This window comes from Kitasatospora sp. NPDC049258 (genome assembly GCF_040678895.1).
Classification (GTDB): domain Bacteria; phylum Actinomycetota; class Actinomycetes; order Streptomycetales; family Streptomycetaceae; genus Kitasatospora.
This window is the reverse complement of the sequence record NZ_JBFAQT010000045.1, coordinates 1-55715: the sequence shown is the minus strand read 5'-3', so window position 1 is coordinate 55715 and position 55715 is coordinate 1. Positions and strand designations below refer to the sequence as shown.

The window sequence follows — 55715 nt, the reverse complement described above, 5'->3', positions numbered from 1 at the left end:
AGATCGGCCGGCTGTTCGGCGTGACCAGGGAGCGGATCCGTCAGATCGAGGCCAAGACGCTGGCCAAGCTGCGCGCGCACGCCTGCGCCGAGCAGCTCCGCGGCTACCTGGACTAGGCCGTGTCCCACAGACAAGCCCTGGTGCCGCGTCAGTGGTGGAACGCGGACCGCGCCTCGACGCCCAGGGTGCTCAGCGGCGCCGGCTGGTTGCGCAGCTCGGGCATCAGCCGGGTGAGGTCCGCGAGCAGTAGGTCCGCCAGGTCGCGGGAGAAGCCGTTGCGGCAGACCACCCGCAGCACCGAGAGGTCGGTGCGGTCCGACGGGAAGGTGTACGCGGGCACCTGCCAGCCCCGCTCGCTCAACCGGCGGGAGACGTCGAACACGTCGAAGGGCTCCTCGCGGTTCGTGGTGAAGGCGAACACCGGCAGCTGGTCGCCCCTGGTCAGCAGCCGGAAGCCGAGCCGTTCGACCTCGCCGGCCAGATAGGTGGCGACGTCCCGGCAGGCCTGCTGGACCATCCGGAAGCCCTCCTGGCCGAGCCGCAGGAAGGCGTAGTACTGGGCCACCACCTCGGCCCCGGGGCGGGAGAAGTTGAGCGCGAAGGTCGGCATGTCGCCGCCCAGGTAGTTGACCTTGAAGACCAGCTCCTCCGGCAGCGCCTCCTTGTCCCGCCACAGCGCCCAGCCGACACCCGGGTAGACCAGCCCGAACTTGTGCCCCGAGGTGTTGATGGAGGCCACCCTGGGCAGCCGGAAGTCCCAGATCAGCTCCCGGTCCAGGAAGGGCGCCACCATGGCGCCGGAGGCGCCGTCCACGTGCACCGGGATGTCCAGGCCGGTGCGCTGCTGGAGGTCGTCCAGCGCCGCGCAGATCTCCGCGACCGGCTCGAAGGAGCCGTCGAAGGTGGAGCCGAGGATGCCGACCACGCCGATGGTGTTCTCGTCGCAGTAGGCCACGGCCTGCTCGGCGTCCAAGTGGTAGCGCTCGCCGGACATCGGCACCAGCCGGGGCTCCACCTCCCAGAAGTTGCAGAACTTGTCCCAGCAGACCTGGACGTTGATCCCCATCACCAGGTTCGGCCGGGCGCCGGCCGCGTACCGGTCGGCGTTGCGCCGCATCCAGCGCCGCTTGAGCGCCAGGCCGGCCAGCATGCAGGCCTCGCTGGATCCGGTGGTCGAGCAGCCGACCGCGCCGTCCGGGTCGGGGGCGTGCCAGAGGTCGGCCAGGATCGCCACGCAGCGCCGCTCCAGCTCGGCGGTCTGCGGGTACTCGTCCTTGTCGATCATGTTCTTGTCGCGGCACTCCGCCATCAGCCGGTCGGCGTACTCGTCCATCTGGGTGGTGACGAAGGTGGCCAGGTTGAGCTTGGCGTTGCCGTCCAGCATCAGCTCGTCATGGATCAGCTGGTACGCCACCGGCGGCATCACCGGGCCGTCCGCCAGCTTGTGCACCGGTGGTGCCGCGGACATCGAGCCGACCGGGTCGATCAGGCCGTGCAGCGGGCTGACCGACAGCCGCCGCTCGCTGCCGTCACCTTGGTGGAGTGCCATCCGGAGATCCCTTTCGCCGACCGGGCAGGACCTCCCACGCTGCCACCGCCGCAGACGCGGCGCACGCCCGGCGCCTGCGGCCGGGTGGCGCCGGGCTCAGCCCTTGGCCTCCGGGTGCACCTGGTCCCGGACGGCGGCGTACTGCTGGCGCACCGCGCCGCCCACGGCCAGGTCGTGCTCCTGGTCCGGCGCCAGGGTGGTCACCTCGGGCAGCTCCCAGTGCGGCGGCTCCGGGGTGCCGGCCAGCGCCCAGGCGGCCTGCCGGGCGACGCCCCGGGCCGCGTGGTCGCCCGGAGGCGGTATCACCACGGGCACGCCGAAGACCAGTGGAGCGATCTCCCGGACGGCGCCGAGCCGCCCGGCCGCGCCGAGCAGGAAGATCCGGCGCACCGCGACCCCGTGCGAGCGCAGCACGTCGACCGCGTCCGCGATGTTGCAGAGCATGCCCTCGACCGCGGCCCGGGCGAAGTGCTGCGGGGCCATCGACTCCATCCGCAGCCCGGTCAGGGTGCCGGCGGCGTGCGGCAGCTTGGGGGTGCGCTCGCCGTCCAGGTACGGCAGCAGCACCAGCCCGTACGCGCCGGGGGAGGACTGCAGGGCGAGGTCGCTCAGGCCCTCCAGGTCGGTGCCGAGCACGGTGGCGGTGGAGCGCAGCACCTGGGCCGCGTTGAGGGTGCCGACCATCGGCAGGTGGCGGCCGGTGGCGTCGGCGAAGGAGGAGATCAGGCCGGTCGGGTCGACCACCGCCCGGTCGTGCACCGCGAAGATGGTGCCGTTGCCGCCGAGCGAGACGACCGCGTCGCCGAGGCCGAGCCCGAGCCCGAGCGCGGCGGCCATGTTGTCCCCGGTGCCGGCCGAGATCAGCAGGCCCTCCGGGGTGTGCCCGGCGGGCTCGGCGGGGCCGAGCACGTCCGGCACCCGCAGCTCGTGGCCGACGGCCAGCTTGATCAGGTCCTGCCGGTACTCCCCGGTGATCGGCGACCAGTAGCCGGTGCCGGAGGCGTCGCCGCGGTCGGTGGTGCGCCGCTTGGGGCTGCCGAGCAGCTGCGAGACCAGCCAGTCGTGCGGCAGCAGCACCTCGGCGATCCGCTTGGCCGAGGCCGGCTCGAACTCGGCCAGCCAGCGCAGCTTGGCGATGGTGTACGTGGGCGCGGGCACCGCGGCGATCGCCTCCACCCACGGGCCGGGGCCGCCGAGCGCGTCCAGCAGCGCGGCGGCGGCACCGGCCGAGCGGGGGTCGTTCCACAGCAGCGCGGGGCGGACCAGCACCCCGCCGGCGTCCAGCCCGATCAGACCGTGCTGCTGCGCGCAGACACCGATCGCCCGGACCCCCTCCAGCAGCCCGCCGGCCGCCGCGTCGCCGAGCGAGTGCAGCCAGGTCTGCGGGTCGACCTCGGTGGTCCGGGCATCGACACCGTCGGGCAGCGGATGGGGCGCCTTCCCGGTGCGCAGGACGGCGCCGGTGTCTGAGTCGCACGCGACGATCCTGGTGCGAGTGGTGGAGCTGTCGATGCCCGCGACGATGGCCATACCGAGATCATGCCGCAGCGGGCGGCCGGGGGGCCGCCGCCCGTGGCAAGTGTTGCCCAGTCGGTACGGGATCCGGCCAGGGCCCGGTCACGGCCGGAAGGTGCCCCAGCTGTCGTCCGCCGACTGCCGCCGGGCGAAGTACGGCACCCGGTCGGTGACCGAGTCGGGCAGCTTCTCGCCGACCCGGTCGGCCACCGCGCCGGCGGCCCGGCCGGCGACCGCCCCCGCCTGCTGCTTGGCCTTGCCGGCGGCGTCCTGGACCTTGGGGTTCTGGGAGAACTGTCGGGCCGCACCGGCGAGCTGCTCGTACCGCTGCCGGCCGGCTCGGGCGCCCAGGACGTATCCGACCCCGACGCCCACGATCAACGTCAGTTTCCACATGCTCGGCTCCACCCTTCGTCGCGGTCTTTGCCGCATTGCTCTACCCGGCGGGCCGGGTGGTGAACCACCCGCCCGGTGGCGGGTCCGCTCCGGGCCTCCGCCGTTCACCAGCATCCCCGCCGGGCCGCCGGGGCGCGCGCGGGGCGCGCCGACCGGGCCGCCCCGGGCGGGACGGCGCGGGGTACGGCCGGGGGCCGGCGGAAAGCGATTGGCGGAACACCCCCCTGAGTGCGCTAATGTATGTCCCGCAGCGACCGCCGAAGGCCCGGAGGGATCCGGGACACAGGCAAGATCGATCCCCCATAGCTCAATTGGCAGAGCAGCCGACTGTTAATCGGCAGGTTATTGGTTCGAGTCCAATTGGGGGAGCCAGGACGGTCCCTCGTGGTCCGTCCCGCTGTGCGATCCCCCATAGCTCAATTGGCAGAGCAGCCGACTGTTAATCGGCAGGTTATTGGTTCGAGTCCAATTGGGGGAGCTTCGCCTCCACGGAGACGATCGGTGCAGAGCGACGGCCCCCCGTAGACCGGGGGGCTTTCGTGTTTCCCGGCCCGGCCGGGAGCCTGACGGTCGCTCGCGTGCCTGACGGCCGATCGGCTGTCCGAGGGTCAGGCGGTGGCCCGGCGGTAGAGGTCGGCCACCCGCTGGTCGAAGGCCACGCTGTAGGAGATCGCGTCGGTGTCCCCGCCCTCCTGGTAGCCGCCGATCACACCGACCACCTGGCCGTCCGCGGTGAGCCAGGGGCTCCCGCTGGTGCCCACGGTGTAGCCGGAGCACTCGAAGCGCTCCTGGGTGGCACTCTGCGCACCGGTCCGGGCGGAGCAGGTGACCGGGGCCTCGCCCTCGTGGGGGTAGCCGGTGACCGTGACCGGCAGGTCGGAGCCGAGGCCGAAGCCGAGCCGGTTCGCGCCGAGCAGGTCCTGGATCTGCCGGCCCTGCACCTCCTCCACGGTGAGGAAGGCCACGTCGTAGTCGGGATCCTCGCCCTGGCTCCAGCGCGGGTCCACGGTGACCGAGGCCACCGGCCAGACCCCGTACGGAGCCCGGCCCTCGCGGTAGCCGGGGGCGAAGACCAGGTCGTCGAAGCGGCCGCGCTCGGTGCTCTGCACGCAGTGCGCCGCGGTCACCAGCAGGTTGCGCCGGGGGCTGTCGACCACGCTCGCCGTGCACATCCGCGGGCCGGTCAGCTCGGCGAGGAAGAGCACGCCGATCCGGGTGTCGGTGGCCGCCGGCGGCACGGTGCGGGCCGCGGGCCCAGGGGTGGCGGGCGCCGCGGAGTCGGTGCCCGAGGTGCAGCCGGTGGCGAACTGCGCGGCCAGCAGCAGGGCCGCCGGGAGCAGCGCCCGCCGCACCGCTCGTTCCCTCCGGCCCATCCCGATCCCCGTACTCCCGCGCCGTGCCCGGCCGCCCGGTGGCGGCCCCGGGAGCAAGATCTATCAGCCCGGGCCGCCGGTCCGCCAGGCGGGTGCGGGGCAGGGCCCGCAGGGGGCGCACCCGGTTGCGCCCCCGGCGCGCACCGCAGGTGATCGACCGGCTATGCTGCCGGGGACGGCCCTGAGGGGCCGTCTGCTGCTGGAGCCGCCGACCTGTCGGCGCACCAGCCGGTCGAATCGGGGGCGGTAGCTCAGCCGGTTAGAGCAGGGGACTCATAATCCCTTGGTCGTGGGTTCGAGTCCCACCCGCCCCACCTCAGATGTGCTGCCCCGTCCGCCGAACACCCCGCCGATCTGCGGGGCCGACCTGACGGGAAGGCCCGAGCGTCTACCGCTGACTGTAGAGCAGGGCCGGGGCGTCGGGGCACCCGCCACGCCGTGGTTCACCCGGTGGGCGGACAGCTCGCGGCCGATCGGTCGGGGTGCCGACGCGGGGACAAGTCGTGGGCCGGCGGGTCGACTTGGCCACCCTTGTGGCTGATTGCCCGGATACCTGGTGCTGGGCACGCTTGGACGTGTCCGTCCTCGCCGACCCCGAAGGGGCGTCCATGACTGCCCGTGGCCCGCGTCCGTCCGTCCGACTCCTGGCCGCCGCGGCGGCCGTGCTCGCCTCGCTCACGCTCGCCGCTTCGGGGCCCGCCCGGGCAGCCGCCGGGCCGGGGGAGGCGCAGGGCCGTAGCCTGCGGGCCGATCAGGAGCTCGGGGCGGTGTTCGAGTTCGAGCCGGGCCAGTCGATCCGGTCGGCCCGGGCGATGCTGCTGATGCAGAGCGACGGCGATCTGGTGATCTACGACGAGTTCGGCCGGGTCCGCTGGGCCACCGGTACCGCGGGCCGGGGCCGGACGGCGCGGTTCCAGCAGGACGGGAACTTCGTGGTGTACTCGCGCGGCGGCCGGGCCGAGTGGGCCTCGCACACCGACGGCCACCCCGGCGCCCAGCTGGTCGTCCAGGACGACGGCAATGTGGTGATCTACGACGACGGCCGGCCGATCTGGGCCACCGGCACCGAGCACTGAGACCCTTCGTATGCTGGCGCGGTGCTCCCTCCCGCCGCGCCCCCTCCCGCCGCGCCCCGTCCCGGTGCGCTCCCGCCCGCCGCGCTCCCGCCCGCCGCGCTCCCGCCCGCCGTGCTGCCGACCCCGCTGACCGTCCTGGACGAGCCGGCCCTCGCCCGGCTCGGGGTGGAGCTGCGGCTCAAGCGGGACGACCTGGCGCACCCGACCGTGCCGGGCAACAAGTGGCGGAAGCTGGCGCCCAATCTGGAGCGGGCCCTCGCCGAGGGCCGGCGCGGGCTGCTGACGTACGGCGGGGCGTACTCGACCCACGTCCGGGCGGTGGCGGCCGCCGCGCGGGGGCTCGGGCTGGCGAGTGTCGGGGTGATCCGGGGCGAGGAGCTGGCCGCGGCGCCGCGGAACTGGTCGCTGCGGGCGGCGGAGGCGGCCGGGATGGTGCTGGAGTTCGTCCCGCGGTCGGCGTACCGGGAGCTGGCGGCCCGCGGCGGGGAGCCGCGGGAGGGGTTCCTGGAGCTGCCGGAGGGCGGGTCGAACGCGCTCGCGGTGCACGGGGCGGCGGTGGTCGCCGGGGAGCTGGCCCAGCAGCTGCCCGGCCTGGGGGAGCGGGACGTGGTGTGCTGCCCGGTCGGCACCGGCGGCACGCTGGCCGGGATCGCGGCCGGGCTGCCGCCGGGGGCGCGGGCGCTCGGCGTGGCGGTGCTGCGCGGCGAGGGCTACCTGGAGCGGGAGGTGGCGGGGCTGCACCGGGCCGGGTACGGGCGGGAGTTCGGCAACTGGCGGATCGAGCACGGCCACCACGGCGGCGGGTACGGCAGGGTGCCGGCCGACCTCGCGGAGTTCGCCGCCGCCTTCGAGCGGCGGCACGGGGTGCCGGTCGAGCGGCGGTACGTGGCCAAGGCGCTGTCGGCGGTGTACGGCCTGGCGGCGGCCGGGGGGTTGGCCGCCGGCACCAGGGTCACCGTGGTCGTCACCGGGCTCCCCGACCCGGGCGGCGACCTCAGCCGAAGCTGAGGTCCGCGCAGAGGTCGCTGTCGGCCGGGCGGGTGTTCTCGGTGATCCCGGTCGGGATGCCGGTGGGCAGCGTGGTGGGGACGCCGGTGGGCTGGCCGCCGTCGGCGCCGGGCTCGCGGCCGGCCGCGTAGTCCCGGCCGAGGGTGACGGTCAGGCCGTCGCTGCCCGGGTCGGCGCGCAGCTCGGCGCCGGGGAAGAGCTGGGCGAGCTGGGTGGCGGCGTCCTGCCGGCCCTCCGCGTACCCGATCAGGGTGGTGCGGCGGAAGGCCGCGTCCGGGCCGACCACGATCTTCTGGTAGCCCTTGGCCTTGAGGTCCGCCGCGGCCTGGCCGCCGAGCCCGGTGGACCGGGAGGCGTTGTGCACGGTCAGCGGGATGTCGCCGGCGGCCGGCGCGGCCGATGCGGTCGGCGCGGGGGACGCCGAGGCAGGGTCGGAGGGCGAGGCGGAGGCGGCCGGGTCGGCGGCCGACTGGCCGGTCAGCGTGCGGTCCTGCCGCAGCAGGCCCCAGAGGGTGTCCACGTCGGGGTGCACCAGCGCCACCCGGTCGCCCTGGTAGCGCCAGGGGACGGTGACGAAGGAGATGTCCGACAGGTCGATGTTCTGCAGGGTCTGGGCGAAGTCGGCGAGCTTGATCGCCGAACCGAGCTCGGGGTCCACGGTGAGCGCCTTGGTCGCGGCGTCGGCCAGTGGCAGCAGCGTGGTCGGGTTGAAGCCCTGGCTGCGGATCTTCTTGATCAGGGAGGAGAGGAAGGCCTGCTGCCGCTTCATCCGGCCGATGTCCGAGCCGTCCCCGAAGCCGTGGCGCGCGCGGACGTAGTCCAGGGCCTGCTGCCCGGAGACGGTCTGCAGGCCCTTGGTCAGGTGGATGCCGTACGAGTTGACGTTGTTGGGCACGCAGACGTCGACGCCGTGCACCGCGTCCGTCATCGCCGCGAAGCCCTTGAAGTCGACCACGACGGTGTGGTCGATCCGCAGCCCGGTCATCGCCTCGACGGTGTTCTGGGTGCACGCGGGGTTGCCCTGCGGGTACTCGCCGATCGTGAAGGCCGAGTTGAACATCTGGTTGTTCTTCGCGGTGGACCAGGCGCCGCTGGGCAGCTTGCAGGCCGGCACCGTGACCAGGGTGTCCCGGGGTATCGAGACGCCGACGGCGTGCTGGTGGTCCGCGTACACGTGCAGCAGGATCGCGGTGTCGGAGTGGCCGACGCCCTCGTCGCCGCCGCCGAGGTCGCTGTTGCCGTCCTGGCGGGTGTCGGAGCCGAGCAGCAGGATGTTCACCGGGCGGCCGCCGCCGCTGGCGGTGGGCCCGGCGGGCGGCCGGCTGGTGGCGATGCCGTCGGCCGAGAAGGTGCTGATGTTGTGGTCGAGGCGCTGGTAGAACCAGGCGCCGACGCCGGCGGTGCCGACCACCAGGACGGCGGCGGTGGCCCCCAGCCCGCGGGCTATTCGGGCGCGGGTGCCCCTGGCGGGCCGGCTCTTGGGGTCGGTCATCGGGTCAGCGCTCTCTGCAAGGTGTGGCAAACGCCACCGGTACACGTACGGTCCTGATGGAGTAGACGGTCCGGGAGCGTGTCCGGTTACACCTTTTGCTCGAACTTCTTCCCCCCGTCCCTGCGCTCAGCTGCCGGCGTCGGCGCCTTCGACCATCCTGCGCAGCAGGTCGCGCAGCTGGCGGCGCTCGTCCTCGGCCAGGGCGGCCAGCGGCTCGCGGGCGAAGTTCAGCGACTCGCGCAGCTCGTCGGTGGCCAGGCCGCCGGCCTCGGTGGCGGCCACCAGCTTGACCCGGCGGTCCAGCGGGTCGGCCTCGCGGGTCACGAACCCCCGGGACTCCAGCCGGTCCACGATGCCGGTGATGTTGGAGGGCTCGCAGGCCAGCGTCTGGGCGATGTGCCGCATCGGCATCGGGCCGCGCCGCAGCAGGCCGAGTACCTTGGCCTGGGCGCCGGTGAGCGAGCGGGCGGCGGCGGCCTCCTCGTACTCGCGGTGGAAGAGCGCGACCAGGCTCGCCATGAGGTCGACGACCTCGCGGGTGATCGCGTCGGCGGGCGGCTGCTGCTTCTCCATGGACACCACTCTAGCTGAACATTTGACAACGTGAACCTTTTATCCGCACGATTGCTTTAGTTGGTCAACCTTTCAGGCGGCCATCGATACCGATCACGCAAGGAGCTAAGGACATGGCAGAGCAGGCGACGCCCACCACCGGTCGCGAGTGGCAGCTGGCGGCCCGGCCCCAGGGCTGGCCGACCCCCGCGGACTTCGCGCTGGTCGAGGCCCCCGTCCGGCAGCCCGGTGCGGGCCAGATCCTGGTCCGCAACGCCTTCCTGTCGGTGGACCCGTACATGCGCGGCCGGATGAACGACGTGAAGTCCTACGTCCCGCCGTTCCGGCTCGGCGAGGCCATGGACGGCGGCGCGGTCGGCTACGTGGTGGCCTCCGAGGCCGAGGGCTTCGAGGTCGGCGACGCGGTGCTGCACGGGCTCGGCTGGCGCGAGTACGCGACCCTGGACGCCGCCCGCGCGGTGAAGGTGGACGCGGCGCTGGCCCCGCTCTCGTACTACCTCGGCGTGCTCGGCATGCCCGGCCTGACCGCCTACGCCGGCCTGCTGGAGGTCGCCTCCTTCCAGGAGGGCGACACCGTCTTCGTCTCCGGCGCGGCCGGTGCGGTCGGTTCGCTGGTCGGCCAGATCGCCCGGCTCAAGGGCGCCGGGCGGGTCATCGGCTCGGCCGGCTCCGCGGAGAAGATCGCCCACCTGGTGGACGGGTACGGCTTCGACGCCGCCTTCAACTACAAGGACGGGCCGGTCCTGGAGCAGCTCGCGGCGGCGGCGCCGGACGGCATCGACGTCTACTTCGACAATGTCGGCGGCGAGCACCTGGAGGCCGCGATCAGCGTCCTCAACCCGCACGGCCGCGCCACCCTGTGCGGCGCGATCGCCCAGTACAACGAGGCCGGGGCGCCGGTCGGCCCGCGCAACCTGGCCCTGGTGATCGGCAAGCGGCTGCGCCTGCAGGGCATGCTGGTCGGCGACCACGCGGCGCTGCAGCCGCAGTTCGTCGCCGAGCTGGCCGGCTGGCTGAAGGACGGCTCGCTGCGCTACGACGAGACCGTGGTGGAGGGCGTGGAGAACACCGCCGACGCCTTCATCGGCATGCTCCGCGGCGCCAACACCGGCAAGATGGTCGTCAAGCTCTGACCCCTGGCCACCCCTTGGTGGCTCCTTGGCGGCCCCTTGGTGGCCGGCCCGCCCCGTACGCCTCCCCGGCGTGCGGGGCGGTTCGGGTACGGGCGCTCGCGGCGGCCGCACCCGGGTGATCCGACGGACCGTCATCCGCCCTGCGCCGCCCGCCGATAGCGTGGCCGGGCAGGCCCTCGACGGGCGATAGGTCCGTTCGGGGGAGAGATCCCGGGGAGGGGTGGACCTCCCCGGGGATCCGACTAACATTGGGTGAAAGCTTGTCCGTTTTGCTCAATTTGATGACCTAATGTCGAATAAGTTGAGCTTCACGGGGGTAAACGGTACCTACCGGCGATGGGCACGAGGCAGCTGGGGAAGGCGACCCTCGTCCACAGCCTGGAGGTCCCGGTGTCGACACGTGGAGTCCTGTACATCCACTCCGCGCCCCGCGCGCTGTGCCCGCATGTCGAGTGGGCGGTCGCGGGCGTGCTCGGTGTGCGCGTCAGCCTCGACTGGATCCGGCAGCCCGCCGCACCCGGTCACTGGCGGGCCGAGCTGTCCTGGCAGGGCGAGCCCGGCACGGCCTCCCGGCTGGCCTCCGCCCTGCGCGGCTGGCAGCTGATCCGCTACGAGGTCACCAGCGAGCCCTGTGCCACGGCCGAGGGCGAGCGCTACAGCAGCACGCCCAGCCTCGGCATCTTCCACGCCGTCACCGGGATGCACGGCGACATCCTGATCCCGGAGGACCGGCTGCGCGCCGTCCTGCTGCGCTCCCGGAACGAGGGCGGTGACCTGGAGGCGGAGCTCGCCCGGCTGCTCGGCAAGCCCTGGGACGACGAGTTGGAGCCGTTCCGGTACGCCGGCGAGGGCGCGCCGGTGCGCTGGCTGCACCAGGTGGTCTGAGCGTACGTCGGGGAAAGGCCGGGGCCCCGTCCGCGAGGTGATCGCGGACGGGGCCCCGGCCCTTGGCTGCGGCAGGCTCAGACGGTGCGGAAGGCCAGCACCACGTTGTGGCCGCCGAAGCCGAACGAGTTGTTGATCGCGGCGATCTGGCCGGCGGGCAGCTTGCGGGGCTCGCCGGTGACGATGTCCGCGTCGATGTCGTCGTCCAGCTGCTCGACGTTGATGGTCGGCGGGGCCAGGCGGTGGTACAGCGCCAGCACGGTGGCGACGGTCTCGATGCCGCCGGCGCCGCCCAGCAGGTGACCGGTCATGGACTTGGTCGCGGAGATCGCGACGTGGTCCAGGTGCTCGCCGAGCTCCTTGCGGAGCGCCTTGATCTCGGCGGTGTCGCCCTGCGGGGTGGAGGTGGCGTGCGCGTTGACGTGCACGACCTCGGCCTTGTCCAGCTCGCTGCGCTCGAACAGGTCGGCGATCGCGCGGGCCACGCCGGCGCCGGTGGGCTCCGGCTGGGCGATGTGGTGGGCGTCCGAGGACAGGCCCTGGCCGACGGCCTCGCAGTAGATCCGGACGCCGCGGGCGGCGGCGTGCTCCGCCGACTCCAGCACGACCACGCCGGCGCCCTCGCCGAGCACGAAGCCGTCCCGGCCCTTGTCGTACGGGCGGGAGGCGTGCTCGGGGTCGTCGTTGTTCTTGGACATCGCCATCATGTTGGAGAAGGCGACGATCGGCAGCGGGTGGATCGCCGCCTCGGTGCCGCCGGCCACCACGACGTCGGCGCGGCCGGAGCGGATCATCTCGATCGCGTAGCCGATCGCCTCGGCGCCGGAGGCACAGGCGGAGACGGGGGTGTGCACACCGGCGCGGGCGCCGACCTCCAGGCCGACGTTGGCGGCCGGGGAGTTGGGCATCAGCATCGGCACGGTGTGCGGGGAGACCTTGCGCACGCCCTGCTGCTTGAGCACGTCGTACTGGTCCAGCAGGGTGGTGACACCGCCGATGCCGGAGGCGATCACGGTGCCCAGGCGCTCGGGGGCGAGCTTGGAGGACAGATCGGTGGCCGGGGTCTCGAAGCCCGCGTCGGCCCAGGCCTCGCGGGCCGCGATCAGCGCGAACTGCGCGGAGCGGTCCAGCTTGCGGGCCAGCGGGCGGGGCAGGATCTCGCCCGGCTCCACGGCGGTGCGGGCGGCGATCCGGACCGGCAGGTCGGCGGCCCACTCCTCGGTCAGTGCGGCGACCCCGGAACGGCCGGCGAGCAGGCCCTCCCAGAACGAGGCGGCGTCGCCGCCCAGCGGCGTGAAGGCGCCGATACCCGTGACGACCACGGTGCGGTTTTCAGCGGTCACTGGTTTCTTCTTCTCTCACGTGTTCAGGGGAGGGGCGAGCTGAGGGGGAGGGGGTGGGTGGCCGGGGTGCACGGGGCACCCCGGCCGGTCAGCCATGGGTCAGCTGTTGGCGATGATGAAGTCCACCGCGTCGCCGACGGTCTTGAGGTTCTTGACCTCGTCGTCCGGGATCTTCGCGCCGAAGCGCTCCTCGGCAGCCACGACGACCTCGACCATGGACAGCGAGTCGACGTCCAGGTCGTCGGTGAAGGACTTGTCGAGCTCGACGTCCTCGGCCGGGATGCCGGCGATCTCGTTGACGATCTCGGCGAGACCGGCCAGAACCTCGTCCTTGGTAGCCATAGTGGCTGCTCCTCTTCGGTGTTGACAGCGAGCGGTCCGGCGGACCGTCGCGTGCTTGTGGTGGCGTGTTGCCTAGGGGAGGGTAACGACTGCGGCCGCGTAGACCAGACCCGCCCCGAACCCGATGATCAGTGCCAGGTCGCCGCTCTTCGCCGCACCGCTCTCCAGCATGCGTTCCATCGCCAGCGGGATGGAGGCGGCCGAAGTGTTACCGGTCTCGACGATGTCCCGGGCGACGGGCACCGAGTCGGGAAGCTTGAGCGCCTTGATCATGGCGTCGGTGATCCGCATGTTGGCCTGGTGCGGGATGAAGGCGCCGAGCTGGTCGGCGCTGATGCCGGCCGCGTCCAGCGCCTGCTGGGCGACCTTGGCCATCTCCCAGACCGCCCAGCGGAAGACGGTCTGACCCTCCATCCGCAGGGCCGGCCACTTGATCTCCTCGCCGGCGCCGTTGACGGCGTCCTCCTTGGCGAAGGCGGTGTCCCAGGCCTGGGTCTGCGAGATGACGTCGCGCTGCGCGCCGTCCGAGCCCCAGATCACCTTGCCGATGCCGGGGGCGTCGGCCGGGCCGACCACGGCCGCGCCGGCGCCGTCACCGAAGATGAAGGCGGTCGAGCGGTCCGAGGTGTCGGTCAGGTCGCTGAGCCGCTCGACGCCGATCACCAGCACGTACTCGGCGCTGCCGCCGCGCACCATGCCGTCGGCCAGGCCCAGGCCGTAGCCGAAGCCGGCGCAGGCGGCCGAGATGTCGAAGGCCGGGGCGGTGCCGCAGCCGAGCCGCTCGGCGATCTCGGTGGCGATGGCCGGGGTCTGCTTGAGGTGCGAGACGGTCGCGACGATCACGCCGCCGATCTGCTCGGGCGCGATGCCGGCCTGGGCGATCGCCTTGCCGGCCGCCTGCACCGACATCTCGGCGACGGTCTCCTCCGGGCCGGCCCAGCGGCGCTCGGCGATGCCGCTGCGGGAGCGGATCCACTCGTCCGAGGACTCGATCCAGTTGAGCACCTCGGCGTTGGGGATCACCCGGACCGGGCGGTAGCCGCCGACACCGTGGATCCGCGCGAACTGGGCGCCGGTGGCGGGCTTGATCTGCGGGGTGGTCATGCGTCGTTCTCCTGACCGCCGTGCTCCGCGACGAGCTCACGGGCCTTGTCGAGATCGGCGGGGGTCTTCAGGGCCAGCGTCGCGACACCCTTGACGTTGCGCTTGACCAGGTTGGTGAGGGTGCCGGCCGGGGACAGCTCGATCACGGCCGTCGCGCCCAGCTGCTGCAGGGTCTCCATGCAGAGGTCCCAGCGGACCGGGTTGGAGACCTGGGCCACCAGCCGGGCGAGCACCTCTGCGCCGGAGTCGACCACCTCGCCGTCCTTGTTGGAGACGTAGGTGACCAGCGGGTCGGCCGCGCTCAGGGTCGGCGCCAGCTTGGCCAGCCGCTCGACCCCGGGGGCCATGTGCTCGGTGTGGAAGGCGCCGGCCACCTTGAGCGGGATCAGCCGGGCGCCGGCCGGCGGGTCGGCCTTGAGCGCCGCCAGCTGCTCCAGCGTGCCGGCGGCCACCAGCTGCCCGCCGCCGTTGTTGTTGGCCGCGGTCACCCCGTGCTCGGCGAACTTCGCGGCCACCACCTCCGGGTCGCCGCCGAGCACGGCGGCCATCCCGGTCGCGGTCCGGGCGGCGGCGTCGGCCATGCCCAGGCTGCGCTCGCGGACGAAGGTCAGCGCGTCCTCGGGGGTCAGCACCCCGGCCAGCGCGGCCGCGGTGATCTCGCCGACGCTGTGGCCGGCCAGGGCGCCCACCAGCTCGCTCGGTGCGGGGCCGTCGGCGAACAGCACCCCGGCGGTCAGCAGGCCGGCCGCGACCAGCAGCGGCTGGGCCACCGCGGTGTCCTTGATCTCTTCCTCGGAAGCCTCGGTGCCGTAGCGGACCAGGTCGAGGCCGGCCACCGAGGACCACTGCCGCAGCCGGTCGGCAGCGCCGTCCAGTTCAAGCCAGGGGTTGAGGAAGCCGGGAGTCTGGGCACCCTGTCCAGGGGCGACGATTACGAGCACGGTTCAACCCTCTCTCGCCGGACGCCCGGGGGCGGGTAGGCGACGGTAACGAAGAAAAGCACGTCGGCTTGTGGAGTCTCCACAGTGCCCCTCAGCCCTGCTCGGCCGCCGTACCGAGGCGACCCAGCGCCAGGGCGATCCGCAGGGTGAAGGCCGAACGTACGTCGGACGGAGCATAGCCGGTGACGTCGGTCACACGACGCAGCCGGTAGCGCACGGTGTTGGGGTGGACGAAGAGCATCCGGGCGGCCCCTTCGAGCGAGGACGCCTGCTCCAGGTACACGCTCAGGGTCTCCAGCAGCGCCGAACCGGCCTCCTCCAGCGGTGTGTAGATCTCCTCCACCAGCTGGTGCCGGGCCACCTCGTCCCCGGCCAGCGCCCGCTCCGGCAGCAGGTCGTCGGCCAGCACCGGGCGCGGGGCGTCCGGCCAGGCGGCGCAGGCCCGCAGGCCGGCGGCGGCCGCGTGCGCGGAGCGGGTCGCCGAGAGCAGGTCGCCCACGGTCGGGCCGACCACCACCGGGCCGGGGGCGAACTGGCCGATCAGCGCCCGGGCCGCGTGCACCGGCTCCTTGTCGCCGCCGACCACCACCACCAGCCGCCGGCCCAGCACCCCGGTCAGCACGTGCAGTTTGGCGTACCGGGCGGCCCGGCGGATCGCCTCCACCACCAACTCGCTGTCGCCGTCCGGCGCGCTGCCCATCACCACCCGGACCTGCTTGGGCTGGCCCCAGCCGAGCGCCGCCGCGCGCGACAGCACGCCCTCGTCGGCGTCGCCGGACAGCAGCGAGTTGACGACCAGTGCCTCCAGCCGGGCATCCCAGGCGCCGCGGGCCTCGGCGGCCTGGGCGTAGACCTGGGCGGTCGCGAAGGCGATCTCGCGGGCGTACACCAGGACCGACTCGCGCATCCCGGCCTCGTCGCCCGGGGCGGCCACCTCCTCGATGGCCTCCTCCATCACCTCGATGGTGGTGCGGATCAGCTCCACGGTCTGCCGCAGGGTGATCGCCCTGGTCAGCTCGCGCGGGGCGGTGCCGAACACGTCCGTACTGATCGCCTGCGGCGCCTCGGGGTGCCGGTACCACTCGGTGAAGGCCGCGATACCGGCCTGCGCCACCAGGCCGATCCAGGACCGGTGCTCCGGCGGCATCCGCCGGTACCAGGCCAGCTGGTCGTCCATCCGGGCGATCGCGGCCGTCGCGAGCTTTCCGGCGGACTTCTCCAGCCGCTTGAGGGTCGCGACGCGCAACTCCGCCCGTTCGGCGGCGAGCTTGCGCTCCTGCGCCGTCAGCCGGCCGGTCCGGCCGGTGGCCGGCGGCTTGGCGGCGGCAGCTGGACGCGCGGGCGCCGCCTTCTTGGCGGCGGACTTCTTGTCGGGACTCGCTGAAGCGGCTGGCACAGGACAAGACTGCCTCACCGGAGGACATGCTGGTGCACACCCCCGCCCGAACCACCGGGTGGGGCAGGTCACACCCGTTACGGTGGGCACCGTGACCGACACCCGAGAGCGCCCCCGCGCCGACCTGCGCCGGGCTCCCGAACGCTACCTCTCCACCCCGGCCGCGGGCATCGAGACCAGGCACGCCTTCTCCTTCTCCGGGCACTACGACCCGAGGAACACGCACTTCGGCGCGCTGCTCGCCTGCAACGAGGAGACCCTCGCCCCCGGCGCGGGGTACGAGCAGCACCGGCACCGCGACACCGAGCTGCTGACCTGGGTGCTCTCCGGCGCCCTGGCGCACCGGGACGACGACGGGCACGCCGGAGTGGTCCGCCCTGGCATGCTCCAGCACCTGAGCGCCGGCCGCGGGGTGACGCACACCGAGCGCAACGTCGGCGGCGCCGCGGAGCCGGTCCGCTTCGTCCAGTTCTGGCTCCAGCCCGACGAGTTCGGCGCCCCGCCGGGGTACGGGCTGCGCCGGGTCGAGCCGGCGCCGGGCGGGCTGACGGTGCTCGCCGCCGGGAAGGACCGGCCGGCCGGCCCCGACGCGCTGCGGCTGCGCCGCAGCGACGCCGCCCTGCACCTGGTCACCGCCGGCCCCTGGCAGCCGCTGCCCGAACTCCCGCCGGCCCCGTACCGCTACGCGCATCTGACGGCGGGTTCGGTCGGCTACCGCACGGTGCCCGGCCCGCAGGGCGGCGGCCGCTCGCTGGAGCCGGGGGACAGCGTCCGGATCACCGGCCCGGCCTTCGCCGACCCGGTGGCCGGGCCACAGGGCGCCGAACTGCTGCTGCTGGAGATGCACGGCACCCTGCTGCTGGGGTGAGCCCGGGCCAGCAGCAGGGCCGGCGGCCGGGTCAGCCGCGCAGCTCGGCCAGCACCGCGTCGGTGAACCGCGGCCACACCTCGGCGGCCCAGGGGCCGAAGTCACGGTCGGTCAGGGCGACGCAGGCCGCACCGGCCTGCGGGTCGACCCACAGGAAGGTGCCGGACTGGCCGAAGTGGCCGAAGGTGGCCGCCGAGCTGGTGGTGCCGGTCCAGTGCGGGGCCTTGTCGGCGCGGATCTCGAAGCCGAGGCCCCAGTCGTTCGGCCGGCGGTGGCCGAACCCCGGGAGCACGCCGCTGGTGCCGGGGAAGGCCACCTCGCGGGTGGCGGCCCGCACCGTGGACGGGTCGAGCAGCCTGGGTGCCTGCAACTCGGCGGCGAACAGCGCGAGATCGGCCGCCGTGGACAGGCCGCCCGCGCCGGCCGGCGAGCGGTGTGCGGTGTTGATCAGGGTGGACCGCATGCCGAGCGGCTCGAACACGGCCTCGGCCGCGTACTTCCCGAACTCGATCCCGGCGGCCTCGGACAGGGTCTTCGCCAGCACGTCGAAGCCGGCGTTCGAGTACAGCCGCCGCTCACCGGGCGGGGCCATCACCCGGTGCTCGTCGAAGGCCAGCCCCGAGGTGTGCGCCAGCAGGTGCCGGACGGTGGAGCCCTCGGGGCCGGCCGGGTCGTCCAGCTCGAAGACGCCCTCCTCGACCGCGACCAGCACCGCGTACGAGGTGAGCAGCTTGGTCACCGACGCCAGCGGGAACAGGTGCTGCTGCGGACCGTGCCCGCCCAGCACCGCACCGTCGACGCCCCGCACCACCGCGACCGCCGCGTTCGGCACCGGCCAGTCCTCGATCATCCGCAAGCTCTGCATGGCTCGAACTCTAGCCATTCGCGGACGCCGTTCGCGTGGCAGGCTTGCTTGGAGTGCACTCCAACTCAGTAGCTTCATAGCCGTCGCCGATCACCGGGGGTCAGACATGGCAACGCTCGCACCGATCTCGATCGACCCGCGCGGTTGCGGGGAGGCGTACAACCGGCCCAGCCCGGACCCGGACCGCACCCCGCGGCACCCGATCAGCGAGGTCGCCGCGGCCAGCGGCCTGACCGCGCACACCCTGCGCTGGTACGAGCGGATCGGCCTGCTCGAAGCGGTCGACCGCTCCTACGCGGGCCAGCGGCGCTACAGCGACGCGGACCTCGCCCGGCTGGCCTTCCTCGGCCGGCTGCGGCTGACCGGGATGCCGGTCGCGGACATGCTCCGGTACGTGGAGCTGGTCCGGGCCGGCGACCACACCTACGACGACCGGCGCGAGCTGCTGGTCGCGCACCGCGAGGAGGTGCGGCAGCGGCTCGCCGACCTGCACGCGACCCTCGCGGTCCTCGACTACAAGATCGACCTGTACTCACGCCTCCCCGACGCAGGGGAGCAGAAGGAGAGCGCATGACGACCCTCCCCACCACCGCACTCGGCAGCGCCGGGCCCGTCGTCGGGATCCAGGGCCTGGGCTGCATGGGCATGAGCGAGTTCTACGGACCGACCGACACCGCCGAGGCGCTCGCCACCCTGGACGCCGCGCTGGAGCTGGGTGTCACCCTCTTCGACACCGCCGACGTCTACGGCTCCGGCCACAACGAGGAGCTGATCGGCCCGTTCGTCCGGGCCAACCGCGACCGGGTGGTGCTGGCGACCAAGTTCGCCATCGAGCGCCGCGCCGACGACCCGGCCTACCGCGGCGTGCGCAACGACCCCGCCTACATCCGGACCGCCGTCGAGGCCTCGCTGCGCCGGCTGGGCGTCGAGACCATCGACGTCTACTACATGCACCGCCGCGACCCCCGGGTGCCGCTGGCCGAGTCGGTCGGCGCGATGGCCGAGCTGGTGCAGGCCGGCAAGGTCCGCCACCTGGGCCTGTCCGAGGTGACCGGGGACGAGCTGCGCGAGGCGCACGCCGTGCACCCGATCGCCGCCCTGCAGTCGGAGTGGTCGGTCTTCTCCCGGGACGTGGAGCACACCGCGGTGCCGGCCGCGGCCGAGCTGGGGGTGGCCTTCGTGCCGTACTCGCCGCTCGGGCGGGGCTTCTTGACCGGCGCCTTCACCGCCGCCGAGCAGCTCAGCGAGGGCGACTACCGGCGCAGCCACCCGCAGTTCAGCGGGGCCAACGCCGAGCGCAACGCGCAGCTGGTGGCGCCGATCCAGAAGATCGCCGCCGAGCGCGGGGTCTCCGCCGCCCAGGTCGCGCTGGCCTGGGTGCACCAGAGGGCCGAGGTGCACGGTCTGACCGTGGTGCCGATCCCGGGCACCCGCAAGCGCTCCCGGCTGGCGGAGAACACCGCGGCCGCGACGCTGAAGCTGACCGCCACCGAGCTGGTCGAGCTGGAGCCGGTCGCCGGCCAGGTCACCGGTGACCGGTACGCCGACATGACCTTCACCTCGGCAGGCCGCGAGTGAGCGTCGACGGCCGATGAGCGCCGAGCGCGCGTGACCGCCGGCGGGGCGGGGCCGGTGCGCCGGCCCCGCCCCGCCGGCGGTCCGGCCTCAGACCTGCCGGCCCAGCCAGCCCGCCAGCCGGGTGTACGGGTCGGCGTCGGCCGGCACCGGCCGGACCGGGCCGAACGGCATCTCGCCGCCGCGCGGCTCGGCCGGCAGCACCTGCTCGGCGACCTCCAGCGCGCCGAGCGCCAGCTCCTCGTCGAGCGCCGCCGCCGGGGCCACCACCTGGGCGATGTCCCAGGTGTGGGTCACCGCCTCCATCACGTAGCCGCCCAGGGCGAACCGGCCGGGCAGCACGCCCCAGGGCACCGACGCCGGGCGGTCCAGCGTGCCGTCCTCGGCCCAGGCCCGCTCGGCCCGGTCCCGGGCCCGGCCGAGCGCCTCCACCCACTCGGTGTCCTCGATCTCGCCGACCGCGGCCGGGACGTCCAGGCTGAGGCCGCCCTCCCCGACGTAGGCGATCCGGTGCACGCCGCCGACCGTGTGGCTCAGCAGGGCGCGCAGGTCGTACTCGGTGCACGGGGTGGGCCGGTCCAGCAGCTCCGGGGTGACCTGGGCGAGCACCTTGCCGAGCTGGTCGAGCGCGCGCAGGTAGGTCGGGCGGGGGTCGAACGAGGCGTTCATCGGGGTTGCTCCTTGCGGTACGGATTCGGTCTGCGCCGCGTACTCTCCCGGCAATACCTGACACCCTGTGTCAGGTTTTAGGCTGACTTCCGTGAAGGCCGACCGACTGCTCTCGATCCTGCTGCTGCTCCAGACCCGTGGCCGGGTGCCGGCCGGGGAGCTCGCCGAGCGGCTGGAGGTCTCCGTCCGCACCGTCTACCGGGACGTGGAGGCGCTGTCCGCCGCCGGGGTGCCGGTCTGGGCGGAGCGCGGACGGCACGGCGGCATCGCGCTGCTGCCCGGCTACCGCACCGACGTCACCGGGCTGACCGCCGACGAGGCCCGGGCGCTGTTCGTGCTGGCGGCCGCCGGGGCGCACGACGCGCTGGGCCTGGGCGAGGCGATCTCCACCGCGCTGCGCAAGGTGATGGCCGCGCTGCCCGCCCCGCACCGGCCGGCGGCCGAGCGGACCAGCGAGCGGATCCTGGTCGACCCCGAGCGCTGGCTGCGCGGCGGCCCCGCCCCGGTCGAGCTCGGCGAGCTGCAGCGGGCGGTCTTCGCCGACCTGCGGCTGGAGCTGGTGTACCGGCACAGCGGTGCGGCCGAGCCGAGCGCGTACACGGTGGATCCGTACGGGCTGGTGAGCAAGGCGGGCGTCTGGTACCTGGTGGCGGACCTGGACGGCGGGCCGCGGCTGTTCCGGGCCGACCGGGTGCGGGCGGCCCGGGTGGCGCAGGAGCCGGTCCGGCGGCGGCCGGGGCTGGGCCTGCCGGAGGTCTGGGCGGTGCTGCGCGAGCGGGTCGAGGAGCTGCCGGACGAGGTCACGCTGGTGGCCCGGGTGCGCCGGCGCCGGCTGGACCTGTTCACCCGGATCCACGCGAGCCTGCTGGCGGCCCCGCCGTCCGGTACGGACCCGGAGTGGGCCGAGGTCCGGCTCGGGCTGCGGGCGGTGGCGGCGGCCCGGATGCTGCTGCCCTTCGGCGCGGACGTGGAGGTGCTCGAACCGCCGCAGGCGCGGGTGGAGCTGGCGAAGGCGGCGGCCGAGGTCACCCGGCTCTACGACCGGGGGCCGGCGGAGGGGGTCAGGCCACCGTCGGCGGGTGGCTGACGCTGTCGTAGTGGCCGAGCGCGATGGCGCCGAAGTTGTGCAGGCTGGCGGTGCCGGGGGCGAAGTAGCCGTTGTGGCCGGCCGCGCCGGTGGAGGAGACCTCTATCGCGCCGAAGCCGGTGCTGGTCGGGTCGGCGCCGTGGCCGAGGCCGCCCACCTCCAGGTACGGGACGTTGCCGATCCAGTCGGTGCGGTTGCGGGTGGCCCAGACCTCCACGCCGTGGCCGAGTTCGGCGGCGGACGCCACGCCCATGCCCGGGCTGCCGAAGACCACCAGGTCGGTCGGGGCGGCCTGGTCGATCGAGGGGGCGGCGGTGCCGCAGACCACCGATCCGTAGGAGTGGCAGAACAGCGAGGGCGCCCGGTCCGGGTGGCTGGTCACCCGCAGGCCGTCCAGCAGGCGCAGCAGGCGGGGTGCGCCGACCTCGGCGAGCCGGGCGGTGACGGCGTCGGGGCCGAGGCCGGAGGGGGTGACGTAGCCCGTCCAGGCGATCACCGCGGTGCGGGTGCCGGGAGCCTGCCGGTGCTCCTCGGCGAGCAGGGCGCGGGCCATCCCGGCGGGGGAGCGCAGCGGCTCGACGGCCTGGTCGAAGTGGCCGAGGTCGGCGTCCGAGCCGGGCACCAGGACGGCCACCCGCTGGGCGGTGGCCAGATCCCCGAAGACCTCGCTGACCAGGCCGCGGCCACGCGGGTCGAAGGCCAGGATCTGCCGGCCCTCGGCGAGCAGGTGGCCGGAGTCGTCGGCGCGGGCGGCGGCCAGCGCGCGGGTGCCGGCGTCCAGGTGGTGGTCCTCGGCGCGGGCCCGGGCGCGGTCCCGCTCGGCCGCGATGGCGAGCCGGTTGGCGTGGTAGCGCAGCGGCAGCGGGGCGCCGTCCAGATTGCCGACCACCAGCGGGTAGGCGGCGGCCAGCCGCTCGGTGTCGGCGGGGCTCAGCGAGGCGAAGAAGGCGGCGACCGAGGCGGCCGTGGCGGTGGCCGGGTCGGGCAGCTCGCGGCCCAGCGAGTGGTCCGAGACCCAGGCGGTGCTGCCGGCCGGCGGGGTGGCGATGGCCACCTGCTCGTTCGCGGCGGCCGCCTGGGCCGCCGCGGCGCCGGCGTCGACCAGGACCGCACAGCCCGCGAAGGCGCCTATCAGAATGCGCTTGACACGCCTGCGCTGCATGGCGTCAACTCCCTCGGGGCCGGTGACCGTCACAGCGGGCCGGGCCCGATGGTGCTACGACTGCCAACTACACGTCAGCCAGCGTAGAGGGAAGCCGAAGCCGACGCCGGGCTTCAAACTGTGTTGTGGCTCACATTCGCTCATGTGGGTGGCGGAATCTGATCGGTTCCGACTGGTTCACTCCCCGTCCACCTGGGGGTGCAGCCGCCTGGGTGCGACGCTGCGCCAGGCCTCCGTGAGCAGCTCGCCCAGTTCCTCCGGGCCGACCTCGGCGAGGGCGACCAGCACCCAGCCGTGCCGGCCCACGTAGGGCGCGAACGAGTAGACCTCCGGGGCGGCCGCGAGCAGCTCCGCCTGCTCCTCCTTGGTCGCCTTCACGCAGACGCGCCCCGACTCCGGGCTGCCCATCGCGAAGATCTTCTTGCCGACCCGCAGTGTGAGCTGCTCCCAGGTCGGCTGCTCGTGCGCCTGGGGCAGGGCCAGCGCCATCTCCCTGAACTGATCGAACGTCACCATCGGGCCAGCGTAGTGCGGGGCGGTGACAGCCGGCCGATCTCACAGCACCCCCAGCGCGTACACCGTGAAGGCCGCCGCCCCCGCGCCCGCCGCCGTCCGCCACAGCCGGGACGGCCACGGGCCGTCGAACCGCCGCGCACCGCGGCCGATCGCCACCAGCGCCAGGCCGAACACCGGCAGCCAGGCCAGCCGGGCGAGCACCCAGCCGAGCGAGTCGGGAGCGGTGGTCAGCCCGGGCACCGCGGCCGGCAGCGAGCCCGGCAGCGCCACCGCGAACATCGCGGTCTGGTGCCAGCAGAAGATCGTCATCGCCGACAGGTTGACCAGTACCACCGGCAGCCACAGCGCCGGGCGCCGCAGCAGCCGGGCCAGCCGCTCGCGCAGCAGGACGGCGGCGCCGCACTGCGCCGAGGCCAGCGCCAGCACCAGCAGCGACGGCGGGTGCGAGTTGGTCCGGGCCGCACCCGGCACGCCGACCATGCTGGCCGGGTAGTGGAACACCGCCAGCAGCACCACGAACAGCGCCGCCCCGCCGAGCAGCAGCAGCCGCCCGCCGGCCCGCCCGAGCCGGCCCTGCGCCCAGCCGACCCCGAGCTGGTAGGCGAACAGCCAGCCGGGCAGCAGGTTCACCAGCGCGAGCCAGGGCGGCACCGCATCGGCCCACGGCCCGTAGCGCAGCAGGTCCACCAGCGCGACGGTGCCCAGCAGCGGGGCCGCGGCCCAGCCCCCGAGCCGGCGGCCGGCCGCCAGGCAGTACGGGGTCAGTGCGGTGAGCACCAGGTAGATCCCGATGTACCAGAGCGGCTGGACCACCAGCACCGCCCCGGTCCGTACCGTGCCCTGCGGCACCCCGGCGAGCCGCAGCAGCGGGATCAGCACGGCCCACACCGCTGCCACCCCGAGCACCGGGCGCAGCAGGCGCACGGTCCGGCCGCGCAGCCAGTCGGCCGTCCCGGTGCCGCGCGCGTGCGCCCGGGCCAGCGACTTCGCCGCCGAGTGGCCGCCGACCAGGAAGAACAGGCCGAGCAGCTGGAGCACCCAGCTGAGCGGGGCGAGGAAGCCGAGCGAGCCGAGCGGGCTGGCGTTGTGCAGCACGCCGTCCTCGGCGGAGCGGGTGAAACCGCCGAGCATCCAGTGCCCGGTGGGGACGGCCAGCAGGGCGAGCGCGCGCAGCCCGTCCAGGGCGCGGTCCCGGCCGGCCGGGGTCCGGGCGTCCACCCTGGCGGCGGCCCGGCGCAGCAGGTCAGATCGCATCCTGGCACTCCCGGTTCGCGGTGGCGCAGCGGACGGCGGTGAGGTCGCCGGTGGCGAGGGCGGCGAAGTTGGCGAGCGAGGCGGTGCCGGCGGCGAAGTAGCCGGTGTGGCCGTGGGAGCCGGCCGAGGAGAGCAGCCGGGCGCCGAACCCGGGTCCGGTCGGGTCGGCGCCGTGGCCTAGGCCGAGCACGGACAGGTGCGGCACCTCACCGATCCAGTCCGCCTCGCCCCGCTCGGCGGCCCAGACCGGCACCCGCAGCTCGGTGGCGCGGTCGGTCTCCATCCCCGGCGAGCCGAGCACCACCAGGCCGGCGGCCTGCTCCGGGCCGAGGCCGGCGCGGGCGCAGACCACCGACCCGTAGCTGTGGCAGAACACCGTGGCGGGGCCGGTCCGCTCGGCGAGGCCGGTGAGGAAGCGGGCCAGTCGCTCGCCGCCGGCCACCGCGAGGTCGGCGGTGGCGGCGTCCAGGCCCAGCCCGACCGGGGTGGTGTAGCCGGCCCAGGCGACGACGGCGACCTGATCGCCGGTCGCGGCGCGCAGCGCCCGGGCCATCCCGGCGGGGGTGCCGCCGGCGTCCCGGGCCCGGTCGAAGGTCATCAGGTCGATGTCGGAGCCGGGCACCACCACGGCGGTCCGGCGGCCCTGCGCCAGGTCGCCGAACACCTCGGCGACCTGCCCGCGGCCGCGCGGGTCGAAGGCGAGGATCTGCCGGCCGGCCAGCGAGGCGTACCGCTCGGCCCGGGCCCGGGCGGCGGCCCGGGCGGAGCTGCTCAGCCGCTGGTCCGCGGCGGCGGCCGCGGCCGCGCGGTGCTCCTGCGCCAGCGCCAGCGCATTGGCCCGGTACCGCAGTTCGAACGGCGCGCCGTCCAGGTTGCCGACCACCAGCGGGTGCCGGACGGCCAGCGCCTCCCGCTGGGCGGGGGTGAGGGCGGCGAGGAAGGCGGCCACCTCGGCCGGTGCGGCGCTCGCCGGGTCGGGCAGCCGGACGCCCAGGACGGTGTCGGCCCGCCAGGCCGCCGTGCCCGGCGGCGGTCCGGTGACGGCCCGCTGCCCGGCGGCGGCCGCCGAGGCACCCATCCCCAGCACCGCGGTGGCGGCCAGCACGGCGGCCGCCAGGGTGCGCCTGAATCGCAGCATCTCGTTCTTCCTCTCGTCCGTGAACGTGAGGAAGGTAGGTGGCCGGCGGCCCGGCGCACGTCACTCCGCAGGGCCAACTGCCTTGTCGCACCGCGGTATTAGCGGCAGGCCCCCGCACGGGGCGGGCGGCCCGCCCCCGGCCCGGCCCGGGGGACAACCCCCCGCCCGACTCACTGACCGGGTGTCACCAGGCCCGACTCGTAGGCCAGCACCACCGCCTGGGCGCGGTCGCGCAGGTCGAGCTTGGCGAGCACCCGGCCGATGTGCGTCTTGACGGTCTGCTCGGCCACCACCAGGCGGCCGGCGATCTCCTGGTTGGACAGGCCGCGGGCGATCAGCTCCAGCACCTCGGTCTCCCGCGGGGTCAGACCGTTCAGCCGCAGGGCCCGGTCGCGCCGGGGCGCCGGGCGGGTGCGGGCGAAGTCCTCGATCAGCCGGCGGGTGACCGAGGGCGCGAGCAGCGCGTCGCCGGCCGCCACCACCCGGACCGCGGCGATCAGATCGGCCGGCGGGGCGTCCTTGAGCAGGAAGCCGCTGGCCCCGGCGCGCAGCGCCTCGTACACGTAGTCGTCCACGTCGAAGGTGGTGAGCATCAGCACCTTGGGGCGGTGCACCACGCCGGGCGGAGGGTCGAGCAGCCGGCGGGCCGCCTCCAGACCGTCCATCTCGGGCATCCGGACGTCCATCAGCACCACGTCGGGGTGGGTGCGCCCGCTCGCCTCCAGGGCCTGCTTCCCGTCGGCGGCGTCGCCGACCACGTCGATGTCGCTCTGGGCGTTCAGCAGCGCGGCGAAGCCGGCCCGGACCATCGCCTGGTCGTCGACGATGAGTACGCGGATGGTCATGGAGCGCTCTCCCCCGGGGTGGTGATCGGCAGTACGGCGGCGACCCGGAAGCCGCCGTCCGGCAGCGGGCCGGTGTCCAGCCTGCCATCCAGCAGCCGGACCCGTTCGCGCATCCCGACCAGCCCGTGCCCGGTGCTCCCGGAGGGCTCGACCGCCGCGCCGCCCGGCGCCGGGGGCGAGTTGACCACGGTGACCCGCAGGGCGCCCTCCCCGGCGGCCAGCGTGACCCGGGTCCGGGCGCCGGGGGCGTGCCGGACCACGTTGGCCAACGCCTCCTGGACGATCCGGTAGACCGAGAGGTCGAGGGCGGCCGGCAGCGGTGTCAGCGCCTCGACCTCCGGGCCGACCGCCAGCTCGGCCGAGACCCCGGCCTGGGCCACCGTGTCGACCAGCCGCCGGAGGTCGCCGACCCCCGGCTGGGGAGCCTTGTCGGGATCACCGCGCTCGCTGCGCAGCACCCCCAGCAGCCGCCGCATCTCGGCCAGCGAGCTGCGGGCGGCGGCGGCGATGGTGGTGAACTCGGCGACCGCCTCCGGAGGGAGCCCGGTCAGCCGGTAGGGCGCGCTGTCGGCCTGCACGGTGATCACCGACATGTGGTGGGCGACCACGTCGTGCAGCTCGCGGGCGATCCGGGCACGCTCCTCCAGCAGGGTGCGCAGGCCGCGTTCGGCCTCGCTGATCTCCTCCTGCTCGGCCAGCCGGCGGCGGGCCTCCCCGCGCCCGCGCAGGCTCCAGCCCAGCAGCAGCACCGCGCCGGTGAGCACCACCGCGACGGCCGGGGCGCCGCCGGCCCGCTGTCCGAAGGCCGCCGCCGCGCCCACCGTGCCGAACAGGGTGACCAGCCAGACCGCGAGCAGGGCCTGCCCCCGCTCGCGCAGGGCGAGCGCGCCCATCAGGAACAGGTAGCCGATCAGGGTGCCGGCCGGCCAGGGCCACGGCCCGGCGCCGGGCGGGCTGTCGAGCGTGACGGCGGCGGTGGCCGCGGTGGCGGCGGCGACGATCCACCAGGCCGGCAGCGGGCGCCGCACGGCCAGCAGCAGCGGCACCGTCTGGGCGAGCGCGAGCACCGTCGCCGGGTAGCCGTCCAGGCCGTACGAGCCGGTCAGCACCACGATGTCGATCGGCAGCAGGGTCGCGACCAGGGTGAGCCCGAGGGTGGGCGGCAGGGCGCGCAGCCAGAAGCTGGGGGAGTCGGCGAGCAGTGCGCGGCGGTCCGGGGAGGGGCGGGCCAGGCTGCGCGGAAGCTCCTGCAGCCGGTCCTGGAGGGTGGGGTTGTTCACCCGGCCCGAGCGTAGGGGCTCGGGCGGCGGATGTCGTCGTACCCAGGGGTGGACCGGCCCTCGTACCCCGGTACGACAGCCGTACCGGCGGCGGTGGCTCAGGCGCGCCAGGAGCCGGCCAGCGCCGGGCCGAGCTGGTCGAGGTGGCGCTCGATCAGCTCGATCATGCCGTCCGGGCCGGCGTCGGCGCCGGCGCCGTCGGTGCTCCAGGACAGGTGCGAGATCCGCACCACGGAGCCGAACACGGCGGCCAGCAGCCGGGGCCGCAGGTCGGTGAGCGGGTCCAGGCCCTCGCGGTCGGCGAGCACGCCGGCCACCACGCGCTCCTGCTCGGTGGTCCGGCGCAGGTGGGCGGCGAGCAGGGTGGGCGTGGTCTCGATCAGCTCGAACAGCTCCAGGGCGGCCGTGACACCGCCCGGGCCGGTGCCGCGCCCCTCGCCGAGGGTGCGCCAGGCCTCGGTGATCGCCGCCCGCATCGCCTGGAGCGGGTTCTCGGCGGCGGGGCGGCCGCGCAGGCAGTCGATGAAGAAGTCCTCCGCGTCGGCCATCACGGCCAGCGCGACCTCCTCCTTGTTGGCGAAGTAGCGGAAGAAGGTGCGCTGCGAGACGTCCACGGCGGCGGCGATCTCGTCGACCGTGGTGTCCCCGTAGCCGCGGTCGAGGAACAGCGTGTGCGCCGCGTCGACCAGGGCGTCCCTGGTGCGCTGCTTCTTGCGCTCGCGCAGCCCGAGCACCCGGCAGCCGGGATCGATCGCGGGTGCGGCTGGCTGGGCGGCCATGGCGGGGCCTTTCGACTGCGGAGGTGCCGGTGGGGGTGGGGGCAACGCGGTGGGGTCCGGCAGCTCCACCCTAGCGCTCTGACATATGTCAGCGTGAGTCACAAGTCACAGTTTGCCTAATGTCAGTCGCTGACATAATGTTCCCGAGTGGCGCCCGTCAGGTCCGACATCTCGTGGGGACGGGTGGGCCGGGGCGCCACTCTCCTGTCTCCCCAGCCCTCGGAAGGCGTTCCGCATGAGCCAGTCCGTCGTCAACACCGACAAGGCGGACGTACCGCCTCGGCGCAACGAACCCCCGTCCACCGGACGCGGACTGCGGGGCCACCCCTGGCTGACCCTGCTGACCGTGGCCGTCGGCGTGATGATGGTGGCCCTCGACGGCACCGTGGTGGCCATCGCCAACCCGGCGATCCAGGCCGACCTGGGCGCCTCGCCCGCCGACATCCAGTGGGTCACCAGCGGCTACCTGCTGGCCCTCGCGGTCTTCCTGATCACCGCCGGCAAGATCGGCGACCGGTTCGGTCACCGGACCACCTTCCTGGTCGGCGCGACCGGCTTCGCCGCCACCTCGGCCGCCATCGGCTTCGCCGGCTCGATCCAGATGGTGATCCTCTTCCGGGTGCTCCAGGGCCTGTTCGGCGCGCTGCTCCAGCCCGCCGCGCTCGGCCTGCTGCGCGGCGCCTTCCCGGCCGAGAAGCTGAACATGGCGATCGGCATCTGGGGCGGGGTGATCGGCGCCTCCACCGCGGCCGGTCCGATCGTCGGCGGCCTGCTGGTCGAGCACGTCAACTGGGAGTCGGTCTTCTTCATCAACATCCCGGTCGGCCTGATCGCCCTGGCGCTCGGCCTGTGGATCCTGCGCGACGTCCGGAGCGAGAACTCCGCCAAGTCCTTCGACGTCCCGGGCATCGTGCTGCTGTCCGGCGCGATGTTCATGCTGGTCTGGGGCATCATCAAGGCCCCCACCTGGGGCTGGGGCTCGGCCACCACCTGGGTCTTCCTGGGCGGCGCGATCGTGGCGATGGCGGTCTTCGCGTTCTGGCAGACCAAGGCGAAGGAGCCGCTGATCCCGCTCAGCCTGTTCCGCTCGGTCTCGCTCTCGGCCGGCACCCTGCTGATGGTGCTGATGGCCTTCGCGTTCTTCGGCGGCGTCTTCTTCGTCACCTTCTACCTTCAGAACGTGCACGGCATGACGCCGGTGCAGGCCGGCGTCCACCTGCTCCCGATGACCGCCATGATGATCGTCGGCGCCCCGCTGGCCGGCGCCGCGATCGGCAAGGTCGGCCCGCGCATCCCGATCGTCGCGGGCATGCTCTTCACCACCGCGGCGATGCTCGGCATGTCCACCCTGGACGTCGACTCCGGCACCGGGGTGATGTCGCTCTGGTTCGTCCTGATGGGTCTGGGCCTCAGCCCGGTCATGGTCGGTGCCACCGAGGTCATCGTCGGCAACGCGCCGCTGGAGCTGTCCGGCGTGGCCGGCGGCCTGCAGCAGGCGGCGATGCAGGTCGGCGGCAGCCTCGGCACCGCCGTGCTGGGCGCGGTGATGGCCTCCAAGGTCACCGACGTGCTGCCGGGCAACTGGGCGAAGACCGGGGTCCCGCTGCCGCAGGGCGCCGAGGGTAAGGGGCTCGAGCAGGCCGCCCAGCTCGGCATCGCCCCGCCGGCCCCGGCGGGCACCCCGCAGCAGCTGGTGGACGCGATGGCCGGCGCCGTCCACTCCTCCTTCGTGAGCGGCATGTCGGTGGCCTTCGTGGTCGCCGCCGTGGTCGCGGCGCTGGCCGCCGGGCTCGGGCTGCTCACCAAGCGCGGCGCCAACGAGGCCGGTCCCGCCGTCCACATCTGACGGCGGGACGCCTCGCCGGTACGGCCCCGGGTGCCCCGCCGACCTCAGCCGGTCAGCGGGGCACCTGCCAGCGTCGGGCCCCGGTGCCGCCGCAGTCCCGGAGCTGCAACCCGGCCCCCTCGGCGGCGCCGCCGGCCTCCTCCAGGCACCGGCCCGAGGGAGCGCTGGTCAGCGAGCCGTCGGCCCGGGGCCACCACTGCTGGGCGCCGGTGCCGTTGCAGTGCCACAGCTGGACGGGGGCCCCGGAGTCGGAGCGGCTGCCGCTGACGTCCAGGCACCTGCCGAGCGCGCGCAGCGTGCCGTCCCGGGCCACCGTCCAGCGCTGGCCGGCGCTGCCGTCGCAGCCGGCCAGCCGGGCCGGGGCACCGTCGGTGCTGTCCGGACCGACGTCCAGGCAGCCGGCCGCCGAACCGGTGACCGAACCGGTGACCGGGCCGGTGGCCGGTGCGGCCGGGCCCACGTCGAAGGAGGGCGGCGCGTCGGCCGGCTCCGCACCCCAGGCCGGATCGGGCTCGGCGGCCAGGGTGAAGCCCAGCCGGCCGCCGTGGCGGACGAACTCCTCGCCCACCCACGGCCTGGTCGAGACCCGGCCGTCGACCCGCAGCCGGTGGACGTAGCGGACCGTGTCCGACGCCCCCGGCGCGCTGATCTCGATCGTCGGGCCGTCGCCGCCCCGGCGGACGGTGACGGCGGGGAACTGCGGGCTGGCCAGCACCAGTTCGGCCCGCCCGGGGGCCTGCGGGTACATCCCGAGCGCCGCCCAGACCGCCCAGGCGGAGAACTCGCCGAGGTCGTCGTTGCCGACCAGGCCCTCCGGGGCGTCGGAGAACTGCGAGGTCAGCGCGCGCCGGACGACGTCCTGGGTGCGGTGGGCGTGGCCCGCGTAGACGTACGCCCACGGGGTCTTCAGCGAGGGCTCGTTGCCGAGGTAGGCGTGCGGCACCGCCGGCCCGGCGTTGAACTCGGTGAAGAACTCGTCCAGCCGGGCCGCCACCGCCTGGTCGCCACCCATCGCGTCGAACAGCCCGCGGTGGTTGAAGGGCACCATCCAGGCGTACTGGGCGCCGTTGCCCTCGACGTACCCCTCGCGCTGGCCGGGGCTGAAGGCCGGCCAGCTGTGGTCGGCGCGCCGCGGCTGGAGGTAGCCGGTCTGCTCGTGCAGCAGGCTGCGCCAGTTGGCCGACCGGCGCAGCAACAGCTGGTGCGTGTCGCTGTCGCCGATCCGGGCGGCCAGCTGCGCCACCGCGAAGTCGGCGGAGGCGTACTCCAGGGTGGTCGCGGCCGGCCCCCACACCCCGGCGCTGCCGGTGGGCACGAAGCCGAGCGAGTCGTACGGGCCGAAGGCGGGGCGCTCGCGCGCGTCCCGGCGGCCGGCCGTCGCCAGCCGGACCAGGGCGGCCGCGTCGAAGCCGGTGGCGCCGAAGGCGTGGATCCCGGCGGCGATGATCGGCAGTGGATCCCCGACCATCACGCCGGTGCCGCCGTTCGCCAGCGTCCAGCGGTCGAAGTAGCCGCCCTGAGAGCCCTGTTCGACGATCGACTGGGCGACGTCGGCGGCCTCCTCGGGGGCCAGCAGGGCCAGCAGCTGGGTCTGCGAGCGGTACACGTCCCAGCCGGAGAAGTCCGCGTACTGGGCGTGCCCCGGGCGGGTGGTGTGCACCTGGCCGTCGAAGCCGGGGTAGCGGCCGTCCACGTCGCTGAGCACGCTGGGGTGCAGCATCGCGTGGTAGAGCGCGGTGTAGAGGACCCGCCGCTGCGGTGTGCTGCCGCCGGCGACCGCGATCCGCCCGAGCATGCCGTTCCAGGAGCTCCGGGCCGCCGCCGCCACCCGGTCGAAGCCGCCGCGGCCCTGCTCGGCGGCCAGGTTGGCGCGGGCGCCCTCCTCGCTGACGAAGGAGATCCCGACCCGCGCGGTGACGCTCCGGCCGGCCGAGGTGTCGAAGGAGACCAGGGCCTTCGCCCCGGAGGCGGCCGCCGTGGCCGCGGGCCGCTCGCCCGTCCCGCCGCGCGCCGACCCGGTGGCCGGTGCCTCGGCGGCCTGCGCCTCGGCGGTGCGGGCCGGCTGCGGCGCGATCCCCTTGCTCTCCCCGCTCGCGCTCCGGCGCTCGGTGTCCAACCGGCCGTCGGTCAGGATCCCGGCACTGCTGAACGGCCGGTCGAAGACGACCGAGAAGTACAGCCGGTAGCGGTTGCCCGTCCCGCAGAAGCCGCCGCTGTCGGTGTAGCCGGAGAGCGAGTCGCGGCCCACGCTGACGTACCCCGAGGCGTTGTTGAACGCCCGCCCGGCGTCGACGGTGAGCGAGGCGGTGTGGCCGGCGGGGTAGCTGAACCGGGCGATCCCCGAGCGCCGGGTGGCGGCCAGCTCCGTCTTCACGCCGTTGCCGAAGGTGACCGCGTACGAGCCGGGGGAGGCCGATTCGTCGGTGTGCGAGAACTCGGAGAAGTCCACCGGGGCGCCGTCCAGCACCGGCATGAAGGGGATGTTGCCGTAGTCCGCGCAGCCCGCGCCCGAGATGTGGGTGAGGCTGAACCCGCGGATCCGGTGGTCGTCGTAGGAGTAGCCGCCGTTCTGGTAGGTGGCGGTGTCCGGGCTCCACTGGAGCATCCCGAGCGGCGCGGCCGCGCCGGGGAAGGTGTTGCCGGCCTCGCCCCCGATGCCGTAGTCCGGGCCGCCCGGCCTGGTCCCGACGTAGGTGTTCACATAGCGGGCCGGGTCCTGCACGGTGACCCGGCCCTCCGGGTGGGCGGCCGCCGGGGCGCCGGCCGGCAGGGCCGCGCAGACGGCCAGTGCCAGCGCCGGGCGGACGATTCGAGCGATCTTCAAGAAGCCTCCTGCCGATGTGCGGTCAGGCGGCTCCACGCAGGTCTGCCCGGCCGCCCCGCTCTCCGCGTCCGCCCATCGTGCAGGCCGGGCCCGCTCCGCCTCGGCGCCGACAGGCGCGAAAGTCCCCTGCCCGGCCCAACCCCGCCCCGAACGGCAGCCCGGCCGGGGGCGCCTCAGCGGCCGCGGCCGCGGGTGAAGCGGTCCTCGGCCAGGTCGATCACCGGCGCCGGGTAGTCGTGCGGCGGCCGGGGCAGCAGCCAGGGCCGGTGCACCGCCGCACCGGGCACCTGCGCCAGCTCCGGCACCCAGCGCCGTACGTAGCTGCCCTGCGGGTCGAAGCGCTTGGCCTGGGCGAGCGGGTTGAGCACCCGGTTGGGGCGGGTGTCCGTCCCCGTCCCGGCCACCCACTGCCAGTTCAGCTGGTTGTTCGCCACGTCCCCGTCCACCAGCAGCGACAGGAAGTGCGCGGCCCCGGCCCGCCAGTCCAGGTAGAGCGTCTTGGCCAGGAAGCTCGCGGTCAGCAGCCGGGCCCGGTTGTGCATCCAGCCCTCCGCGGCGAGCTGCCGCATCCCCGCGTCCACGATCGGGTAGCCGGTGCGGCCCGCGCACCAGGCCGCCAGCTCCCCGGGGTCGGTGTGCCAGCGGTCGTCCCGGGGGCGGTAGTCGGCCCGCGCGGCGTCCGGCCGGGCGGCCAGTACCTGGTGGTGGAAGTCCCGCCAGACCAGCTGCCGCACGAAGGCCTCCGGCCCGGGCCCGCCGCGGCGCTCGGCCAGCGCCACCAGCTCGGTCGCCGACAGGCAGCCGAAGTGCAGGTACGGCGAGAGCCGCGAGGTGCCGTCCCCCGCCAGGTCGTCGTGCTGCTCCTGGTACGCCTCGACGTCCCAGCGGGCCCAGCTCCGCCGTCCGGCGCTCTCGCCTCCCGCGGGCAGGCCCGGCGAGTCGGGGCGTACCACCGGCACCGCGACACCCTGGACGGCCGCCGGCACCCGCACGCTGCGCGGTGCCGCCACCGGGCCCCGCCGCTCGGCCTGCCGCCAGGCCCGGGAGTAGGGGGTGAAGACGCTGTAGTGGTCCTTGCCGGCCGGGGTCACGGCGCCGGGGGCGAGCGCCGTCAGCACCGCCTCGTGCACCCGCAGCCGCTCGCCCAGGGCCGCCCGCAGCCGGCTCTCCCGGCGGTGCGCGAAGGAGCTCACCCCGGCGGCCAGGTGCACACCCCGCACATCGAGCTGCTGCGCCAACCGGACGGTCTCGGCCACCGCCTCCCCGCGCCGCACCACCAGCCGCCCGCCCCGGGACCGCAGCGAGGCGTCCAGGTCGGTCAGGCAGTCGGCCAGGAAGGCCGCCCGGTTGGGCACCGCGAAGCCGGTCGCGTCGACGCCCTCGTCCAGCACGAAGAGCGGCACCACCTCGGCGGACTCGGCCAGCGCTGCGCGCAGCACCGGGTTGTCGTGGACCCTGAGGTCCTGGGTGAACAGAGCGATCGAGATGGACATCCGCCATGACTACTCCATCCGGCCGCCGCGGCGCCCGGGGCGCGCCGGTCGATGCGCGCCGGCCCGGGGGCGGCACCAGACTGGAGGAGCAGCTCGGGGACGGTCGTTCGGGACACAGACAGCGGGATGGGCATGAGTTCTCAGGACGAGGGCGCACCCGGCGCCGGCCGGCTGCTCGCCGGCCGCTACCTGCTGGGGGAGCGGCTCGGACGCGGGGGGATGGGCACCGTCTGGGTCGCCCGGGACACCAAGCTGGAGCGCCGGGTCGCGGTGAAGGAGCTGACCGTCGCCGGCCTCCCGGAGAGCGAGCTCGCCACCCTCAACTCCCGGATGCAGCAGGAGGCCAGGGCGGCGGCGAAGATCAGGCACCGGGGTGTGATCACGGTCTACGACGTGCTGGAGGAGGACGGCCGGCCGTGGATCGTGATGGAGCTTGTCGACGGGCGCTCGCTGGCCGAGGTGATCGGCTCCGAGGGCACCCTGCTGCCCCGGGACGCGGCCCGGGTCGGCGGGCAGGTGCTGGCGGCGCTCGACCAGGCGCACCGGCAGGGCGTGCTGCACCGGGACGTCAAACCGGCCAACATCCTGCTGGAGCGCGGCGGGCGGGCGGTGCTCACCGACTTCGGGATCGCGCTGCTGGAGGGCTCGCCCGGGCTCACCCGTACCGGTGATTTCGTGGGCTCGCCGGACTTCATCGCCCCGGAGCGGATCACCGGCAACCGGCCGGGCCCGGAGTCCGACCTGTGGTCGCTGGGGGCCACGCTGTACGCGGCGGTGGAGGGACAGTCGCCGTTCCACCGCACCACGACCATGGCCACGCTCCAGGCGGTGATCGCCGACCCGCTCGCCGAGCCGCGGCACGCGGGGGCGCTCGCGCCGGTCATCGAGGCGCTGCTGCGCAAGGAGCCGACCGAGCGCCCGAGCGCGGAGCAGGCGCTGGCGATGCTCGCCGAGGTCGGCGGGAGCACCGGGCGCACGGTGGTGGGCCCGCTCACCGAGCGGGCCCCGGCCCCCGAGCCGACCAGGACGCGGACCACCGGGCCGACCCCGGTGCAGCCGATCCGGTCGGCCGCGGCCACCCCGCCGCCCGTGCCGCCGCCGCCCGTGCCGCCCCCGCCGGGTGGCCGGAGCGGGAGCGGCGGCCGTCGCCGGCGGACCGTGCTGATCGCGGCGGGCACCGTGCTGGGCGCGCTGCTCGCCGGGGGTGTGGCGTACGCGGTGGTCAGCAGCACCGACCACGGCGGGCCGAGCGCGGGGGCGAGCCCGGCGGTGAGCACCCCGGCGACCCCGCGGCCGCCGAGCTCAGCGGCCCCGAGCAGCGGGCACGTGACCTCCCGGCCGCCCAGCACGCCGGCCCCCAGCACGCCGGCCCCCAGCACCCCGGCCGGCACCCCACCGAGTACCCCGGCCAGTACCCCGCCGAGTACCCCGGCGAGCACCCCGCCCAGCCCGTCGGCCCCGACCTCGCCGAGCTCCGGCCTGCCGCCGGCCCCGGCCGGCTTCCAGTGGGTGGACGACCCGGCCGGCTTCCAGGTCGCCGTCCCGCAGGGCTGGACCCGCAGCGAGAGCGGCGGCCAGATCGACTACTCGCCCGACGGCGGTGTCCACCTGCTCCGCTTCGCGGTCGCCCCGGGCGCGGTGCAGAGCTCCGAGTCGCACCTGCTGGAGCTGGAGCAGGCCGTCTCCGGGCAGAGCGACTACACCCGGGTCACCCTGCAGGCCAATGTCTTCCAGGGCAACGAGGGCGCCCTGTGGGAGTACACCTGGACCGACGCCGACGGCACCCCGCGGCACGCGGCCGACCAGGCCTTCGTCACGCCGAGCGGCACCGAGTACGCGATCTACCAGGCCGCCCCGGACAGCGACTGGACCACCGCCCAGCAGCAGTTCGCCACCGTACTGCGGACCTTCCGGCCGAGCTGACGGCGCACGGCCGAGGGCCGGACCCCTGGGAAGGAGTCCGGCCCTCGGCTGTCGGCAGGTGCCGCGGATCAGGCGTCGCCGCCGGCCGCGCCCGGGTCGGCCGCCGCCACGTCCAGCAGCTGGTAGCGGTCGATGGCCGCCTTCAGCAGGCTGCGGTCGATCTTGCCCTGCTTGGCGAGCTCGGTGAGCACGCCGAGGACCACCGACTGCGCGTCGATGTGGAAGAAGCGCCGCGCCGCGCCGCGGGTGTCGGCGAAGCCGAAGCCGTCCGCACCCAGCGACTGGTACTGGCCGGGCACCCAGCGCGAGATCTGGTCCGGCACCGCGCGCATCCAGTCGGACACCGCGACGAACGGGCCCTCGGCGCCCTGGAGCTTCTGCGTCACGTACGGGACGCGCTGCGGCTCCTCCGGGTGCAGCAGGTTGAACTCCTCGGCCTCCACCGCGTCGCGACGCAGCTCGTTCCAGGAGGTCGCCGACCAGACGTCGGCCTTGACGTTCCAGTCCTCGGCGAGGATGCGCTGGGCCTCCAGGGCCCACGGCACCGCCACGCCGGAGGCGAGGATCTGGGCCGGGATCTGGCCCGCGGTGGCCGGCGCGTACCGGTGCAGACCCTTGAGGATGCCCTCGACGTCGACGTTCTCCGGCTCGGCCGGCATCTTGATCGGCTCGTTGTAGACCGTCATGTAGTAGAAGACGTCCTCGCCGTGCGGGTGCTCCGCCGACGAGCCGTACATCCGCCGCAGGCCGTCCTGCACGATGTGCGCGATCTCGAAGCCGTACGCCGGGTCGTACGCCACGACGCCGGGGTTGGTCGAGGCCAGCAGGTGCGAGTGGCCGTCCGCGTGCTGGAGCCCCTCACCGGTCAGCGTGGTGCGGCCCGCCGTGGCGCCGATCACGAAACCGCGGGCCAGCTGGTCGGCCATCTGCCAGAACTGGTCGCCGGTGCGCTGGAACCCGAACATCGAGTAGAAGACGTAGACCGGGATCAGCGGCTCGCCGTGCGTCGCGTACGAGGAACCGGCGGCGATCAGCGAGGCGGTGCAGCCGGCCTCGGAGATGCCGTCGTGCAGCATCTGGCCGGTCGGGGACTCCTTGTACGCCAGCAGCAGCTCGCGGTCGACCGACTCGTAGGTCTGGCCGAGCGGGTTGTAGATCTTGGCGGACGGGAAGAGCGAGTCCATGCCGAAGGTGCGGTACTCGTCCGGCGCGATCGGCACGAAGCGGTTGCCGATGCCCTTGTCCCGCATCAGGTCCTTGAGCACCCGGACGAACGCCATGGTGGTGGCGATGGTCTGGTTGCCCGAACCCTTCTTGACCGCCTTGTAGGCGTCGTCGCCGGGGAGCTCCAGCTTGCGCGGCCGCACCTTGCGGGTCGGCACGTAACCGCCGAGCTCGCGCCGGCGGTCGTGCATGTACTGGATCTCCTCCGAGTCCTTGCCCGGGTGGTAGTAGGGCGGGTAGCCCTCGTCGAGCTGCTTGTCCGTGATCGGCAGGTGCAGCCGGTCGCGGAAGCGCTTGAGGTCCTCGACCGTCAGCTTCTTCATCTGGTGGGTCGCGTTGCGGCCCTCGAAGTTCGGGCCGAGCGTCCAGCCCTTGACGGTCTGGGCGAGGATGACGGTCGGCTGGCCCTTGTGCTCGCGGGCCGCCTTGTACGCCGCGTACACCTTGGCGTGGTCGTGGCCGCCGCGACCCAGGTGCTGGATCTGCTGGTCGGTCATGTTCTCGACCATCGCGCGCAGCCGCAGGTCGCCACCGAAGAAGTGGTCGCGGATGTACGCGCCGGTCTCGGTCGCGTAGGTCTGGAACTGGCCGTCCACCGTGGTGTTCAGCTTGTTCACCAGCACGCCGTCGCGGTCCTGGGCGAGCAGCGGGTCCCAGCTGCGGTCCCAGATCAGCTTGATCACGTTCCAGCCGGCGCCGCGGAACTGCGACTCCAGCTCCTGGATGATCTTGCCGTTGCCGCGGACCGGGCCGTCCAGGCGCTGGAGGTTGCAGTTGACCACGAAGGTCAGGTTGTCCAGGCCCTCGCGGGCCGCCAGCGAGAGCTGGCCGAGCGACTCGGGCTCGTCCATCTCGCCGTCGCCGAGGAAGGCGTAGACCTGCGACTGGGAGGTGTCCTTGATGCCGCGGTGCTCCAGGTAGCGGTTCATCCGGGCCTGGTAGATCGCGCCGAGCGGGCCGAGGCCCATCGAGACGGTCGGGAACTCCCAGAAGTCCGGCATCAGCCGCGGGTGCGGGTAGCTGGAGAGGCCGTACGGCGCCTTCGACTTCTCCTGCCGGAAGGCGTCGAGCTGCTGCTCGCTGAGCCGGTCCAGCAGGAAGGCGCGGGCGTAGATGCCGGGGGAGGCGTGGCCCTGGAAGAAGATCTGGTCGCCGGACTCGCCCTCGGCGTCCTTGCCCCGGAAGAAGTAGTTGAAGCCCACGTCGTAGAGCGACGCGGAGGAGGCGAAGGTGGCGATGTGACCGCCGACGCCGATGCCGGGACGCTGCGCCCGGGAGACCATCACGGCCGCGTTCCAGCGGGTCGCGTTCAGGACCTTGCGCTCGATCTCCTCGTTACCGGGGAAGAACGGCTCGTCCTTGGTGGCGATGGTGTTGACGTAGTCCGTGCTGCGCATCTCGGGCACGGCGACACGCTTCTCGCGGGCGCGCTCGATCAGCCGCAGCATCAGGTAGCGGGCACGCTCGCGCCCCCGCTCGTCGATGGCGGCGTCAAGCGACTCCAGCCATTCCGCGGTCTCCTCGGGATCGAAGTCCGGGACCTGACTCGGAAGGCCGCCAATGATGATCGGGTTGCGATCGGATCCGGAAGCCACGCTGTTCCTTCACTGTCGGTCGAAACTGAGGTGTGTCGCGCCGCCTCCATCGTGTACCGCGACTCGGAGATCCGTCATCTCTACCGATCGGTAACCGTTCCACCTGTTGGGCGGGCCGGTCAGGAGGCGTGCTGCGCAGGGCGTCATTGCCTTCGCCGCGCACCCCCGGGGGTTACGAAGAGGTGGTCCGACCTGGTTACCCGGCCGCCCGATGGCGGGCGGTCAGGGTGAGGGCCAACAGGAGACTCTACGCCCGCATGGGCGAGTCCCCCGAATGCCGTTCGTATCTCGGTCAGCTGTACGGCATGAGACCCAGGACCTGGGGAAGCATCCTCGGCAGGGATGGGAAAGGGCAAATCGGTGTGATTCGCGCCACCCCGGGCGGCGTGTTCCCCCGCGACACGTCAACCTTTGGGTGGGATCGGGGGTCGGGTACTTGCGCGAACCGCCGGTCCCGTGTGGACTACGGCCACAGCCTCGGCATGGATGCCGAGCCGAATACTGGAGGTTATTCCCGTGAGCGCGACCGCGGACCCCGCGGACAAGTCCAACCCGGCACTGCGTTTCGGCTTCGAAGAGGGCCAGATCGTCCAGGAGCTCGGGTACGACGATGACAGTGACCAGGAGCTCCGCGAGGGCATCGAGGACATCACTGGTACGGAGCTCGTCGACGAGGACTACGACGACGTCGCAGACGCCGTCCTGCTGTGGCACCGCGAGGAGGACGGGGATCTCACCGACGCCCTGGTCGACGCGCTGGAGTACCTGGCGGAGGGCGGCCTGGTCTGGCTGCTGACCCCGAAGACGGGACGCGAGGGCCACATCGAGGCCTCCGACATCGCGGATGCCGCCCGGACCGCCGGTCTCTCCCAGACCAGCTCGGTGTCGGTCGCCAAGGAGTGGGCCGGCACCCGGCTCGCCACCCCGAAGGCCTCGCGCACCGGCAAGCGCTAGTCCCGATCGCTTTGACGGGCCCCGCTGGAGCTTCCTCCAGCGGGGCCCGGCCGCATCCGCGGGGCGGACTGTAGGAGCCGCCGGGGAGGGTGTTCACCCAGGGCGAAACCGACCCCCCACCAGCCGGAAGCCGTCACTCGTTCGGCGTAACCACCCCGATCGGATGCAAGGATGCCCCTGTCCGCGCGGCACACCGAGGGCCGCGGCACCCCAGAGGAAGGTCCCACCATGGCCATCGAGGTCGGCACCCAGGCTCCGGACTTCGAGCTGAAGAACCAGCACGGCGAGCTCGTGAAGCTCTCCGACTTCCGGGGCGAGAAGAACGTCGTCCTGGTCTTCTACCCGTTCGCCTTCACCGGTGTCTGCACCGGCGAGGTCTGCGCGATCCAGAAGGAGCTCCCGCGCCTGCAGAACGACGAGGTCCAGGTGCTCGCGGTGTCCAACGACTCGCCGTTCACCCTCCGGGTCTTCGCCGAGCAGGAGGGCCTGGAGTACCCGCTGCTGTCCGACTTCTGGCCGCACGGCGAGGTCTCCCGCGGCTACGGCGTCTTCAACGAGGAGAAGGGCTGCGCGGTGCGCGGCACCTTCGTCATCGACAAGGAGGGTGTGGTCCGCTGGTCGATCGTCAACGGCCTGCCGGACGCCCGCGACGAGCAGGAGTACCTGAAGGTGCTCGGCGCGCTCTGAGCCGCCGCACCCGGTGGATCCCGGGGCCCGGCGCGCGCCAGTTCGAGGCGCGCCGGGCCGACTCGCCGTCCCCGGGGGAACCCGGCACTACGATCGGGCCGTTGGCAAGGCAGGCGCCGGTCCGCACGGGCGGGTGCCGGGAACCGCACCACCGGGGGCACCACCCGTGCCTCCCGATTCCTGGAGGCAACACGTGGGTGTCAGTCTGAGCAAGGGTGGCAACGTCTCGCTCACCAAGGAGGCCCCCGGCCTGACCGCGGTGATCGTCGGCCTCGGCTGGGACGTCCGCACCACCACCGGCAGCGGCTTCGACCTGGACGCCAGCGCCCTGCTCTGCGACGAGCAGGGCAAGGTCCGCTCGGACGCCGACTTCATCTTCTTCAACAACCTCAAGAGCGCCGACGGCTCGGTCGAGCACACCGGTGACAACCTCACCGGTGAGGGCGAGGGCGACGACGAGCAGATCAAGGTCAACCTGGCCGGGGTCCCGGCGGACATCGCCAAGATCGTCTTCCCGGTCTCGATCTACGACGCGGAGAACCGGCAGCAGAGTTTCGGCCAGGTTCGCAACGCCTTCATCCGGGTGCTCAACCAGGCCGGCGGCGCCGAGATCGCGCGCTACGACCTGAGCGAGGACGCCTCCACCGAGACCGCGATGGTCTTCGGCGAGCTGTACCGCAACGGCGCGGAGTGGAAGTTCCGCGCGATCGGCCAGGGCTACGCCTCCGGCCTGCGCGGGATCGCCCAGGACTTCGGGGTGAATGTCTGATCCGAGGCGGCGGTTGACTAAGCTGCACGGCCGGGGCCGGCGGGAGCGAGTGCGCTCCCGCCGGCCCCGCGTGCTGCTCCGGCCCGCCGACGGGCCGGGGAGTTCAGGAAGTTCAGGCGGTAGTGCAGCACTGAGCGGGCGGCGGTGGGCGTAGACCTTTGGGGTGCGCCGGCCGCGCCCCGGTGCGGCGGCCGGCCGGACCCCGTGGACACGGAGCCCCGAAGTGCGGGGGGACTAGGGAGGAAGTACATGAGCGTCACGCTCGCCAAGGGCGGCAATGTCTCGCTGACCAAGGCCGCGCCGAACCTGACCCAGGTGCAGATCGGCCTCGGTTGGGACGCCCGTTCGACCACCGGGGCGTCCTTCGACCTCGACGCGAGTGCGCTGCTCTGCTCCGGTGGCAAGGTGCTCGGCGACGAGTACTTCGTCTTCTACAACAACCTCAAGAGCCCCGAGGGCTCGGTCGAGCACCAGGGCGACAACCTGACCGGCGACGGCGACGGCGACGACGAGGTGGTGCAGGTCTTCCTCGACCTGGTGCCGGCGCAGGTCGACAAGGTCGTCTTCGCGGTCTCCATCTACGACGCCGAGACCCGTGCGCAGAGCTTCGGCCAGGTCAACAACGCCTACATCCGGGTGGTGAACCTGTCCGACGGCGCCGAGATCGCGCGCTACGACCTGAGCGAGGACGCCTCCACCGAGACCGCGATGATCTTCGGTGAGCTCTACCGCTACCAGGGCGAGTGGAAGTTCCGCGCGGTCGGCCAGGGCTACGCCTCCGGCCTGCGCGGCATCGTCCAGGACTTCGGCGTGAACGTGACGTAAGGCGCCCCGCGCCCGCGCACGTCGGCGGGCGGCCGGTCCGGGCCCGAAGGTCCGGGCGGCCCGCCCTGCCCGAAACCAACAAAACTCGAAAGGTAACTGACTCCGTGTTCCTCCGCACATTCGGATGGTCCTTCGCCATCACGATCGCCGGCCTGGCGGCTGCCGGCCTGATCTGGGGGGCCGAAGGATTCGGCGTGGTGCTGATCCTCTCGGTCCTGGAGATCTCCCTCTCGTTCGACAACGCGGTTGTCAACGCCACCGTCCTGAAGCGGATGAACCCCTTCTGGCAGAAGATCTTCCTCACCGTCGGCGTGCTGATCGCCGTCTTCGGCATGCGGCTGATCTTCCCGCTGCTGGTGGTCGGTCTGACGGCGCACCTCAACCCCGGCACCGTGATCGAGCTGGCGCTGGACTCCAGCAAGACCTACGACGGCCTCACCTACGCGCAGTACCTGGAGGCCGCCAACCCGGCGATCGCCGCGTTCGGTGGCATCTTCCTGCTGATGATCTTCCTCGACTTCATCTTCGAGGAGAAGGACTTCAACTGGCTGCGCTGGCTGGAGAAGCCGCTGGAGAAGATCGGCAAGCTGGACGCCCTCTCCTCGGTGATCGCCCTCGTGGTGCTGGCCGTCTCCTCCCGGCTGTTCGCGGCCGAGCACGCCGAGACGGTGCTGCTGGCCGGCCTGATGGGCCTGGCCACCTACCTCGCGGTGAACGGCCTGTCCGGGGTCTTCGAGTCCGGCCTGGAGGCCCAGGAGGAGGAAGAGGAAGCGGCCGAGAAGACCGGCAAGTCGCTGGTCCAGGTCGGCGGCAAGGCCGCGTTCTTCCTGTTCCTGTACCTGGAGGTGCTCGATGCCTCGTTCTCCTTCGACGGTGTGGTCGGCGCCTTCGCCATCTCCCAGGACATCTTCATGATCACCCTGGGTCTGGGCATCGGCGCGATGTACATCCGCTCGCTGACCGTCTTCCTGGTCCGCAAGGGCACCCTGGACGACTACGTCTACCTGGAGCACGGCGCGCACTACGCGATCGGCGCACTGGCGCTGATCCTGCTGGTGAGCATCGAGTACCACATCCCGGAGATCGTCACCGGCCTGATCGGTGTCGCCTTCATCGGTGCGGCGCTGCTCTCCTCGGTCGTCCGCAACAAGCGCGAGGCGGCGCTGGAAGGCAGTTCGGCGGGCTGAGCGCGAACCGCCCGGCAACGCGAAGGTCCCCCCGCACAGCAGGTGCGGGGGGACCTTCGCGTTGCCGGGCCGGGCGGTCAGCCGAGCTGCTGCTCGATGGCCCGGAGCTTGCGCTCCAGCGAGTCCAGCTTGGGCATCGCCAGGGTGTCGTCGTCGGCCGTCAGGTCGATCGAGCCGTACGACGAGGAGCCCAGGTAGGAGTCCGAGGAGTACGGGTTGTCGCCCAGCAGGGAGGACGAGGAGGAGCCCACCGCGGCGCGGGGGCGGCGGCCCGCCGAGAGCGCGGCGGGTTCGAGGGTGGAGGGGTGGGTGGGGTCCTCCTGGGCTAGAGCAGGCTCCGTAGCGGGCTGGCCGTCGCTGCCGACCGGCAGCGCCGGCACCTGGCGCCCGCCGCGGGCCCGGGCCAGCACGCCGCCCTGACGGGCGATCGCCTTCAGCTCGGCCCGCTCGCGGCGGTCGGCGCTGCGGGCGCGCACCTTGGCATCCAGCTTGGCCTGGCGGTCCTCGCGGACCTCCTCGACCGCCTCGTCCAGGCTGCGGACGTTCTCCAGCAGCATCAGCGACCAGGCCGCGTAGGTCTCGCGCGGAGCGCGCAGCCAGCGCACGATCCGGATCTGCGGCAGCGGCCGCGGGATCAGGCCCTGCTCGCGCAGTGCGGCGCGGCGGGTCTGCTTGAGCGCCCGGTCGAACAGCACGGCCGCCGAGATCGACATGCCGGCGAAGAACTGCGGAGCGCCGTCGTGCATCCCGCCGCGCGGGGCGTGCACCCAGTTGAACCAGGCCGAGGCGACGGCGAACAGCCAGACCAGCAGGCGGGAGCCGAGCGCCGCGTCACCGTGGCTGGCCTCGCGGACGGCGAGCACCGAGCAGAACATCGCCGCGCCGTCCAGGCCGAACGGCACCAGGTACTCCCAACCGCCGGAGAGGTTGAGGTTCTGCTGGCCGAAGCCCACCAGACCGTGGAACGACAGGGCGGCGGCCACGCCGGCGCAGCAGAACAGCAGCACGTACGAGGCGCCGCCGTAGATCGCCTCCTTGCGCCGGCGGCGCTCCTCGCTGCGCTCCCAGGAGTCGCTGCTCTCGTCGGCGCCGTTGTTCTTGAACCGCAGGAAGGCCACCAGGATGGCGGTGAACAGCAGGGCTGCGCCGCCTACCACGGCCCAGACCAACTGTATGGAGGAGAAGTTCATCGCGGGGAGGGCCTCGGCTTTCGCAGGGCAGGAGAGTTCTACGCGGTCGGGCACAGGGGTCGGATCCCGCCGGGGGAGGCAGGCCTGACAACGCGTCGCGCCCGTCGGGGACATGACGAACGGGACACCTGTGCGGCTAGACGATATCGCGTCCGGGGGTGCGGCATGTTACGGGAGTGGGGATCCTTCTGCCACCAGGACGCGCTCGGGCCCGTGACGTTGACTCACCGGCCGGAAGTGGGTATGGCCCTGACGGCTCGGTACGGGCACGATGGGAGGGCCGGCTGCGGGATCATGGGCCTGGTCGGATCGGACTGGCTCTGGGGGAGGACGCGATGGTCTCGGTGTGGGAGTTCCTGAAGGGCGATCGGAACCATGTGGACTCCGGGGGCCAGTTCAAGATCACCTTGACCAAGTCCCGGCCGCAGCACGCGATCACCGGCTCGGCGGCCACCACCGGCTACCTCTACGTCAATCTGCACTGGGCCGCGCGGACGGCCGACGGCCCGGCCGGCGGCGGCTCGCTGCGCCGCTTCCTCGACCCGCGGATCCTGCGCCCGCTGGCGCCGGACTCCTTCAACCGGCCGCAGCTCAACGTCGACCTCGACCTGGCCTGCCTGTACGAACTGGCCGACGGCACCCGGGGCGTGGTGCAGCCGCTCGGGCAGCTCTTCGGCGACCTGAACCGGCCGCCGTACATCAAGCTGAGCGGCGACGACGTCTACGGTGCGCCCTCCGGCGAGACGATGTACATCAACCTGGAGAAGAAGGACCAGTTCAAGCGGCTGCTGATCTTCGTCTACATCTACGACGACACCCCGGCCTTCGACCGCACCCACGCCACCGTGACGATCGTGCCGCAGAGCGGCCCCCGGCTGGAGATCAAGCTGGACGAGCGGGCCCCCGCGGCCCGTTCCTGCGCGGTGGTGCTGATCGAGAACTCCGGGGACGGCCAGCTGACGGTCCGCCGGGAGGTGCGGTACGTGCACGGCTTCCAGTCCGACCTGGACCGGCTGTACGGCTTCGGGATGCAGTGGCAGCGCGGCTACAAGAGCGGGCCGAGCGCGCCCGGGGCGTGACCCGGGCCGCGGTGGCCGACGGCGTCAGCGGGGCTGGAACTGCGGGCCCTGCGGGGGCAGCGCGAAGCCGCCCGGGGGCTGCGGCTGCCGCTGCAGCTGGACCAGCGGCGGCTGCGGGGGCGCGACGGGTTGCTGCTGCGGATGGCCGTACCCGGTGGGCTGGGGCTGCTGCGGGGGGTAGCCGTACCCCGTGGGCTGGGGCTGCTGCGGCGGGTGGCCGTAGCCGTAGCCGGTGGGTTGCGGCTGCTGGGGCTGCTGGGGCGGGTAGCCGTAGCCGGTCGGTGGGACGCTCGGCGGTGGCGGGGTGGCCCGGGGCGTGCTGGGGGGCGTGCTCGGGGGCGGCGGCGCGGTGACCGGGGCGGCCGGGGTGGCGGGGGCCAGGGTGTAGGTGTCGGGCTCCTCGGCCGGTCGGGCGGGGTGCTGGTCGTCCGAGAGGCGCTGGAGCTGGGCGCCGCCGGTCGAGTCGGAGCCCTGGGCGCCGGCGGAGTCCTCGTCCTCCACCGCGATGCCGTACTCGGTGGCGAGGCCGCCGAGGCCGGTCGTGTAGCCCTGCCCGACCGCCCGGAACTTCCAGCCGCCGTCGCGGCGGTACAGCTCGGCCGCGACCAGCGCGGTGACCTCGCCGGTGCCGGTGATGGTGAACTCCGCCAGCGGATCGGCCGGCTCGCCGGCCGCGAGGTCGTAGAGCAGCACCCGCAGGCCGCTCACGGCGGGGAAGGCGCCGCCCTCGGCGGAGCCGGCCAGCACCACCCGGTCGACCCCGGCGGGCAGCTTGGCCAGGTCGACCTCGACCGCGTCCCAGACCTCGGCGCCGGAGTCGGAACCCTGCTTGGCCCGGTGGCGTACCAGGCCGGACGGGTGCCGGGGCTGGTTGTAGAAGACGAAGTCGGCGTCCGAACGGACCTTGCCGTCCGCGCCGAGCAGCAGCGCGGAGGCGTCCACGTCGGGGGAGCCGGGCGTGGCGGTCCAGCGCAGCACGGCGCGGACCGCGGCGGCCGTCAGCGGGATGTTGGCGCCCTTCGCCATCACATGCGTCATAGCGCACCATCCTGCCCGTTCGCGACCGGTTCGGACAACGCGCCTCCCCTTTGTGGCGAGGTCGCCCGGGCGCCGCCGGGCGCGCGTTGTGTGAAGCGGATGGCAACCTTCCGAGAATTCGATGTTTCACGGCTTCGGCTGGCCGGATCTGTCCGTACGATAAGCGCCCAACGGCTCTGGCCTCCCACCCCTGCGGACGCGCCGCGCGCGGGGCGTGCACGGATCATGGGCTGCGGCGGGACCGGGCGAACCAATCGACCGGCCTGTCCGTCCAACTGTTGAGGCACCACTCACCCGCCATCCGGCGGGCCGCAACCCATCCCAGGGGAGGGCACTTTGCGCCACTTCGGTCACCTCGCGGAGGACGTCCGCAGCCGGCTCTTCCTCCAGCAGCCCGCCGCCTTCGACCGGGGCAGCGAGGCCGCCGTGCTCGCCACGGCCCTGGGCGCCACCCTCTACAGCCCGGCCACCCGGACCACCCTCGCCGCCGACATCCGCAAGCAGGCCGCCCGGGGCGTGGTCTCCATGGTGCTCTGCCTGGAGGACGCGATAGCCGACCACGAGGTGCCGGCCGCCGAGGCCAACCTGGTGGTCCAGCTCGGCGAGCTGGCCGCGGCCCCGGCCCAGCCGCTCCCGCTGCTCTTCGTCCGGGTGCGCGCGGCCGGGCAGATCACCGACCTGGTGGCCCGGCTCGGGCCGGCCGTCGCGCTGCTCACCGGCTTCGTGGTGCCCAAGTTCACCGAGGAGAGCGGCGGCGCCTTCCTGGAGGCGCTGACCGAGGCGGAGAGCGCCTGCGGGCAGCGGCTGTTCGCCATGCCGGTGCTGGAATCCCCGGAGCTGGCCCACCTGGAGAGCCGCCGCGACACCCTGTTCGGCGTCGCCCGGCTGCTGGAGAAGTACCGGGAGCGGATCCTGGCCGTCCGGCTCGGCGTGACCGACCTGTGCTCGGCGTACGGGCTGCGCCGCTCGCCCGACCTGACCGCCTACGACGTCTCGCTGGTCGCCGGGGTGATCGGCGACGTGGTGAACGTGCTCGGCCGGGCCGACGGCAGCGGCTTCACCATCACCGGCCCGGTCTGGGAGTACTTCCCGGTCCAGGAGCGGATCTTCAAGCCGCAGCTGCGCCGCACCCCCTTCGCCGAGGCGCACCCGCCCGCGGAGGGCCTGCGGCAGCAGATCATCGAGCACGATCTGGACGGCCTGATCCGCGAGATCGAGCTGGACCGGGCCAACGGCCTGCTCGGCAAGACCTGCATCCACCCCAGCCACGTCCCGGCCGTGCACGCGCTGTCCGTGGTCACCCATGAGGAGTACTCGGACGCACAGGACATCCTGCAGCAGAGCCGCGGCGGCGGCGGGGTGCTCCGTTCGGCGTACACCAACAAGATGAACGAGGCCAAGCCGCACCGGGCCTGGGCCGAGCGGGTGCTGCTGCGGGCGGAGGTGTTCGGCGTGGCGCGCGAGGAGGTCAGCTTCGCCGAGCTGCTGAGCGCCTGCCTGTGCCCCTGAGCGCCCCGCTGCGCCCCCGGGCGCCCGCCCGTGCCCCGACCAGCGCCGGAGGGCACTCCGGAGGCCGTACGCTCGTTCGAACCGCACGCCCGTGCGGGCACCACCGAAAGCAGGAGTCTTGACAGCACAGCACGCCGAACCGGCGCCCTGGACCGGCCAGTGGGTCACCGACCGGCTGGACCTGCGGCTCACCGGCTCCCCCGAGCTGCCCGCCCTGATCGGGCTCGCGCTGCGGAAGAACCCGCGGCGGGCCCACCTGCTGGTCTCCGGGGTGCTCGGCAAGCACGTCCCGCAGCGCCCCGCCGTGGTGCACGGCGCCGGTCTGGAGCTCGGCCGCCGGGTCCGCGAGCTGCTCGGCCCCGAGGCCGCGGCGCGGGCCGTGGTGCTCGGTTACGCGGAGACCGCGACCGCGCTCGGCCACAGCGTCGCCGACGGCCTGGACGCCCCCTACCTGCACTCCACCCGCCGGCCGGTGGCCGGGGTGGCGCCGGTCGGCGGCTTCGAGGAGGAGCACTCGCACGCCACCTCCCACCTGCTGCTGCCCGAGGACCCGCGCCTGCTGGCCGGTGACGGGCCGTTGGTGCTGGTGGACGACGAGTTCTCCACCGGCAACACCGTGCTGAACACCGTCCGGGCCCTGCACGCCACCCACCCGCGGTCGCACTACGTGGTGGTCGCGCTGGTGGACCTGCGCACCGAGGCCGACCGCGGGCGCCTGGCGGCGGCCGCCGCCGAGCTCGGCGCCCGGCTCGACCTGGTGGCCACCGCCGAGGGCGGCGTGCTGCTGCCGCCGGACGTGCTGGACCGGGCCCGGGCCCTGATCGAGGCGGCCGCCCCCGCGCCCGCCCCCGGGCCGGCGCCGGGCGAGGGCGCTCCGGTGCTGCGGGTCGACCTCGGCTGGCCCGCCGACCTGCCGGACGGCGGACGGCACGGCTTCACCCCCGGGCACCGCGCCCGGCTGGAGCGGGCGCTGCCCGCCTGCGCGGCCGAGCTGGCCGCCCACGTCACCGGCGAGCGGGTGCTGGTGCTCGGCTTCGAGGAGCTGATGTACGCGCCGCTGCGGCTGGCCGGAGCCCTGGCCGAGCTGCTCGGCGAGGACCGGGTCCGGTTCTCCACCACCACCCGCTCCCCGGTGCTGGCGGTGGACGACCCCGGTTACGCGATCCGCACCCGGCTGGCCTTCCCGGCCCACGACGACCCGGCCGACGGGCCGGGCGAGCGCTACGCCTACAACGTCGCCCCCGGCGACGACGTCTCCCGCCGCTTCGACAGCGTGGTCCTGGTGGTGGACGACCCGGCCGACACCCCCGCCCTGATCCAGGGCGAGCAGGCCCTGCTGCAACAGCTGCGGCAGGTCACCGACCAGGTGGTGCTCGCCGTTCTTCCCTCGTACCGCCCACCGACATCCCGCTGATGCCTCGCTGCACCACCATGCAAGCTGAGCACCCCCACCGAAGGCCGGCATGATCACTGAGACCAATCTGACCAGCTCGCCGCCGCTGCACGGACCGGCGTTCTCCTCGTACCCGCCCGAGGACGTCACCTGGCTGCTCAAGGACCTCTCCGAGGTCCCGCTGGAGGCCCCGACCGAGGAGCGCGAGGAAGCCGTCCAGTCGGGCGGCGCCCACTACGCGGAGTCGCTCCCGGTCGAGTACCAGCCCAGCCCCGAGTACCAGGAGCTGTTCCAGCAGGCGCTGACCGCCTCGGCCGAGCGGATCGCGCTGGCCGTCGGCACGGTCGCCGAGACGCTGGTCCGCGAGCGCGGCCGTGAGCTGGTGCTGGCCTCGCTGGCCCGGGCCGGTACCCCGGTCGGCATCCTGATCCGCCGCTGGCTGGCCTTCGCGCACGGCATCGACGCGCCGCACTACACCGTCTCGATCGTGCGCGGCCGCGGCATCGACCAGGTCGCGCTGCGCTACCTGGCCGCCCACCACGACGCCGGTCGGGTGGTCTTCGTCGACGGCTGGACCGGCAAGGGCGCGATCACCCGCGAGCTGGCCGAGGCGGTCGCCGGCAGCGGCTTCGACCCCGACCTCGCGGTGCTCGCCGACCCGGGCGGCTGCGTGCGCACCTACGGCACCCGGGACGACTTCCTGATCCCCTCCGCCTGCCTCAACTCGACCGTCTCCGGCCTGATCTCGCGCACCGTGCTGCGCGACGACCTGATCGGCCCGAACGAGTTCCACGGGGCCAAGTACTACCGCGAGCTGGGCGGCGCCGACGTCTCGCGGGCCTTCGTGGACGCCGTGGTGGAGCGCTTCGTCGCCGTCCGGGAGGCCGCCGAGGCCGCCGCCGAGCGGCTGGCCATCGAGGACCGCACCCCCACCTGGGAGGGCTGGGCGGCGGTCGAGCGGATCAGCACCGAGTACGGCATCGACAGCGTCAACCTGGTCAAGCCCGGGGTCGGCGAGACCACCCGGGTGATGCTCCGCCGGGTGCCCTGGCGGGTGCTGGCCAGGCGCGGCGCCGGCTCCGACCTGGACCACGTCCGGCTGCTGGCCGAGCAGCGCGGCGTACCCGTGGAGGAGGTGGACGGGCTGCCGTACTCCTGCGTGGGCCTGATCCACCCCCGCTACACCCGGGGCGCCACCGGCGCCGACGGTACGGCAGTGCGAGCGGAGGACATCTGATGGACACCCGGTTCCTGGTGGCGAGCGATCTCGACCGCACCCTGATCTACTCCAACCGGGCGCTGGCCCTGGAGATGCCGGACCGGCTGGCCCCCCGGCTGCTCGCGGTCGAGGTGCACGACGGGCGGGCGCTCTCCTTCATGACCGAGGACGCCGCGGAGATGCTGGTCGAGCTGACCTCGCTGGCCACCTTCGTGCCCGCCACCACCCGGACCAGGGCCCAGTACGAGCGGGTCCACCTGCCCGGGCCGACGCCCGGCTGGCTGCCCGAGTACGCGATCTGCGCCAACGGCGGCCACCTGCTGGTCAACGGCGTGCCGGACGAGGACTGGCAGGCCGAGGTCCGGACCCGCCTGGACGCCGCCTGCGCCCCGCTCGCCGAGATGGTCGAGCACCTGGCGATCACCGCCGACCCGGAGTGGACCCACAAGCGCCGGGTCGCCGAGGACCTGTTCGCCTACCTGGTGGTCGAGCGCGCGGAGCTGCCGGAGGGCTGGCTCGCCGAGCTCACCGGCTGGTCCGAGGAGCGCGGCTGGACGGTCTCGCTGCAGGGCCGCAAGGTCTACGCCGTCCCGGCCCCGCTCAGCAAGAGCGCGGCGCTGGCCGAGGTCGAGCGCCGCACCGGCGCCGCCACCGTGCTGTCGGCCGGCGACTCGCTGCTCGACTCCGAGCTGCTGCTCGCCGCCGACCACGGCTGGCGGCCGGGCCACGGCGAGCTCGCCGAGACCGGCTGGACGGCGCCGGGCGTCACCGCGCTGGACCGGATCGGCGTGTCGGCGGGCGAGGAGATCGTCCGTCAGATCCTGGCCCGGGTCCGGGCGGGGGCCTCCGTCCGGGTCTGACGGCGGGGTGGGCCGGGGGCTTGTCCGGGCCCGACGGTCGGGCGCGCGGTCGGTCGGCGATCTGCCGGTGCGCGGGGTCAGGTGCGCGGTGCCCGGGGTCAGGTGCGCGGTCGGCGGTGGCCGCCGCGCAGTACCAGGGCGGGGGTCCGGTCGTCGTAGGCGCCGCAGGCGGTGGCCGACCACGGCGACCACTGCTGCGGGACGGCGTAGTACGGCACCAGGACCGGCCCGCCACCCCGGCGGCGGGCCGCGGCCGGCAGCAGCGCGGGCAGCACGTCCAGGCTCTGCCCGGCCAGGATCGCGTTGCGGCAGGCGGCACAGGCCGGCCGGCGCTCGGCGGCGGCCTCGCGGGCACCCACGGTCGGCCGGCGGCGGGACTTGCGGCCGGACGAGTTCGCCGCGGGGCGGACGGCGGCGCCGTGCAGCGGGTTGTAGAAGCAGCGGACCGCGAACGGGCGGGGGCGCCCGCCCGCGTGCGCGGTGTGCGCTGCGGCCAGCCGCTCGACCGCCTGCTCGGCGAGCACCACGGCGGCGGTCAGGTCCGGCAGGTCGACGGCCTCGTCCAGCAGCCGCCCAGCCGCGTCGTACGCCTCCAGCGCCCAGAGGTAGTTCCGGCGGGCGCCGGTCTCCTCCGGCGGGAGCTGAAGTTCGGCCGCCCGGAGGAGGTCGCCGGCCGCGGTGACCCGCTCGGCGGCGATCTCCGCCAGCCGGTCGCGGAGCACCTGCCACTCGCGCAGCACGAGCTCCCGGGCCTGCTTCGACTCCCGGCGGCCCGGCGGGCGCGAGCCCTGCTCCTCGGGCCGGAGCAGGCGCAGGAACCACCAGTGGCGAAACACCTGACCCCCTCTGCGGTCACGGCCGTCCGCGGTCACGGTCGGACGGAACCGGACGGAACACGCGCCCGGGCGCGAAACTGCGCGACACCGCGGGGCGCCGCGCGGTAGCGCAGGGCAGTGCCTTGAGCCGCTGCTACCGGCGCCTCAGCCGCAGCAGCCGCCACCGCAGCAGCCACCGCCGCCACCGGCGGGGGCCTGCGGGGCGGCCGAGGCCGAGGAGCCCGAGCCACCGGTCACGGCGACCGTGGAGAGCAGCTTGGCGGTGTCGGTGTGACCCTGCGGGCAGACGGCGGGGTCGTTGGCCTGGGCCATGGCGCGGCGGAGCTCGAAGGTGGCTCCGCAGGAGCGGCAGCGGAAGTCGTAGCGAGGCATACCGGCAGCGTACCCAGCTTCAGCCGGTGGAGGGCTCGCTGCGCCGCTTCCGGCGCACGTAGATCTGCTTGCGGACCCGGGCGACCACCGTGCCGTCGGCGGCCAGGACCTCGGTGTCGAACCAGATCAGGGCCTTCTTGCCCTCGGCGGTCAGCTCGCGGATCTCGGCCAGCCGGTCGTCGGTGAGGTGGAACTCCGCGAAGACGTCGCCGCGGCCCGGCGAGACGAACTCGATCTCGGCCGCGCTGTCCCAGACCAGGTGGTCCGGGCCGAGGTTCTGCATCACCAGCAGCATCCAGAACGGGTCGGTCATGGCGAAGATCGAGCCGCCGAAGTGGGTGCCCACGTAGTTGCGGTTCAGCCGGCTCAGCCGCAGCCGCACCTTGGCGGTCCGGAAGTCCGGGCCGATCGACAGCACCCGGATGCCGGCGAACAGGAACGGCGGCCAGATGGTGAGTACGCGTCGGAAGGTGGACGCGGTGAGCTTCCGCTTTCGTGCCATGGCGCCACTCTAGCAACCAAGTTACCGATGGGTAGGGTTGCGGTTCCGGGAGCCGGTCAGTGGCTCCCGCGGATCATCGTGACCACTTCGGCCGCCGTCTCCCGCACCGCCGCCAGCTCGGTCAGGAAGTGCCAGTAGTCCGGGTGCCGGCCGGCCTCCTCCAGTGTCGCCACCGCCCGGTCCAGCCGGGTGACCGCCGCGTCCAGCGGCCCCGCGTGCCGCGGGTCCGGGGTCTGCCGGCCCGACATCGCGAGGCGCTGCGCGTCCCGCAGGGCGAACCGGGCCCGGTCGATCTCGTGCTGCGGGTCGCGCTCCACCTCGTTCAACTGCCGCAGCCGGTCGGTCACCGCGGCGACCGAGCCCTCCGCGGTGTCCAGCAGCGCCCGTACCGTCCCGATCGCGGCGGTCGCGTCCGGCCAGCGCTGCTCGTCCCTGGCCCGGACGGCCTCCGCCAGCCGGTCCTGTGCCGTCCGCACCGCGGACGGGATCTGGGCCGGCACGTGCTGCAGGTCCTGCCAGCAGGCCACCGCGAACCGGCGGCGCAGCTCGCTCAGGGCCGGCTCCACCGCCTCCGACCTGGTCTCCAGCGCCTGGATCCGGGTCCGCAGGCTGCCCACCCGGCGGTCGATCTCCCGTGACCGCTCGGGCAACTGCTCGGCGGCCGCCCGGACCGCCTCCGCCCGACCGCGCACCTGCTCGGCGCGGTGCAGGGTGTCCGGTACGCCGTGCCGGCCGGCGCCCTCGTTCAGCTTGGTCAACTCCGGTGCCAGCTCGGCCAGTCGGGCCGCCAGGTCGTCCGCCTTGAGGCCGCTCGCGCGCACCGCCTCCAGTGCGGTGGTCGCCCCCAGCAGCGCGCGCTTGGCCTGCTCGACGGCCGGTGTCACCTTCATCAGCTCGGTCTCGGCCCGGTCCACCAGCGGCTGCAGCCGGGCCAGGAAGTCGGTCAGCTCGGTCTTCGCCGCCTCCAGCCGGTGCTGTGCCTGCTCCAGCTGCTGCCGCGCCCGGGCGGCGGCCGACGGCTCCAGCTCCTCGGCCTCCAGGTCGTGGGCGTCGAGCGCGGTCAGATAACCGACGGTGACCTCGTCCACCCGGGTCGAGATCTGCCGGAAGTCCGCCAGGGCCTGGCGGCCGGTGCGCTCGTCCTCGACGGCCCGGATGGTCTCGACCGCGAGCTGCACCTCGCGCTGGGTGGAGTCCAGCTGGTAGAAGGCCTCCTGCGCGGCATCCCGGGCGGCCTGCGCGTCCGCCCGCTGCCCTTCGCCCCGGCGCCACCAGCCGCCCCGCCCGCCGCCACCGCCGGCCACCCTCACACCGCGCTCCCTGTTCGGCCCCGCTCGCCTGATCCACCGCCCATTCTTGCTGATCTCCACCCCCCACCGGCACCCCCGGGGCGGGGCATGCCGACAAGGGGGCGGCGGGTAGGCCACCGGACCAGGTACTCTTGGCTGTCGCCGTGCGGCCGGAGAGCCGGTGCACACGGCACGCGGGCGCATAGCTCAGCGGTAGAGCGCCGCCCTTACAAGGCGGATGTCGGCGGTTCGAAACCGTCTGCGCCCACCAGTACCAGAAGCCCCGGACCGAACGCGGTCCGGGGCTTCTGTCATCCCCGGCCCCGCCCCGGTGGTGACTCCGGGGCGACGGGGTGGGCGTGCGGATGCCGCGGGGGCGGGGGTGCCGAAAGGCCGACGCACCATCAGCTGTTGCGGCCTCACCCCCCCCTTCTCCGGTGTCCGGTTGGCGTGGATCGCAGGCTTTGTATTCCTATGACCGGGTATAGACAATCGCTTTGACCTTCCGTCAACTCATCGACACTATGCACCTGACTTAATCGAATTCTCATTCGGGGAGTGCAGTGTCGGTACGGACTGGGCGAAGACGACCCATTCAGGCCTGGGTGGCAGCGGCAGTAGCCACCGGAGCCCTTCTGGGATCGGGGGCCGTCCCCTGGACGGCGCCCGTCGCGGTGGCCGCCGGGAGTGCGGCGTCGACGGGCGATGAGGGTGCGCGCCCCGAGGCCGGTGGCGCCGCCGAGGTGGCGGCGGTTGTGGAGGCGAGGCGGACCGGGAAGCCGGTCGAGGTGGCCTCGAAGCGGTCCGAGACCAGCGATGTGGTCGCGCAGCCGGACGGCAAATTGGTGGCGACGACGTATGTGCAGCCGCACCGGGTGCGTAGGGCCGGTGGTTGGGTGGACATCGATCCGGCGTTGTCGGTGCGGGCGGACGGTTC

The 55715-nt window shown here is 73.7% G+C and carries 48 protein-coding genes, 4 tRNA genes and 2 pseudogenes (1 of these 54 running past the window's edge); 25 read left to right on the top strand and 29 right to left on the bottom strand.

Annotated elements, in window-relative coordinates:
* Positions 1–116, top strand: partial view of an RNA polymerase sigma factor gene (locus tag AB0K43_RS27400; protein ID WP_363644306.1) — the end only. It extends 1090 nt beyond the left edge of the window; 116 of the gene's 1206 nt are visible here — the last part of the coding sequence; the start codon falls outside the window, past its left edge; it ends in the stop codon at positions 114–116.
* Positions 117–148: 32 nt separating this feature from the next.
* On the opposite strand, the gene AB0K43_RS27395 is transcribed toward AB0K43_RS27400, so the two are convergent.
* The 3 genes from AB0K43_RS27395 to AB0K43_RS27385 all read right to left on the bottom strand — a co-directional run bounded on the left by AB0K43_RS27395 (position 149) and on the right by AB0K43_RS27385 (position 3460).
* Complete coding sequence (locus tag AB0K43_RS27395; protein ID WP_363644304.1) at positions 149–1549, bottom strand: glutamate decarboxylase; 1401 nt, start codon at positions 1547–1549, stop codon at positions 149–151.
* 96 nt (positions 1550–1645) lie between these two features.
* Positions 1646–3079, bottom strand: coding sequence for an FGGY family carbohydrate kinase (locus tag AB0K43_RS27390; protein WP_363644302.1), 1434 nt, complete (start codon positions 3077–3079; stop codon positions 1646–1648).
* An 87-nt stretch (positions 3080–3166) separates the two neighbouring features.
* Positions 3167–3460: a hypothetical protein gene (locus tag AB0K43_RS27385; RefSeq protein WP_033822299.1), complete on the bottom strand. Its 294-nt coding sequence runs from the start codon at positions 3458–3460 to the stop codon at positions 3167–3169.
* A gap of 296 nt (positions 3461–3756) precedes the next feature.
* On the opposite strand from AB0K43_RS27385, the gene AB0K43_RS27380 reads away from it, so the two are divergent.
* Positions 3757–3832 (top strand) — tRNA-Asn (locus tag AB0K43_RS27380).
* 33 nt (positions 3833–3865) lie between these two features.
* Positions 3866–3938 (top strand) — tRNA-Asn (locus AB0K43_RS27375).
* A gap of 130 nt (positions 3939–4068) precedes the next feature.
* Here the strand turns inward: AB0K43_RS27375 and AB0K43_RS27370 are convergent.
* On the bottom strand, positions 4069–4812 hold the full coding sequence (locus tag AB0K43_RS27370; protein ID WP_363644300.1) for a trypsin-like peptidase domain-containing protein: 744 nt from the start codon (positions 4810–4812) through the stop codon (positions 4069–4071).
* A 261-nt stretch (positions 4813–5073) separates the two neighbouring features.
* On the opposite strand from AB0K43_RS27370, the gene AB0K43_RS27365 reads away from it, so the two are divergent.
* From AB0K43_RS27365 to AB0K43_RS27355, 3 genes are all read left to right on the top strand, one after another.
* Positions 5074–5147: transfer RNA gene (locus tag AB0K43_RS27365), tRNA-Ile, on the top strand.
* A gap of 294 nt (positions 5148–5441) precedes the next feature.
* Positions 5442–5909 (top strand): hypothetical protein, encoded by a 468-nt coding sequence (locus tag AB0K43_RS27360; protein WP_363644298.1) that lies wholly within the window; start codon positions 5442–5444, stop codon positions 5907–5909.
* Between the two features lie 21 nt (positions 5910–5930).
* A complete protein-coding gene (locus AB0K43_RS27355; RefSeq protein ID WP_363644296.1) occupies positions 5931–6917 on the top strand; it encodes a pyridoxal-phosphate dependent enzyme in 987 nt (328 codons plus the stop codon).
* On the opposite strand, the gene AB0K43_RS27350 is transcribed toward AB0K43_RS27355, so the two are convergent.
* Positions 6904–8409 carry an LCP family protein gene (locus AB0K43_RS27350; protein WP_363644294.1) on the bottom strand — a complete coding sequence of 502 codons (1506 nt, stop codon included), beginning with the start codon at positions 8407–8409 and terminating at the stop codon, positions 6904–6906. The two genes, AB0K43_RS27355 and AB0K43_RS27350, sit on opposite strands and share 14 nt — an antisense overlap.
* Positions 8410–8535: 126 nt before the next feature.
* Complete coding sequence (locus tag AB0K43_RS27345) at positions 8536–8982, bottom strand: MarR family transcriptional regulator (RefSeq protein ID WP_363644292.1); 447 nt, start codon at positions 8980–8982, stop codon at positions 8536–8538.
* Positions 8983–9095: 113 nt separating this feature from the next.
* Here AB0K43_RS27345 and AB0K43_RS27340 point away from each other — a divergent pair, with 113 nt between their 5' ends.
* Together AB0K43_RS27340 and AB0K43_RS27335 are read left to right on the top strand one after the other, a co-directional pair.
* On the top strand, positions 9096–10115 hold the full coding sequence (locus tag AB0K43_RS27340) for an NADP-dependent oxidoreductase (RefSeq protein ID WP_363644290.1): 1020 nt from the start codon (positions 9096–9098) through the stop codon (positions 10113–10115).
* A gap of 390 nt (positions 10116–10505) precedes the next feature.
* Positions 10506–11000 carry a DUF3145 domain-containing protein gene (locus tag AB0K43_RS27335; RefSeq protein ID WP_363644288.1) on the top strand — a complete coding sequence of 165 codons (495 nt, stop codon included), beginning with the start codon at positions 10506–10508 and terminating at the stop codon, positions 10998–11000.
* A gap of 77 nt (positions 11001–11077) precedes the next feature.
* Here the strand turns inward: AB0K43_RS27335 and fabF are convergent, their stop codons facing one another.
* The 5 genes from fabF to AB0K43_RS27310 all read right to left on the bottom strand — a co-directional run bounded on the left by fabF (position 11078) and on the right by AB0K43_RS27310 (position 16018).
* Positions 11078–12343 (bottom strand): beta-ketoacyl-ACP synthase II, encoded by a 1266-nt coding sequence (gene fabF / locus AB0K43_RS27330; protein WP_363644286.1) that lies wholly within the window; start codon positions 12341–12343, stop codon positions 11078–11080.
* 99 nt (positions 12344–12442) lie between these two features.
* A complete protein-coding gene (locus AB0K43_RS27325) occupies positions 12443–12685 on the bottom strand; it encodes an acyl carrier protein (RefSeq protein WP_033825980.1) in 243 nt (80 codons plus the stop codon).
* A 72-nt stretch (positions 12686–12757) separates the two neighbouring features.
* Positions 12758–13789: a beta-ketoacyl-ACP synthase III gene (locus AB0K43_RS27320; RefSeq protein ID WP_363644284.1), complete on the bottom strand. Its 1032-nt coding sequence runs from the start codon at positions 13787–13789 to the stop codon at positions 12758–12760.
* Positions 13786–14730: an ACP S-malonyltransferase gene (locus tag AB0K43_RS27315; protein WP_363644282.1), complete on the bottom strand. Its 945-nt coding sequence runs from the start codon at positions 14728–14730 to the stop codon at positions 13786–13788. The genes AB0K43_RS27320 and AB0K43_RS27315 overlap by 4 nt, the downstream gene beginning before the upstream one ends.
* Positions 14731–14821: 91 nt before the next feature.
* Positions 14822–16018: a helix-turn-helix domain-containing protein gene (locus AB0K43_RS27310; RefSeq protein WP_350641039.1), complete on the bottom strand. Its 1197-nt coding sequence runs from the start codon at positions 16016–16018 to the stop codon at positions 14822–14824.
* A 199-nt stretch (positions 16019–16217) separates the two neighbouring features.
* On the opposite strand from AB0K43_RS27310, the gene AB0K43_RS27305 reads away from it, so the two are divergent.
* A complete protein-coding gene (locus AB0K43_RS27305) occupies positions 16218–16994 on the top strand; it encodes a pirin family protein (protein WP_363644280.1) in 777 nt (258 codons plus the stop codon).
* A 31-nt stretch (positions 16995–17025) separates the two neighbouring features.
* On the opposite strand, the gene AB0K43_RS27300 is transcribed toward AB0K43_RS27305, so the two are convergent.
* Positions 17026–17859, bottom strand: coding sequence for a serine hydrolase domain-containing protein (locus tag AB0K43_RS27300; RefSeq protein ID WP_363644278.1), 834 nt, complete (start codon positions 17857–17859; stop codon positions 17026–17028).
* 106 nt (positions 17860–17965) lie between these two features.
* On the opposite strand from AB0K43_RS27300, the gene AB0K43_RS27295 reads away from it, so the two are divergent.
* Positions 17966–18433: a MerR family transcriptional regulator gene (locus AB0K43_RS27295; protein WP_363644276.1), complete on the top strand. Its 468-nt coding sequence runs from the start codon at positions 17966–17968 to the stop codon at positions 18431–18433.
* A complete protein-coding gene (locus AB0K43_RS27290; RefSeq protein ID WP_363644274.1) occupies positions 18430–19437 on the top strand; it encodes an aldo/keto reductase in 1008 nt (335 codons plus the stop codon). Before AB0K43_RS27295 ends, AB0K43_RS27290 begins: the two co-directional genes overlap by 4 nt.
* An 87-nt stretch (positions 19438–19524) precedes the next feature.
* Here the strand turns inward: AB0K43_RS27290 and AB0K43_RS27285 are convergent, their stop codons facing one another.
* Entirely contained in the window at positions 19525–20103 is a 579-nt protein-coding gene (locus AB0K43_RS27285; RefSeq protein ID WP_363644272.1) for a TIGR03086 family metal-binding protein, read from the bottom strand.
* A gap of 91 nt (positions 20104–20194) precedes the next feature.
* Here AB0K43_RS27285 and AB0K43_RS27280 point away from each other — a divergent pair, with 91 nt between their 5' ends.
* Positions 20195–21190 (top strand): WYL domain-containing protein, encoded by a 996-nt coding sequence (locus tag AB0K43_RS27280; protein ID WP_363644270.1) that lies wholly within the window; start codon positions 20195–20197, stop codon positions 21188–21190.
* On the opposite strand, the gene AB0K43_RS27275 is transcribed toward AB0K43_RS27280, so the two are convergent.
* The 7 genes from AB0K43_RS27275 to AB0K43_RS27245 form a co-directional block, all read right to left on the bottom strand.
* Complete coding sequence (locus AB0K43_RS27275) at positions 21165–22352, bottom strand: alpha/beta hydrolase (RefSeq protein WP_363644268.1); 1188 nt, start codon at positions 22350–22352, stop codon at positions 21165–21167. The genes AB0K43_RS27280 and AB0K43_RS27275 overlap by 26 nt on opposite strands.
* A gap of 177 nt (positions 22353–22529) precedes the next feature.
* Positions 22530–22868, bottom strand: a complete 339-nt coding sequence (locus AB0K43_RS27270) for an MmcQ/YjbR family DNA-binding protein (protein WP_363644266.1) — start codon at positions 22866–22868, stop codon at positions 22530–22532.
* Between the two features lie 39 nt (positions 22869–22907).
* Positions 22908–24122 carry an acyltransferase gene (locus AB0K43_RS27265; protein WP_363644264.1) on the bottom strand — a complete coding sequence of 405 codons (1215 nt, stop codon included), beginning with the start codon at positions 24120–24122 and terminating at the stop codon, positions 22908–22910.
* Positions 24112–25260: an alpha/beta hydrolase gene (locus AB0K43_RS27260; protein WP_363644262.1), complete on the bottom strand. Its 1149-nt coding sequence runs from the start codon at positions 25258–25260 to the stop codon at positions 24112–24114. Before AB0K43_RS27260 ends, AB0K43_RS27265 begins: the two co-directional genes overlap by 11 nt.
* Before the next feature lie 170 nt (positions 25261–25430).
* A complete protein-coding gene (locus AB0K43_RS27255) occupies positions 25431–26105 on the bottom strand; it encodes a response regulator transcription factor (protein WP_363644260.1) in 675 nt (224 codons plus the stop codon).
* A complete protein-coding gene (locus AB0K43_RS27250) occupies positions 26102–27385 on the bottom strand; it encodes a histidine kinase (RefSeq protein ID WP_363644258.1) in 1284 nt (427 codons plus the stop codon). The genes AB0K43_RS27255 and AB0K43_RS27250 overlap by 4 nt, the downstream gene beginning before the upstream one ends.
* 98 nt (positions 27386–27483) lie before the next feature.
* Positions 27484–28164, bottom strand: coding sequence for a TetR family transcriptional regulator (locus tag AB0K43_RS27245; protein WP_363644256.1), 681 nt, complete (start codon positions 28162–28164; stop codon positions 27484–27486).
* A gap of 235 nt (positions 28165–28399) precedes the next feature.
* On the opposite strand from AB0K43_RS27245, the gene AB0K43_RS27240 reads away from it, so the two are divergent.
* Complete coding sequence (locus tag AB0K43_RS27240; RefSeq protein ID WP_363644254.1) at positions 28400–30010, top strand: MFS transporter; 1611 nt, start codon at positions 28400–28402, stop codon at positions 30008–30010.
* Positions 30011–30062: 52 nt separating this feature from the next.
* On the opposite strand, the gene AB0K43_RS27235 is transcribed toward AB0K43_RS27240, so the two are convergent.
* Both AB0K43_RS27235 and AB0K43_RS27230 read right to left on the bottom strand, forming a co-directional pair.
* Positions 30063–32834: a GH92 family glycosyl hydrolase gene (locus AB0K43_RS27235; protein WP_363644252.1), complete on the bottom strand. Its 2772-nt coding sequence runs from the start codon at positions 32832–32834 to the stop codon at positions 30063–30065.
* A 173-nt stretch (positions 32835–33007) separates the two neighbouring features.
* The gene (locus AB0K43_RS27230) at positions 33008–34327 is read right to left on the bottom strand and encodes a deoxyribodipyrimidine photo-lyase (protein WP_363644250.1); all 1320 of its coding nucleotides are present in this window, start codon (positions 34325–34327) and stop codon (positions 33008–33010) included.
* Positions 34328–34459: 132 nt separating this feature from the next.
* Between AB0K43_RS27230 and AB0K43_RS27225 the strand changes: the two genes are divergently transcribed.
* Entirely contained in the window at positions 34460–36250 is a 1791-nt protein-coding gene (locus tag AB0K43_RS27225; RefSeq protein WP_363644248.1) for a serine/threonine-protein kinase, read from the top strand.
* A gap of 68 nt (positions 36251–36318) precedes the next feature.
* On the opposite strand, the gene aceE is transcribed toward AB0K43_RS27225, so the two are convergent.
* Positions 36319–39069: a pyruvate dehydrogenase (acetyl-transferring), homodimeric type gene (gene aceE, locus AB0K43_RS27220; RefSeq protein ID WP_363644246.1), complete on the bottom strand. Its 2751-nt coding sequence runs from the start codon at positions 39067–39069 to the stop codon at positions 36319–36321.
* Between the two features lie 516 nt (positions 39070–39585).
* On the opposite strand from aceE, the gene AB0K43_RS27215 reads away from it, so the two are divergent.
* The 5 genes from AB0K43_RS27215 to AB0K43_RS27195 all read left to right on the top strand — a co-directional run bounded on the left by AB0K43_RS27215 (position 39586) and on the right by AB0K43_RS27195 (position 43491).
* The gene (locus AB0K43_RS27215) at positions 39586–40023 is read left to right on the top strand and encodes a DUF3052 domain-containing protein (protein ID WP_363644244.1); all 438 of its coding nucleotides are present in this window, start codon (positions 39586–39588) and stop codon (positions 40021–40023) included.
* A 228-nt stretch (positions 40024–40251) separates the two neighbouring features.
* Positions 40252–40710: a peroxiredoxin gene (locus AB0K43_RS27210; protein ID WP_363644242.1), complete on the top strand. Its 459-nt coding sequence runs from the start codon at positions 40252–40254 to the stop codon at positions 40708–40710.
* 193 nt (positions 40711–40903) lie between these two features.
* Positions 40904–41479 carry a TerD family protein gene (locus tag AB0K43_RS27205; RefSeq protein WP_363644240.1) on the top strand — a complete coding sequence of 192 codons (576 nt, stop codon included), beginning with the start codon at positions 40904–40906 and terminating at the stop codon, positions 41477–41479.
* A gap of 249 nt (positions 41480–41728) precedes the next feature.
* Entirely contained in the window at positions 41729–42304 is a 576-nt protein-coding gene (locus tag AB0K43_RS27200) for a TerD family protein (RefSeq protein ID WP_363644238.1), read from the top strand.
* A 104-nt stretch (positions 42305–42408) separates the two neighbouring features.
* Entirely contained in the window at positions 42409–43491 is a 1083-nt protein-coding gene (locus AB0K43_RS27195) for a DUF475 domain-containing protein (RefSeq protein WP_363644236.1), read from the top strand.
* Between the two features lie 77 nt (positions 43492–43568).
* On the opposite strand, the gene AB0K43_RS27190 is transcribed toward AB0K43_RS27195, so the two are convergent.
* Positions 43569–44681: a DUF2637 domain-containing protein gene (locus AB0K43_RS27190; RefSeq protein ID WP_363644234.1), complete on the bottom strand. Its 1113-nt coding sequence runs from the start codon at positions 44679–44681 to the stop codon at positions 43569–43571.
* Positions 44682–45016: 335 nt separating this feature from the next.
* Here AB0K43_RS27190 and AB0K43_RS27185 point away from each other — a divergent pair, with 335 nt between their 5' ends.
* On the top strand, positions 45017–45760 hold the full coding sequence (locus AB0K43_RS27185) for a Tellurium resistance (protein WP_363644232.1): 744 nt from the start codon (positions 45017–45019) through the stop codon (positions 45758–45760).
* 24 nt (positions 45761–45784) lie between these two features.
* Here AB0K43_RS27185 and AB0K43_RS27180 read toward each other — a convergent pair whose 3' ends face one another.
* Entirely contained in the window at positions 45785–46798 is a 1014-nt protein-coding gene (locus AB0K43_RS27180) for a TerD family protein (protein ID WP_363644230.1), read from the bottom strand.
* A gap of 336 nt (positions 46799–47134) precedes the next feature.
* Between AB0K43_RS27180 and AB0K43_RS27175 the strand changes: the two genes are divergently transcribed.
* The 3 genes and pseudogenes from AB0K43_RS27175 to AB0K43_RS27165 all read left to right on the top strand — a co-directional run bounded on the left by AB0K43_RS27175 (position 47135) and on the right by AB0K43_RS27165 (position 51779).
* On the top strand, positions 47135–48307 hold the full coding sequence (locus AB0K43_RS27175; RefSeq protein WP_363644228.1) for an HpcH/HpaI aldolase/citrate lyase family protein: 1173 nt from the start codon (positions 47135–47137) through the stop codon (positions 48305–48307).
* Positions 48308–48398: 91 nt separating this feature from the next.
* Positions 48399–50937 (top strand): annotated as a pseudogene (locus AB0K43_RS27170) (phosphoribosyltransferase).
* Complete coding sequence (locus AB0K43_RS27165) at positions 50937–51779, top strand: HAD family hydrolase (protein ID WP_363644226.1); 843 nt, start codon at positions 50937–50939, stop codon at positions 51777–51779. The pseudogene AB0K43_RS27170 and the gene AB0K43_RS27165 overlap by 1 nt, the downstream one beginning before the upstream one ends.
* A gap of 98 nt (positions 51780–51877) precedes the next feature.
* On the opposite strand, the gene AB0K43_RS27160 is transcribed toward AB0K43_RS27165, so the two are convergent.
* The 4 genes from AB0K43_RS27160 to AB0K43_RS27145 form a co-directional block, all read right to left on the bottom strand.
* A complete protein-coding gene (locus tag AB0K43_RS27160) occupies positions 51878–52615 on the bottom strand; it encodes a hypothetical protein (protein ID WP_363644224.1) in 738 nt (245 codons plus the stop codon).
* 144 nt (positions 52616–52759) lie between these two features.
* Positions 52760–52987, bottom strand: a complete 228-nt coding sequence (locus AB0K43_RS27155) for a zinc ribbon domain-containing protein (RefSeq protein WP_363644222.1) — start codon at positions 52985–52987, stop codon at positions 52760–52762.
* Between the two features lie 19 nt (positions 52988–53006).
* On the bottom strand, positions 53007–53489 hold the full coding sequence (locus AB0K43_RS27150; RefSeq protein WP_363644220.1) for a DUF4442 domain-containing protein: 483 nt from the start codon (positions 53487–53489) through the stop codon (positions 53007–53009).
* Positions 53490–53545: 56 nt separating this feature from the next.
* A complete protein-coding gene (locus tag AB0K43_RS27145; protein WP_363644218.1) occupies positions 53546–54799 on the bottom strand; it encodes a hypothetical protein in 1254 nt (417 codons plus the stop codon).
* Between the two features lie 175 nt (positions 54800–54974).
* Here AB0K43_RS27145 and AB0K43_RS27140 point away from each other — a divergent pair.
* Both AB0K43_RS27140 and AB0K43_RS27135 read left to right on the top strand, forming a co-directional pair.
* Positions 54975–55049, top strand: a tRNA-Val gene (locus tag AB0K43_RS27140).
* Positions 55050–55383: 334 nt separating this feature from the next.
* Positions 55384–55715: pseudogene (locus AB0K43_RS27135) on the top strand (LamG domain-containing protein); the annotation flags it as partial.

What these genes read in the sequence shown, in the direction of transcription:
- AB0K43_RS27395 (WP_363644304.1), bottom strand. Translation starts at nt 1,549, where the DNA reads ATGGCACTCCACCAAGGTGACGGCAGCGAGCGGCGGCTGTCGGTCAGC.
- AB0K43_RS27390 (WP_363644302.1), bottom strand. Translation starts at nt 3,079, where the DNA reads ATGGCCATCGTCGCGGGCATCGACAGCTCCACCACTCGCACCAGGATC.
- AB0K43_RS27385 (WP_033822299.1), bottom strand. Translation starts at nt 3,460, where the DNA reads ATGTGGAAACTGACGTTGATCGTGGGCGTCGGGGTCGGATACGTCCTG.
- AB0K43_RS27360 (WP_363644298.1), top strand. Translation starts at nt 5,442, where the DNA reads ATGACTGCCCGTGGCCCGCGTCCGTCCGTCCGACTCCTGGCCGCCGCG.
- AB0K43_RS27350 (WP_363644294.1), bottom strand. Translation starts at nt 8,409, where the DNA reads ATGACCGACCCCAAGAGCCGGCCCGCCAGGGGCACCCGCGCCCGAATA.
- AB0K43_RS27345 (WP_363644292.1), bottom strand. Translation starts at nt 8,982, where the DNA reads ATGGAGAAGCAGCAGCCGCCCGCCGACGCGATCACCCGCGAGGTCGTC.
- AB0K43_RS27340 (WP_363644290.1), top strand. Translation starts at nt 9,096, where the DNA reads ATGGCAGAGCAGGCGACGCCCACCACCGGTCGCGAGTGGCAGCTGGCG.
- AB0K43_RS27325 (WP_033825980.1), bottom strand. Translation starts at nt 12,685, where the DNA reads ATGGCTACCAAGGACGAGGTTCTGGCCGGTCTCGCCGAGATCGTCAAC.
- AB0K43_RS27320 (WP_363644284.1), bottom strand. Translation starts at nt 13,789, where the DNA reads ATGACCACCCCGCAGATCAAGCCCGCCACCGGCGCCCAGTTCGCGCGG.
- AB0K43_RS27300 (WP_363644278.1), bottom strand. Translation starts at nt 17,859, where the DNA reads ATGCAGAGCTTGCGGATGATCGAGGACTGGCCGGTGCCGAACGCGGCG.
- AB0K43_RS27295 (WP_363644276.1), top strand. Translation starts at nt 17,966, where the DNA reads ATGGCAACGCTCGCACCGATCTCGATCGACCCGCGCGGTTGCGGGGAG.
- AB0K43_RS27290 (WP_363644274.1), top strand. Translation starts at nt 18,430, where the DNA reads ATGACGACCCTCCCCACCACCGCACTCGGCAGCGCCGGGCCCGTCGTC.
- AB0K43_RS27285 (WP_363644272.1), bottom strand. Translation starts at nt 20,103, where the DNA reads ATGAACGCCTCGTTCGACCCCCGCCCGACCTACCTGCGCGCGCTCGAC.
- AB0K43_RS27275 (WP_363644268.1), bottom strand. Translation starts at nt 22,352, where the DNA reads ATGCAGCGCAGGCGTGTCAAGCGCATTCTGATAGGCGCCTTCGCGGGC.
- AB0K43_RS27270 (WP_363644266.1), bottom strand. Translation starts at nt 22,868, where the DNA reads ATGGTGACGTTCGATCAGTTCAGGGAGATGGCGCTGGCCCTGCCCCAG.
- AB0K43_RS27265 (WP_363644264.1), bottom strand. Translation starts at nt 24,122, where the DNA reads ATGCGATCTGACCTGCTGCGCCGGGCCGCCGCCAGGGTGGACGCCCGG.
- AB0K43_RS27260 (WP_363644262.1), bottom strand. Translation starts at nt 25,260, where the DNA reads ATGCTGCGATTCAGGCGCACCCTGGCGGCCGCCGTGCTGGCCGCCACC.
- AB0K43_RS27255 (WP_363644260.1), bottom strand. Translation starts at nt 26,105, where the DNA reads ATGACCATCCGCGTACTCATCGTCGACGACCAGGCGATGGTCCGGGCC.
- AB0K43_RS27245 (WP_363644256.1), bottom strand. Translation starts at nt 28,164, where the DNA reads ATGGCCGCCCAGCCAGCCGCACCCGCGATCGATCCCGGCTGCCGGGTG.
- AB0K43_RS27240 (WP_363644254.1), top strand. Translation starts at nt 28,400, where the DNA reads ATGAGCCAGTCCGTCGTCAACACCGACAAGGCGGACGTACCGCCTCGG.
- AB0K43_RS27230 (WP_363644250.1), bottom strand. Translation starts at nt 34,327, where the DNA reads ATGTCCATCTCGATCGCTCTGTTCACCCAGGACCTCAGGGTCCACGAC.
- AB0K43_RS27225 (WP_363644248.1), top strand. Translation starts at nt 34,460, where the DNA reads ATGAGTTCTCAGGACGAGGGCGCACCCGGCGCCGGCCGGCTGCTCGCC.
- AB0K43_RS27210 (WP_363644242.1), top strand. Translation starts at nt 40,252, where the DNA reads ATGGCCATCGAGGTCGGCACCCAGGCTCCGGACTTCGAGCTGAAGAAC.
- AB0K43_RS27200 (WP_363644238.1), top strand. Translation starts at nt 41,729, where the DNA reads ATGAGCGTCACGCTCGCCAAGGGCGGCAATGTCTCGCTGACCAAGGCC.
- AB0K43_RS27190 (WP_363644234.1), bottom strand. Translation starts at nt 44,681, where the DNA reads ATGAACTTCTCCTCCATACAGTTGGTCTGGGCCGTGGTAGGCGGCGCA.
- AB0K43_RS27185 (WP_363644232.1), top strand. Translation starts at nt 45,017, where the DNA reads ATGGTCTCGGTGTGGGAGTTCCTGAAGGGCGATCGGAACCATGTGGAC.
- AB0K43_RS27180 (WP_363644230.1), bottom strand. Translation starts at nt 46,798, where the DNA reads ATGACGCATGTGATGGCGAAGGGCGCCAACATCCCGCTGACGGCCGCC.
- AB0K43_RS27165 (WP_363644226.1), top strand. Translation starts at nt 50,937, where the DNA reads ATGGACACCCGGTTCCTGGTGGCGAGCGATCTCGACCGCACCCTGATC.
- AB0K43_RS27155 (WP_363644222.1), bottom strand. Translation starts at nt 52,987, where the DNA reads ATGCCTCGCTACGACTTCCGCTGCCGCTCCTGCGGAGCCACCTTCGAG.
- AB0K43_RS27150 (WP_363644220.1), bottom strand. Translation starts at nt 53,489, where the DNA reads ATGGCACGAAAGCGGAAGCTCACCGCGTCCACCTTCCGACGCGTACTC.